Origin of the sequence: Blautia sp. HCP3S3_C12 (assembly GCF_052064155.1) — a bacterium.
Lineage (GTDB): Bacteria > Bacillota > Clostridia > Lachnospirales > Lachnospiraceae > Blautia_A.
Genome location: NZ_JBQHWC010000018.1, coordinates 1 through 57,671 on the forward strand (window position 1 = coordinate 1; position 57,671 = coordinate 57,671).

Annotated in this window: 51 protein-coding genes and 2 pseudogenes (1 of these 53 running past the window's edge); 7 read left to right on the forward strand and 46 right to left on the reverse strand. The window is 41.9% G+C overall.

The annotated features are described in order from the left end of the window. The first annotated feature begins 182 nt into the window (after nt 1–182). From tnpB to tnpC, 3 genes are all read left to right on the forward strand, one after another. The gene (gene tnpB / locus ACTNDS_RS12920) at nt 183–557 is read left to right on the forward strand and encodes an IS66 family insertion sequence element accessory protein TnpB (protein WP_441036195.1); all 375 of its coding nucleotides are present in this window, start codon (nt 183–185) and stop codon (nt 555–557) included. A gap of 139 nt (nt 558–696) precedes the next feature. Next, a complete protein-coding gene (locus ACTNDS_RS12925; RefSeq protein WP_441036197.1) occupies nt 697–831 on the forward strand; it encodes a hypothetical protein in 135 nt (44 codons plus the stop codon). After that, a complete protein-coding gene (tnpC, locus tag ACTNDS_RS12930) occupies nt 798–2,339 on the forward strand; it encodes an IS66 family transposase (protein ID WP_441036199.1) in 1,542 nt (513 codons plus the stop codon). The genes ACTNDS_RS12925 and tnpC overlap by 34 nt, the downstream gene beginning before the upstream one ends. Nucleotides 2,340–2,370: 31 nt before the next feature. Here tnpC and ACTNDS_RS12935 read toward each other — a convergent pair whose 3' ends face one another. Together ACTNDS_RS12935 and ACTNDS_RS12940 are read right to left on the reverse strand one after the other, a co-directional pair. Beyond that, on the reverse strand, nt 2,371–2,715 hold the full coding sequence (locus ACTNDS_RS12935; RefSeq protein ID WP_441036200.1) for an AlbA family DNA-binding domain-containing protein: 345 nt from the start codon (nt 2,713–2,715) through the stop codon (nt 2,371–2,373). A gap of 376 nt (nt 2,716–3,091) precedes the next feature. After that, nucleotides 3,092–3,235: pseudogene (locus ACTNDS_RS12940) on the reverse strand (PDDEXK nuclease domain-containing protein); the annotation flags it as partial. Nucleotides 3,236–3,349: 114 nt separating this feature from the next. On the opposite strand from ACTNDS_RS12940, the gene ACTNDS_RS12945 reads away from it, so the two are divergent. Next, entirely contained in the window at nt 3,350–4,780 is a 1,431-nt protein-coding gene (locus tag ACTNDS_RS12945) for a DUF4832 domain-containing protein (protein WP_441036202.1), read from the forward strand. 18 nt (nt 4,781–4,798) lie between these two features. Here ACTNDS_RS12945 and ACTNDS_RS12950 read toward each other — a convergent pair whose 3' ends face one another. The 26 genes from ACTNDS_RS12950 to ACTNDS_RS13075 form a co-directional block, all read right to left on the reverse strand. Continuing rightward, nucleotides 4,799–6,001 carry a nucleotidyltransferase domain-containing protein gene (locus ACTNDS_RS12950; RefSeq protein ID WP_441036204.1) on the reverse strand — a complete coding sequence of 401 codons (1,203 nt, stop codon included), beginning with the start codon at nt 5,999–6,001 and terminating at the stop codon, nt 4,799–4,801. A 733-nt stretch (nt 6,002–6,734) separates the two neighbouring features. After that, on the reverse strand, nt 6,735–7,481 hold the full coding sequence (locus ACTNDS_RS12955; RefSeq protein WP_441036206.1) for a hypothetical protein: 747 nt from the start codon (nt 7,479–7,481) through the stop codon (nt 6,735–6,737). Between the two features lie 445 nt (nt 7,482–7,926). Continuing rightward, a complete protein-coding gene (locus ACTNDS_RS12960) occupies nt 7,927–9,078 on the reverse strand; it encodes a Coenzyme F420 hydrogenase/dehydrogenase, beta subunit C-terminal domain (RefSeq protein ID WP_441036209.1) in 1,152 nt (383 codons plus the stop codon). Beyond that, nucleotides 9,072–10,586 (reverse strand): lipopolysaccharide biosynthesis protein, encoded by a 1,515-nt coding sequence (locus ACTNDS_RS12965; protein ID WP_441036210.1) that lies wholly within the window; start codon nt 10,584–10,586, stop codon nt 9,072–9,074. Before ACTNDS_RS12965 ends, ACTNDS_RS12960 begins: the two co-directional genes overlap by 7 nt. Nucleotides 10,587–10,599: 13 nt before the next feature. Next, nucleotides 10,600–11,784, reverse strand: a complete 1,185-nt coding sequence (locus ACTNDS_RS12970; RefSeq protein ID WP_441036212.1) for a polysaccharide pyruvyl transferase family protein — start codon at nt 11,782–11,784, stop codon at nt 10,600–10,602. Between the two features lie 4 nt (nt 11,785–11,788). Next, a complete protein-coding gene (locus ACTNDS_RS12975) occupies nt 11,789–12,796 on the reverse strand; it encodes a glycosyltransferase family 2 protein (protein ID WP_441036214.1) in 1,008 nt (335 codons plus the stop codon). Between the two features lies 1 nt (nt 12,797). Further along, the gene (locus ACTNDS_RS12980; protein ID WP_441036216.1) at nt 12,798–14,009 is read right to left on the reverse strand and encodes a glycosyltransferase family 4 protein; all 1,212 of its coding nucleotides are present in this window, start codon (nt 14,007–14,009) and stop codon (nt 12,798–12,800) included. A gap of 40 nt (nt 14,010–14,049) precedes the next feature. Next, the gene (locus tag ACTNDS_RS12985; RefSeq protein WP_441036218.1) at nt 14,050–15,030 is read right to left on the reverse strand and encodes a glycosyltransferase family 2 protein; all 981 of its coding nucleotides are present in this window, start codon (nt 15,028–15,030) and stop codon (nt 14,050–14,052) included. 14 nt (nt 15,031–15,044) lie between these two features. Continuing rightward, on the reverse strand, nt 15,045–16,130 hold the full coding sequence (locus ACTNDS_RS12990) for a glycosyltransferase family 4 protein (RefSeq protein WP_441036220.1): 1,086 nt from the start codon (nt 16,128–16,130) through the stop codon (nt 15,045–15,047). Then, complete coding sequence (locus ACTNDS_RS12995) at nt 16,127–16,486, reverse strand: DUF2304 domain-containing protein (protein WP_441036221.1); 360 nt, start codon at nt 16,484–16,486, stop codon at nt 16,127–16,129. The genes ACTNDS_RS12990 and ACTNDS_RS12995 overlap by 4 nt, the downstream gene beginning before the upstream one ends. A 1-nt stretch (nt 16,487) precedes the next feature. Then, complete coding sequence (locus ACTNDS_RS13000; RefSeq protein WP_441036223.1) at nt 16,488–17,186, reverse strand: glycosyltransferase family 2 protein; 699 nt, start codon at nt 17,184–17,186, stop codon at nt 16,488–16,490. 20 nt (nt 17,187–17,206) lie between these two features. Beyond that, nucleotides 17,207–18,415, reverse strand: a complete 1,209-nt coding sequence (locus tag ACTNDS_RS13005; RefSeq protein ID WP_441036225.1) for a glycosyltransferase — start codon at nt 18,413–18,415, stop codon at nt 17,207–17,209. A gap of 23 nt (nt 18,416–18,438) precedes the next feature. After that, entirely contained in the window at nt 18,439–19,917 is a 1,479-nt protein-coding gene (pelG, locus tag ACTNDS_RS13010; RefSeq protein ID WP_441036226.1) for an exopolysaccharide Pel transporter PelG, read from the reverse strand. Then, entirely contained in the window at nt 19,899–21,335 is a 1,437-nt protein-coding gene (pelF, locus tag ACTNDS_RS13015; RefSeq protein WP_441036228.1) for a GT4 family glycosyltransferase PelF, read from the reverse strand. The genes pelG and pelF overlap by 19 nt, the downstream gene beginning before the upstream one ends. Nucleotides 21,336–21,354: 19 nt before the next feature. Next, nucleotides 21,355–23,181 (reverse strand): DUF2194 domain-containing protein, encoded by a 1,827-nt coding sequence (locus ACTNDS_RS13020; protein ID WP_441036229.1) that lies wholly within the window; start codon nt 23,179–23,181, stop codon nt 21,355–21,357. A gap of 30 nt (nt 23,182–23,211) precedes the next feature. Next, the gene (locus ACTNDS_RS13025) at nt 23,212–24,138 is read right to left on the reverse strand and encodes a hypothetical protein (RefSeq protein ID WP_441036231.1); all 927 of its coding nucleotides are present in this window, start codon (nt 24,136–24,138) and stop codon (nt 23,212–23,214) included. Further along, complete coding sequence (locus ACTNDS_RS13030) at nt 24,135–26,318, reverse strand: NAD-dependent epimerase/dehydratase family protein (protein WP_441036233.1); 2,184 nt, start codon at nt 26,316–26,318, stop codon at nt 24,135–24,137. Before ACTNDS_RS13030 ends, ACTNDS_RS13025 begins: the two co-directional genes overlap by 4 nt. Nucleotides 26,319–26,348: 30 nt before the next feature. Next, nucleotides 26,349–28,670 (reverse strand): hypothetical protein, encoded by a 2,322-nt coding sequence (locus ACTNDS_RS13035; RefSeq protein ID WP_441036235.1) that lies wholly within the window; start codon nt 28,668–28,670, stop codon nt 26,349–26,351. A gap of 51 nt (nt 28,671–28,721) precedes the next feature. Next, nucleotides 28,722–29,171 carry a S24/S26 family peptidase gene (locus ACTNDS_RS13040; RefSeq protein ID WP_441036237.1) on the reverse strand — a complete coding sequence of 150 codons (450 nt, stop codon included), beginning with the start codon at nt 29,169–29,171 and terminating at the stop codon, nt 28,722–28,724. Beyond that, the gene (locus ACTNDS_RS13045) at nt 29,168–29,434 is read right to left on the reverse strand and encodes a PqqD family protein (RefSeq protein WP_441036239.1); all 267 of its coding nucleotides are present in this window, start codon (nt 29,432–29,434) and stop codon (nt 29,168–29,170) included. The genes ACTNDS_RS13040 and ACTNDS_RS13045 overlap by 4 nt, the downstream gene beginning before the upstream one ends. Before the next feature lie 36 nt (nt 29,435–29,470). Continuing rightward, nucleotides 29,471–29,671 (reverse strand): hypothetical protein, encoded by a 201-nt coding sequence (locus tag ACTNDS_RS13050; RefSeq protein ID WP_441036240.1) that lies wholly within the window; start codon nt 29,669–29,671, stop codon nt 29,471–29,473. Nucleotides 29,672–29,673: 2 nt separating this feature from the next. Then, nucleotides 29,674–30,360: a hypothetical protein gene (locus ACTNDS_RS13055; RefSeq protein WP_441036242.1), complete on the reverse strand. Its 687-nt coding sequence runs from the start codon at nt 30,358–30,360 to the stop codon at nt 29,674–29,676. 112 nt (nt 30,361–30,472) lie between these two features. Then, nucleotides 30,473–33,754, reverse strand: a complete 3,282-nt coding sequence (locus ACTNDS_RS13060) for an InlB B-repeat-containing protein (protein WP_441036244.1) — start codon at nt 33,752–33,754, stop codon at nt 30,473–30,475. A 275-nt stretch (nt 33,755–34,029) separates the two neighbouring features. Next, nucleotides 34,030–34,812 carry a response regulator gene (locus ACTNDS_RS13065; RefSeq protein WP_441036246.1) on the reverse strand — a complete coding sequence of 261 codons (783 nt, stop codon included), beginning with the start codon at nt 34,810–34,812 and terminating at the stop codon, nt 34,030–34,032. Next, entirely contained in the window at nt 34,809–36,614 is a 1,806-nt protein-coding gene (locus tag ACTNDS_RS13070) for a sensor histidine kinase (RefSeq protein WP_441036247.1), read from the reverse strand. The genes ACTNDS_RS13065 and ACTNDS_RS13070 overlap by 4 nt, the downstream gene beginning before the upstream one ends. Nucleotides 36,615–36,636: 22 nt before the next feature. Then, on the reverse strand, nt 36,637–38,328 hold the full coding sequence (locus ACTNDS_RS13075) for an ABC transporter ATP-binding protein (protein WP_441036249.1): 1,692 nt from the start codon (nt 38,326–38,328) through the stop codon (nt 36,637–36,639). Nucleotides 38,329–38,841: 513 nt separating this feature from the next. On the opposite strand from ACTNDS_RS13075, the gene ACTNDS_RS13080 reads away from it, so the two are divergent. Then, entirely contained in the window at nt 38,842–38,976 is a 135-nt protein-coding gene (locus ACTNDS_RS13080; protein ID WP_441036251.1) for a hypothetical protein, read from the forward strand. 617 nt (nt 38,977–39,593) lie between these two features. Here the strand turns inward: ACTNDS_RS13080 and ACTNDS_RS13085 are convergent. The 9 genes and pseudogenes from ACTNDS_RS13085 to ACTNDS_RS13125 form a co-directional block, all read right to left on the reverse strand. Next, nucleotides 39,594–41,009 (reverse strand): IS1380 family transposase, encoded by a 1,416-nt coding sequence (locus ACTNDS_RS13085; protein WP_441036253.1) that lies wholly within the window; start codon nt 41,007–41,009, stop codon nt 39,594–39,596. 983 nt (nt 41,010–41,992) lie between these two features. Then, nucleotides 41,993–43,333: an FtsW/RodA/SpoVE family cell cycle protein gene (locus ACTNDS_RS13090; RefSeq protein WP_441036254.1), complete on the reverse strand. Its 1,341-nt coding sequence runs from the start codon at nt 43,331–43,333 to the stop codon at nt 41,993–41,995. Nucleotides 43,334–43,336: 3 nt separating this feature from the next. Continuing rightward, nucleotides 43,337–43,666 carry a PadR family transcriptional regulator gene (locus ACTNDS_RS13095; protein ID WP_441036256.1) on the reverse strand — a complete coding sequence of 110 codons (330 nt, stop codon included), beginning with the start codon at nt 43,664–43,666 and terminating at the stop codon, nt 43,337–43,339. Nucleotides 43,667–43,754: 88 nt separating this feature from the next. After that, entirely contained in the window at nt 43,755–45,275 is a 1,521-nt protein-coding gene (locus ACTNDS_RS13100) for a MobA/MobL family protein (protein ID WP_441036257.1), read from the reverse strand. A gap of 397 nt (nt 45,276–45,672) precedes the next feature. After that, nucleotides 45,673–47,005 (reverse strand): annotated as a pseudogene (locus ACTNDS_RS13105) (VapE domain-containing protein). Nucleotides 47,006–47,032: 27 nt separating this feature from the next. Further along, nucleotides 47,033–47,617 (reverse strand): CHC2 zinc finger domain-containing protein, encoded by a 585-nt coding sequence (locus ACTNDS_RS13110; RefSeq protein ID WP_441036259.1) that lies wholly within the window; start codon nt 47,615–47,617, stop codon nt 47,033–47,035. 211 nt (nt 47,618–47,828) lie between these two features. Further along, nucleotides 47,829–48,176, reverse strand: coding sequence for a plasmid mobilization protein (locus ACTNDS_RS13115; protein ID WP_441036261.1), 348 nt, complete (start codon nt 48,174–48,176; stop codon nt 47,829–47,831). Next, a complete protein-coding gene (locus ACTNDS_RS13120) occupies nt 48,176–49,264 on the reverse strand; it encodes a tyrosine-type recombinase/integrase (RefSeq protein ID WP_441036263.1) in 1,089 nt (362 codons plus the stop codon). Before ACTNDS_RS13120 ends, ACTNDS_RS13115 begins: the two co-directional genes overlap by 1 nt. A gap of 12 nt (nt 49,265–49,276) precedes the next feature. Beyond that, entirely contained in the window at nt 49,277–49,465 is a 189-nt protein-coding gene (locus ACTNDS_RS13125) for a hypothetical protein (RefSeq protein ID WP_441036265.1), read from the reverse strand. 333 nt (nt 49,466–49,798) lie between these two features. Between ACTNDS_RS13125 and ACTNDS_RS13130 the strand changes: the two genes are divergently transcribed. After that, nucleotides 49,799–50,320, forward strand: a complete 522-nt coding sequence (locus ACTNDS_RS13130; protein WP_441036267.1) for a helix-turn-helix domain-containing protein — start codon at nt 49,799–49,801, stop codon at nt 50,318–50,320. A gap of 321 nt (nt 50,321–50,641) precedes the next feature. Here the strand turns inward: ACTNDS_RS13130 and ACTNDS_RS13135 are convergent, their stop codons facing one another. The 8 genes from ACTNDS_RS13135 to ACTNDS_RS13170 form a co-directional block, all read right to left on the reverse strand. Further along, nucleotides 50,642–50,821 (reverse strand): hypothetical protein, encoded by a 180-nt coding sequence (locus tag ACTNDS_RS13135; protein WP_028086473.1) that lies wholly within the window; start codon nt 50,819–50,821, stop codon nt 50,642–50,644. 114 nt (nt 50,822–50,935) lie between these two features. Beyond that, nucleotides 50,936–52,390: an AlbA family DNA-binding domain-containing protein gene (locus ACTNDS_RS13140; protein WP_055257534.1), complete on the reverse strand. Its 1,455-nt coding sequence runs from the start codon at nt 52,388–52,390 to the stop codon at nt 50,936–50,938. A 163-nt stretch (nt 52,391–52,553) separates the two neighbouring features. Next, on the reverse strand, nt 52,554–52,916 hold the full coding sequence (locus tag ACTNDS_RS13145; RefSeq protein WP_055257532.1) for a helix-turn-helix domain-containing protein: 363 nt from the start codon (nt 52,914–52,916) through the stop codon (nt 52,554–52,556). A 179-nt stretch (nt 52,917–53,095) separates the two neighbouring features. Further along, the gene (locus ACTNDS_RS13150; RefSeq protein ID WP_055257530.1) at nt 53,096–53,869 is read right to left on the reverse strand and encodes a NifB/NifX family molybdenum-iron cluster-binding protein; all 774 of its coding nucleotides are present in this window, start codon (nt 53,867–53,869) and stop codon (nt 53,096–53,098) included. Nucleotides 53,870–53,967: 98 nt separating this feature from the next. Further along, entirely contained in the window at nt 53,968–54,552 is a 585-nt protein-coding gene (locus ACTNDS_RS13155) for a 4Fe-4S binding protein (protein WP_055195153.1), read from the reverse strand. Further along, nucleotides 54,549–54,749, reverse strand: coding sequence for a 4Fe-4S binding protein (locus ACTNDS_RS13160; RefSeq protein ID WP_222891075.1), 201 nt, complete (start codon nt 54,747–54,749; stop codon nt 54,549–54,551). The genes ACTNDS_RS13155 and ACTNDS_RS13160 overlap by 4 nt, the downstream gene beginning before the upstream one ends. A 119-nt stretch (nt 54,750–54,868) precedes the next feature. After that, entirely contained in the window at nt 54,869–55,195 is a 327-nt protein-coding gene (locus tag ACTNDS_RS13165) for a hypothetical protein (RefSeq protein WP_222891074.1), read from the reverse strand. Nucleotides 55,196–55,286: 91 nt separating this feature from the next. Beyond that, complete coding sequence (locus tag ACTNDS_RS13170; protein ID WP_028086467.1) at nt 55,287–56,207, reverse strand: hypothetical protein; 921 nt, start codon at nt 56,205–56,207, stop codon at nt 55,287–55,289. A 110-nt stretch (nt 56,208–56,317) separates the two neighbouring features. Here ACTNDS_RS13170 and ACTNDS_RS13175 point away from each other — a divergent pair, with 110 nt between their 5' ends. Further along, nucleotides 56,318–57,001 (forward strand): Crp/Fnr family transcriptional regulator, encoded by a 684-nt coding sequence (locus ACTNDS_RS13175; RefSeq protein ID WP_044924472.1) that lies wholly within the window; start codon nt 56,318–56,320, stop codon nt 56,999–57,001. 118 nt (nt 57,002–57,119) lie between these two features. Here the strand turns inward: ACTNDS_RS13175 and ACTNDS_RS13180 are convergent, their stop codons facing one another. Continuing rightward, nucleotides 57,120–57,671, reverse strand: the end of a protein-coding gene (locus ACTNDS_RS13180) for an FAD-dependent oxidoreductase (RefSeq protein ID WP_109317838.1). 1,140 nt of this gene lie beyond the right edge of the window; the window shows 552 of its 1,692 coding nt (coding positions 1,141–1,692); the start codon falls outside the window, past its right edge; the stop codon is at nt 57,120–57,122.

Below are 57,671 nucleotides of genomic sequence, written 5' to 3' on the forward strand. Positions count from 1 at the left end.
TCTTGAGAGTGCATAAACAGTTAGCGCCATCATTCACAGCATGTGATTGATGGCGTGTTTTGGTTTGAGTAGGAAAAACATGGGAAGTTAGCAATGATATATTTTCAGGGAATGAAACTATACATCCCGGATGGGTTTCATCCGGATACCTTATTAAAGCTGATGCAGGTAATGAAAAAATTATGATGAGGCGTATGGCGGAAGGGGCCAGCCGGATCTTTCTGGCATGTGGCAGTACAGATTTCCGTAAACAGATCCCGGGGTTAGTCGCTGCAGTCAGCACACAGTTTCAACTTGATCCATATCAGGGAGACCTGGTTTTTATCTTTTGCAATAAAAAAAGAGATTCCATAAAAGTACTGAGATACGACCGGAACGGCTTTGTACTGGCAACCAAGAAGCTGCTGGACCACATGAAGTTCCAATGGCCGCGGACACCGGATGAAGTAAAAGAGATCTCTTTTCAACAGGTAGAATGGCTGCTTCAGGGACTGGAGATCGAGCAGAAAAAAGCCCATCATCCTGTGAAGATCCGTGCACAGGGCACCTGTTTTTAAAGCAGGAAAAAAGGACTGTAAAATATGCGGAAAAGCCTTTAAATTCGGCATTTTTCTGCGCATTTTACACCTTTTTCAGTGGCAAAAATACAGGAAAAATGGTAAAATATAAGCAGTAAAAAACAAGGAGATCCTATACATGACAGAGCATGAGGAACTGCTTATGCTTCGGGAACTTGCTGCAAAACAGAAACAGCAGCTTGAAGAAAAGGACCGGATCATAGAAGAAAAAATGAGAAGATGGAAAAACAGAATATCCAGATTGAAAATATGATCCAGGCACTCCTGCATGCTCGCAAAAAGCTGTTCGGGTCCTCTACAGAAGCGTCCAGCCAGTTAGAAGGACAGCTGTCTCTGTTTGAAACCGCGCAGGAATTAGCAGAAGAACTGGAAACACAGAGGCAGAAGATCTCTGTAAAACCCCATACCCGTACACCAAGGAAACCTGGAGTACGTGCAGAGATGCTGGAAGGACTTCCACAGGAAATTGAAGAATACATCCTTCCGGCTGACGAGACCTGCAGCATTTGTGGAAGTGAACTGAAAGTGGTAGGAAGGGAAGTTGTCCGCACAGAAGTGGAGTTTCAGCCGGCCAAAGTGACCGTAAAGCAGATCATCCGTCAGGTGGTAAAATGTGTAAGCTGTGGGACAGAAGGAAGTGAGCATCCGAACTGCCATATGCAGAAAGCAGCCGTACCGGCTCCGCTGCTTCCCCATTCCATTTCCACGCCATCTCTTGTGGCACAGATCATGTACCAGAAATTTGCCTTGGGACTTCCGCTTGCCCGTCAGGAAAATGACTGGCACCGGCTAGGCCTGGTACTCCCAAGGGGAAACATGGCACGCTGGATCATCCGCTGCAGCCAGGAATGGCTGGAGCCGGTCTACTGGGCGATCCATGCAAGGCTGATGGAGTGTGCAATCCTGCATATGGATGAAACGCGTATCCAGTGTAACAAGGAAGACGGAAAAAAAGCCAGCAGCCAGTCTTTCATGTGGGTGATCCGGAGTGCGGCAGACGAAGAGGTCAGAGCGGCATTCTTCTATTATTCCCGTACGCGTAACGGAGACGTTGCAAAGGATCTTCTGAAAAGATTCTCGGGATATCTTGTAACAGATGCCTACAGTGGCTACGAGAAGGTTGAAAACATCACCCGTTCCCTTTGCTGGTCGCACGTGCGCCGAAAGTTCCTGGACAGTATCCCGTTAGATAGGAAAGGGAAAGCAATCCCAGGTTCAAAAGGTGCCGAAGCGGTCGGTTATATCGATCTTCTATTCCGAGTAGAGGCACAGATCAAAGACCTGCCAATAGAAGAACGAAAAAAGAAGCGTCAGGATGCATCACGCCCCATCCTTGATGCCTTTTGGGCGTGGCTGGAAAAGACCTCTGGCCTGTATACGACAAATGAAAACCTGACCAAGGCACTTCATTACGCCACAAACCAGAAAAAATATCTTGAAACTTTTATGGAAGATGGCAGGCTGCCAATCTCTAATAATCTTTGTGAGGCAAACATAAAGCCATTTGCAACAGCAAGACGTGCATGGCTGTTTGCAGATACTCCGAAGGGTGCTTTTGCAAATGGAGTATTGTATACACTGGTAGAGAGCGCACGTGCCAATAACCTGGACGTATACGAATACCTGAAATATCTGCTCACAGAAATGCCAAACAATCATCACCTGGAGCATCCGGAAATCATAGATCGGTACCTGCCGTGGTCGCCAGAGCTACCGGATACCTGCAGGCTTAAAATACGAAATAAAAAGTGCTTCAAATGAATCTGTAGTGAGTATAACAAAAAAACTTCTGTTATGCACTACGCCTTCTTTTGAAGCACTTACCAACAGACAAAGTGATCACTGTCTTACCCTTATATTCAAACTCCCCAGCTTCTGTAAATAAAGGCGGTCTTGTTTTATCATATATAGCTTCCACAATATTCTGTAAATCATAATTACCTGTGCATCCAGTGACTTCTCCATTATCTTCCACACCAAAATAAACAGTTCCGCCTTTGCTATTAGCAAACGCAATAAGTTCATCTACCGCTAACGCAACACGTTCCTTCATGCTGGAAGCTTTTACCCAAGATTTGAATTCTGTGTCAATGGATTCTCCCTTTTGAAGTACTTTTTCAAACTCTACTATAGTCACTGAATCACCACTCCCCCTATTTTACGTATTACGATACTGAATATTCTTGCGGCCGGGAAATAAATTCCGCACTAAACTCATCAAATAATCCTTGTTAATTTCTACTATTGATGAATGAGGTTGCTCAGAAGGCAAATATGCCGTTCCATCTGTAATGCTTTGGCCTCTACCCTTGACATCAATACTACCGTCTCCACGTGAGTACAAATTTAAATCATATCCCCACATAATCACGAAAAAATTGGCAATATCTATACAGTACTAATACCGCTTGTTCAACCCGTTTCCCACAAAATATAATACCATTAATTTTGCATCACCTTGATACAAAATCTACTCTTCTTTCTCATCGTCAATATTCTCTTCCCCCACCATACCGTGTTTCATTTTCTGGCAACGTATATTTGACCACAGACTCACTTTTGTCCGCACATAATACAATACCAATCGGTGGATTATCTCCCTCATTCATAAGCTCTCGTTCATAATAATGAACATACATCTGCATCTGCCCTAAATCAAAGTATATCTATCTGGCACTGGACCGTCCTCTATCCATTCCTTGACTTTCAATATAACAAAGTTTATGATTAAAGCAGCAACCTGAAAAATGTATGAGTTTGGAGCATAAATAATGAAATTTCCGGATGGCTTTCCTTTCCGATTATTGATACCTGTCTGTGTTTTACTGGGAATTATTCTTCTCTGTCGGATGATTGTTTGTTCAAACCGCATCACCTATACGACAGAACCTTTTTCAGAAAGCACAGAGATTCTTTCCAATCCCTATCAGGGATTTTATCATATGATCGGTTATACTTTATCAGATGATTATATCCCGACAGATAATTTTTCTTACCAGACGGATTCCTACACGGATTCTCTGGCACTGGTGGAAATCAATCTGAAAAATTACCGCACAACCGAAATCAGTGAAACCGGACTGACACAGCTGGATAACATTTTAACTTCCTGGTCACAGTCTCCGGCCAACACCAAACTGATTCTCCGTTTTCTTTATGACTGGGATGGGCTGGCACTGGCAACAGAGCCGGAGTCACTGGATCTTATCCTGACACATATGGATCAGATCAGTACACTGATCAACCGACATTGCGACTCCATCTATGTCATGCAGGGAATTTTCATAGGAAATTGGGGAGAGATGCATCATTCTCACTTTATGGATGACAGTTCTGTCAAAACTCTTATCCAACATTTGCATGATACCATTGACCCTTCCATCTACCTTTCCGTCCGCACACCGGCTCAATGGCGGATGATCAATAACCTGTACGATCTTCCCCAAAAATTCCCGGCATTTGGAGCGGATAATTCTCTGATAGGAAGACTTGGTCTTTTCAATGATGGAATGCTCGGTTCCGAATCCGATCTTGGCACCTACGGAAATACGGCAAGACGCGATGCCACCTCCCCTTCTTATCAGGGTACAAGAAAAGAAGAGCTGGAATTTCAAAATAATTTATGCAGCTATGTTCCAAATGGCGGGGAGGTTATCTATAATAATAACCTCAGCGATCTTGAAACTTCCGTTTCCGCTCTTCGGGCTATGCATGTTTCTTACCTGAATGCCGACTACGACAGCCGCGTTCTGGAAAAATGGCGCAACACTGTCTGGACAGGAAATGATGCCTTCTACGGATGTGATGGATACAGCTATGTGCAGGCACATCTCGGATATCGTTATCTGATCCGTACCTGCAAAATCAAAAAATCCGGCTGGATAAAACCCGAATTAACCCTCACTCTCACCTTACAGAACAATGGATTTTCCAACACACTGAAACCATTCCAGACTTCTATTTTACTCAAAAATACAGAGACCGGAACATGTACCATCGTTCCTTTCGATGCTGATCTGCGAAAACTTGGCAACGGACAAAAAAAATCTTTCTCAGTGAAACTCCCTGTACAAGAGCTGGAACGCGGCAGCTATCAAATCTATTTTTCTGTAAAAGATGAAACGAGCGGACAGATGATTTTATTGGGCAATACAAATAAAGTTACAGATGAGGGCTATCTGATAGGGCAGCTGGAGAAATAATCCGGCTGCCGCTTTTTATTATTTCTTCGTAGTAAGGCGGTTGACCAGCTGCCCTCGTTTACCGGCTTTTTTCATAATCGCAGATACCGGGGCACGATTCAGTCTCTTATTATTTCTCAGGAAACGAACCAATGTTGCAATCCACAGAACCGGCCAGAAGAATATTATCTTTCCCGCTTTTGGAAAATTAATATGCATCTGGTGGTGAAATTCTCTCACATATGCTGTCCATGAATCTCCATCCATGCCCACCATACGTTCTGCTTCACTGTATCCAAATTCACCGGCATCTAAGATATCTCTGAGAAAGGCATCCATTACCTCCTGCTCTACAGTATTTTCAGACGGAACCGGACTTTTCTCCTGTGACAGCCCGAGATAACTTACACAAATGGCTGTCACCGCTTTTGCAAATTCTGCGGTACCGCTTTCACAGACGATTTTCCAGAAATCTTCCCGTGCTTTACTGTCATCGCAATTCTCCCACAGAACAACCCAGTCACACAGATTTCTAAGACCAAAACCACTACCCACAAAATGCTGCAGCATATGTATCATCAGATAAAACCCCTGCCATGCCGTTTCATATGCATAGACTTTTAATCCCTGAAAATCTATCAGATGACAATACTGACCGCTTTCCTTCTGCAGCTCTTTCAGAAATTGATTCAAATGCTTTTCCTTAAAATCATCAGCCCATGTTGTATGAAGTTCCACCACTTCTTTCTTCACAGAATTCAAAATAATATGATGATTGGCATGCCATTCTCCGGAAGGGTGAAATCCATTGGCTCCCAGAATCTGTACAGCCCGCTTCGCATCTGCCTTATCAGCCACAAACAGATCAATATCTGTTGTCTTTCGAAACTCCGGGATCGGATAAAACCTCGCAACGGTACAGCCCTTCAAGGTAACCGCTGTAATACCCTCTTTTTCTAAAAAGGCAGTGAGTCTTGCATTCAATACCTGTAATTGGATTGCCTTATGTACCGTTCTCGCTGTTTTAGCCTGTAAGATCAGCCACTGCTCTTCCGGAAACTTGTCCGGTTCCAATACATTGCTGAGCAATGACAGAACCTCGTGACGGTCTGCAAGAGCCAGTAACTGCTGCCATTCATTCGCCGTCAGAGGTGGATTGAAGTCAGTTCTGTCAGGTTGATGCAGACTCAGGCTGAGAAATTGGAGAAGGGTGTATTCAGTTTTATTGATTATTCTTTCCATTTTATGTGTTTCCATTACAACTTCTTTAGATACTCTTCCACATTCAAATATTGCACATTTTCCGTAATCTCTTCCACCACATCTTTCAGCTCAGCGGTAGCACCTCTATAGATAACGTACTTTTCTTGTTGGCGAAAATTGCGGAATCTTTATTGCAATGCTTGCCGCCTAAACTCATCGTACCGCCATAACGAGTATATTGATCAATACCGACTACACCCAACACATTTTCAAATTCACGATAAGGTATAAAAGTAGTAAAACAGAGCTGCGCCTTCAATAGTTTGCAAATAATAAAGTTAAAACAATTCACATTGTTTTGATCACAGCTCCTTCCGTGCCGCCTTTATCAGACAAAACCTCCTCGAACCGATGATCCCCTGTCATCACTGACGTATGGGTTAAAATCATCCGGAATGTCCAGACAGCCATGCAAGAGTGGTTAATTCCTTTCCAGACAGAATTTCCACCTGTATTATTTCAAGCCCTTGCAGGGCGCACTGTCAGGCACCAATTATCTCATACAGGCTCAAGAAATGCCCGGACCTCGTGACGGTCTGCCAGGGCAAGTAACTGCTCCCACTCATTCGCAGTCAGGGGTGGAATGGGATGAGTTTTGTCGGATTGCCCCAGACACAGGCTGAGATATTGGAGGAGTTGATATTCAGTTTTGTTGAATGTTGAAAGCGATGTCATTGTAACCTTCTTATCTTTCACTGTTGTATTTGATTTATTATAATTTCAACTTTTTAAGAATTTTTCTCGACTGCCACATAAGTCCATAATGTTTCAACACACACTGCACTTCCCATGGCAAATTTTCTTTTAATTTTTTTACAAAGCTGTTTTCCTGATTATTCCCAGACCACTTTTGTTCATAATCACCCTGTTGTAAAACGAGTGTTCCACATCTGTCTTTTATCTTTTTTGCAACAATGTACAGTTCAGCAGGCGCAAAACCATTCAATTCTGTACGATTCGTAATGTCACGCTTCTGAATTTCATGTATTGTTCGGGAAGGAAAAGCATTACAATGATAAAGATGCTCCAGTTTCATCCCATTGTTTTCACAGAATAACTGCATATACAACATGGGGGAAAGCTGATACAGCCCATGTCCATTCCAGTTATTCGACGGAATCATTCCAATATAGTATCCACCCACTTCAAGCAGGTCAATCACATTTTCCATGGCCTGATCAAACGAAAAGACATGCTCCGTTGTACCGCCATCAATGATGCAGCTAAACTTATTTCTGTATTCTTCCGGAATAGGCTTGTTAAGATCACAAATTATATCTGCTCCTTCAAAATCTGAAGCATCCAGGGAATGAATCTGCTCTGCTCCAAGTGCTTTTAAAAAACCTTCACTAAAAGTCTCCTGCTGAAAATCCCCCTGGAGAACATCCTTATAATCATTGCAAAGTGCTCTAATCTGTCGTTTTGTCAGACATAGTTCCTGTCTGCCTCTAACATGCAAACAGAACGCAGATCACTTTTTCCTTCGCGTTTTAAATAAGCCAATAATCTCGCACTACTTGTTTTAATTCCCATAACAATCACTCTCCATTTATCTAAGTATTTTTGTTTTCATACGTTCTTCAAATAAATCTAATTTTTGCCGAATATGTAACCTTTTAAAAATCTGTAACCTCATAAAATCAATTACATAACAAATAAGATTAATGCAGACCGCCGTCCCAAGTATCGCCGATATTTCAAGCATCCATGGATATGTAACAAATACGGCAAACCTGTCTTTTATCAAATAGGAGAAGACCAGTGGGTGCGTATGTATCAAATAAACTCCAAATGCCATCGGGGATAAAAATCTTATGATCTTTTCTCCAAATAAGGGAATACTCTTATGCGAGAATCTTTTTCTGCATAATCATTTCTCTATTATCTCCCATTTCCTCTTTTACCTATTCCTTATACTTTGGATTAATTCTTATCAATATACACCGCATCAAACTTACTACTTTCTGTATAAATGTCTTTTGAAGATATCCATACAAAAGATCAATGCTTTCTCCTCTTTTAACACCTTCCAAATATTTTTTTCTGTTTGGATGCATTTCTACGGATCTTCTTGAGTCAGCCGTTGGCGGTAATACCTCATCCAAAATTGCTTCCCTCACAACAAGTTTTTTTCTGATTAATTCAAACATACTCGCACCATTCGGTGAATGTACTAAAATAACAGAAGTTCCTTTATCATCATCCATATCCGGCATATATTTTTCTATTCCCCAACTATCCCCTATTGTCATATCGGATATTCTGGGCAGACCTTTACAATGACACTCATAACAAGATTGGCGCAAATCAATATTTTCCAAAAACATTCTCATATATTTATCTTCAAAATAATGTACACAATATTTTTCCATATTAGATAATTCTATATTTACCAAATAGTTTTTCCATCCATTCTCCTTATTGCGAAATTCAACTTTTTCAATTGAAGCATTATTCCGCTTTTTTATTTCTTCTAAGTACATTCTCCAGAGTTTTGGTGATGGCACCCCATGGCACAGAACATCTACGGTATATAAATTTTCGTATTCTTTATTCAGATATTTCTTTAATCCCGCAATCTGGCAAGCCGTCCCTGTAAATAAAACTTTACGTTTTTTCTCCAAATATTGCTTTACTTCTGGATAAACATTTTCCAATCGGCTTTGAACATATTTACTTCCACGTAATTTTACCAATTCCTTTTTGGTTTCTATTGCAATATGATGCACTTCAAAATTTTCATCAAACGCAGCGCCAAAAACCACTCCTCTTTGCTGTAAAATCCATTCTGCAATAACAGAAAATATTCCTCCGCTTGAACTTTGCTTTCTGATTTCTTCATCTCTGCTATAACCAACATATGTCTCTGTTTTCGTATTTAAATTATCTGTATGTCGAACAGGACATACAGTTTCACATCTATGGCACTGAATACATTTCTCTTTATCAATAATCGGATAAAGAAATCCTTCTTCATCTTCCTGCATTACGATGCATTTCGCCGGACATACATGCAGGCATGCTGTGCAGCCGCAACATTCTTTTTTATTTACCATTTCCTTTTCCTTCTTATCATTCCAGGTAACAAATTTTTTTCCTCTTCATTACAGCTAAAAATAAATATAGAAACACAATAAACAACAATAAAAGCCACTACACTTATTAAAAATATTTTGATATTTTTAAAATCTACAAACCACGTTATAAATACAGCCAGAATTGCAGGAATCATAAATCCTTTCCACGTTTTTAATATTTCCTTCCAGAAATATTTCATGTTGATATGTAATACCTTGTGATAAAATATATTCATAATCAATCCATTTCCTATCAGCAAGCTAAGTGCAGTTCCCATTGCAGCACCAATGGCTCCCCATTTACCTGCCAATGGTATACTAATTCCAACATTACTTATTGCTATTACCAGATAAATAATCGATCTGAATTGATGCTTATTCAATGCCCTCTGCATTTCGATTCCTATATTCTGGATCAGAGGTATCAATATCGGTATAACCAAATATAATGCAGCTGTATATGCATCTTCATATCCTTCTCCTGCATAAATATGTACAATAAAATATCGGCCAAATACGATAAAACCACCCGTCAATAATCCGAGAATCAGCCACTGTATTCTTCCGATTTTAGCCATTAATTCCGTAAACTCCGTCTGATAATCTTTGCCTTTTTGTACTGCAATACGATTTACCCTGGGAGAAAATACAGAGGATATCGTTGTTGAAAATGTCATAAACAAGCTATTAAACTGTGATGCAACGCCATATACCGCAATTTCTTCTGTGCCACTTGTATGACCAAGTATCAGCTTGTCTACATTCCAGTTAATCTGATCGATAATCATATTGATCAACAAAAAAGAACTAAATACCGTTATTTCTTTTAACAAACTCCATTGAAATCCATGAAAGGAAACAGGAATCTTTATTTTATAGATACAAAACCATACATTTACTACGAATCGTACAAATGTGATTAATGTTGTAACCACCACAAGCATTACACTTCCATGTCCCAATAAGAGTAAAGGGAGACATATAAACGGATTTACAATGGAAGAAATCAACCCTGCAATACGCTGAAAAATAAACTGTTCATATGCTCCTATAATAGAATCAAACATACCGCTGATTAATGAAATTGCTATATTAATCACCAAAATGATCATTAATATTCTGGCTTTCGCCAATTCCAAATCTGACAATTTTGAGCCAAAAATCTGTTCCGGGAAAAAGCTTAATATAAATCCACAAATGGCTGCCAATGCCGCCAAAATACTAAAAAGAGTTAAAAACATTCCATTTAAGGAGGCCAGTTTTTCTTTATTATTACAGGATTTTGCAAAAAAACGTACGTACGCTCCTGTAAATCCCAAACTGAACAAACTCAAATAGCTAACCACACTGGACACTAACGAATATAATCCATATTCACTTTTTCCAAGAAGTCGGATCATAACCGGCATATATATAAGCTGTATTGCGATTGCAATTACAGTTGATATATATGATAATACAACACCTGCTTTTAATTGATTCTTCACAATTGACTCCGTTCTAATCGTTCTTCAGTGCATTTCCCAAATATTCCAAAGACTCTTTCCTTCTCTTCTCCCAATGCTTATGAGCATAAGTAAAATCTATTTCAGGAATTTTATTCATATCCTCTAATTCTCTTTCCGTAACTAACTGATTCTCCAGATGATATTCTTCCAGGAAATCATAGATCCGACTGTTCATATTCCCCTTTTCACCAATTTTATTACGTTCAAAAACAACAAATGGTTTTTGAAAAATCATAGAAAACACACAGGCATGAAAAGAATCTGTGATTACAAACTCTGCATTTTTAATTAATCCAATAAATTCACGTGGGCCTGATGTGTAATCATGAATATCTCCGAAAAACAGATCGCATTTACGAACAACATTTAAAAAAATATGTGGAAATGTCAAAATAGATAAATGTATCTTCTGAGCAAATTTTTTTGTTGCTTTGCGATACTCCATACTATCTCCCAACAAATAACATAAAATGTACTTTTCTTTCTTTTCGGGCGTTCTTGCCACATCTGCCCATTCGTTCTTTGTCAATAACAATACAGGATCTACGACAACATCCATTTTTTTATTTGTTAACATTTTTAGGATTGATACTGATTTTTTTTCGCGTACAGATACAGCATCTAACTGATTTATACCGTTACTCATGATTTTTCTGAAATCTGACGATGTCTCTAATACTGCCATGCTTGGGGCATACGCTATTTTTTTTACACAAGAAGGAACAAACTGCAATGTATATACTATTAAGTTCTGCTTCTCCTTACAATCATTCCAGATTTGATCTCCACCACATATAAATAATCTATACTGCCCCAGACTCTTATATATAGAATCATACTCAAATGCCATCTCACTGTGAGGAATTTCATTCATAAAATTATCAAATGCTTTTTTTCTTTGAGTCAAATTCTTTTTATTGCATATTCCAAAAAAAACAATTCCAAAATTATATACCATTTGATATAAATACAATAATATATTTTTGTTCTTGCTGTGTCGTTTTATTTCTGCCTTTTGTTCAGCAGGTACATAGTCAATTTGTTCCGCTTCTATCCCAAAATATTCTTTTAATACTTGTGGCAATGCATACGCCTGCAATAAACCGCCAAAATTATAGTTTGCGTGATATAAAGTAACAATTCCTGCCTTATTCTTTTCACTTATTCTTTCGTGCACAAACCTACTCTCCTCTGACTATCCTTAAAAATACAGGCCCAAACAATAATAATATCCCTTCCAAATGATATTTTACCAATATATATTTCAGCTTCTGAATGCCATGTTGCAACTCTAATGGATACATGTCCCTATATTCATAAAATTCCATTTTTTTTTCCAATTTTAACAATTCTCTTTTTTTATCTCCATAGGACAGTGTACATAAATTTGAACTCAATTGATAAATCGCCCATATATAATTATCATATGCAACTTCAGCATATGCCAATTTATCAATGTTCCCCTGAAATGAATCCAAAAACATTCTTTGATGATTCCAAATGATCTCACGGCACTCTATCGTTTTTTTTACCCACCGATGACTTGTAGAACCTTCAACATAACGATAATGATATAATGATTCTGCTATGTACGCTATTTTTTCAGCATTGCATAATGCATCCATTATATAACTGATATCTTCGCCTATTATTATATTTTCAAATCTTATTGATTTTACTTTTTCTCGCCGGAACAAATAAATCCACAAAGAATTCCTGTTTTCTTTCCAAATATTAAGAAAATCTTTTTTTATCTCCTCTTTTGTGAGTAATTTCTTACCTCTCCAGAAATATTGTCCAGAAGCCTTTCCATCATTTCGTTCATATATCACTCCAAATTGTACAATATCAGCATTTGTTTCTTGCATCCGTTTTACTGCACATTTTAAAAGACATTCATCAATCCAATCATCTGCATCCATAAAATAAATAAATTCTCCTGTTACATTATCCAATCCGATATTTCTTGTCGGTCCAGGCCCATGAATTTCAGAATTATTTTCTAATAAAATAATTCTATTATCCTTTTTACTGTATTCCTCACATATTGCTTTACTATTGTCAGTGGATTGATCATTTATCAGAAGTAATTCAAAGTCTGTATACGTCTGTTTTAATATAGATTCTATTGCTTCGTTTAAATATTTTTCTGCATTATAGACTGGCATAATCACTGATACTTTTGACATTTCATTCCTCTTCTTTTTTCACTCTATTTTGTTCAATAATTTTATTAATCACTTCCACAAAATTCCTATAATAAATTGCTTCATCATATTTCTTACTTTGCATTCTGGCATTTTCTGACATCTGTTTTCGCACTCCCGGATGTTCTTTCAAATAACAAATTTCCCTTTTCAAATTCGTTATAATATTTTCCCTTTCAACAATTAAAGTCGCATTCTCATTTACATATTCCACCATTCCACCGGAATTTGTCACAATTGTCGGAATTCCTTCTGCCATAGCTTCCAGAACCACTAATCCCGCTGCTTCTTCCCACAATGAGGGGACACACTGTATATCAGCCACTGCAGCATATTTATACACTTCCGCATTATCCACATATCCGGTAAAAATAATCCGGTCTTTATTTTGTTCAGACAGTCTCTTCACTTTTTTTTCATAAGGTGAAAACGCCCATTTACCAAAATTTGCACTGCCAACACCGAGCAATTTTATATGTTTATCATCTATTGAAAGAACTGCCTGCATCAATTCCAATATTCCTTTTACCTGAATCAATCTTCCCACATACAAAACAACAAAATCATCTTCCTGCAGACCCAGTTTCTTTCTGATTTTTTTTCTTTCTTCTTCTGAAATTGTCCTATCAAATTTATCTACATCAATTGCATTTTTTAATACATGTGTATTTACAGGATACTTACATGCCTTTTCATATTCCCTGACAACAAACTCGCTTACTCCAATCATATGACCGAAGCCTTTAACCACTTCTTCCTTTGGAATAAAATGTATATGGGCATGGAAAACAAGCTGTTCCCTTCGATAGTCTTTTGCAATATCAATAACCGCCTGTTCATCTCCGCCTTCCACAATCAACAGGTCAAATTTCTCATTTTGAATAACAGGAGCAATTTCATTATAATGCCTTTGAAATGCCCGGATTGTTTTTCCTGTTATTTTTCTGACTGCTAAAAATACCGCATGCTTTGCCAGGTTTTGGAATGTATTTGTATGTGTCCACACAAATCGTACTTCCGGATACTTTTTTGCTGCTTCTACAGCTTCTTTATGATACACAGAAAAAATTGTCAGGCGAAGACCATCTTTCTTTGAATACTTTTTTACAATACTTGTAATCAACGTTTCGATTGCTCCACCGCATACCGCCGGAACAGGCATCACTCCACCCATGATGATTCCTATGTTATACATTGCAATTTTCCTTCCCGTTTCCACTTGCCTAATCCTTATTCTATAAAAAGCGCTCCAACAATCCCCGGAATTTCATTCCCACCCGAAACACAAGACATGGATTTATTTCCATAAACACAAGAGAAAGCCCTTTCATTATCGGCAGTTTTGTTTTCCTCAATTGTTTCAAAATGTCCTTTGTTCGATTTTCTGACTGAATAAACCTTTTTTCCTCAGCCTCATTCGTTTTCAGTCTTTTACTTTCCTCCAGATATTCCAGAGAAAAAACCAAAACCTTATATGCCTGATCTGCATATTCCGGTTTCTTTAAATAAATATAGATTCTTTCCTGCAATGCCTCGATAATATCAAGATTCCTCGCAGCACTTTTCTTTCCCATGATACTATTATCACGCTGTCTGTAATAATACAGACACTCTGGAATCGTTACGATCTTTATATCCAGCTGATAGATATCATTTGCCCAAAACTCATCCTCATGATATTTACCAAAACGAAATCTTACTTCACCAAATGTTTCTTTTTTATACAATTTGTTCCAGGCTACCGTCCAGATTCCATAACATCGCTCATTCTTTCTGTTGTAAAATATTTCCTTCGCACATAAAACCTCTGATTTCATGCTGGTAGAAAAATCTTTTTTTCTGTCATTTTCAAAAAAATAAAGGAAATTGCAGATTGCAAGATCTGCATCTTCAATCAAAATATTTTTATACAGGCATTCCAGCATAGTTGGGGCAATATAATCGTCGCTGTCTATAAACATAAAATAGTTTCCAGCTGCCTGATCCATTCCTCTGTTTCGTGCATCAGAAAGTCCACCATTTTCTTTATGAATCACCTTCACCCGCCTGTCCATAGCGGCATATTCATCACAGATCTGCCCGGATCCATCCTTTGATCCATCATCTACAAGGATCAGTTCAAAATCTGTAAATGTCTGAGCCAAGATGCTGTCTACACACTGCCTGATATATTTTTCAACCTGATAAACCGGTACAATGATGCTTACTTCTGCCATGGTATCTTCCTTTGCTATGCCAATTTATTCAATATACATTTCCATTTTTCTATAATATGCTCGTCGCTATACCGTTCAAACCCAATCATCGTATTCGCTGACAATTCTTCCAGTCTTTCGGAATTTTCTATCAGATTATCAATTTCCCGCACCATTTGTTCCCACTCAAAGGGGGGAATCAATTTTCCATTTTGATCGTTGGTTATGATCTCTGACGGTCCGATTTTTATATCAAAGCTGACACAGGGTACATGCATCTGCATTGCCTCCACAAGACACATACCAAACCCTTCATATCTGGATGTCAGTACAAATAATTTCGTTCGATTCAGATACCATTCTACATAATCGACTGTTCCTTTTAGTATCAACTGATCTTCCAACTTATTTTCTGAAATAGCCTGTTCCAAAATATTTCTTTCTTCACCATCTCCCAAAACGAACCATTTCCAATCCTTGTGCTTTTTTAAAACAGGAACTGCTATTTTTGCCAGGTACTCTGTTCCTTTTTGATATGTCAGTCTCCCTGCTGTCACGATCCATTTCTCGCGCTGCACATTTTCATTTCTTTTCATTTTGGGAACCATATTATAGATCGCACTTATTCGCGTTTTTCTCCCCAGAATCTTCCCATAATTTTCTTTGTCTTCTTCTGTGAGTGTAATAACATAATCTGAAAAATGTGCCGTCAATTTTGATATCAGTCTGCGATATAAAACCTGCTGTTCAAATTCACAGTTAAAATGCTCCCATGACACCACCTTCGTCTTCAAACGCCTTGATGCCGGTATTGCAAGCACATCCAGTACAATGTCAATATCTATGATAATATCGATCTGTTTGTCTTTCAGAAATTTCCCCAGTCTCTTAATCAGTGGCAGATAGCCCGGTCCCGGGTTGATCCAGTGATTGCCAAGCTGATCTCGCTCAATCGCCGAGTCTATTGGATAAAACGGTTCTTTTTCCTGCTCCACCAGGCTTAAAAAACAGATTTCATAAGTGCCTTCCTTCACCAGTGCGTTTGCTATCTGGGAAGCCACACGTTCTGTACCGCCGCTTCTTGTGATGTCGCCTGAAAAAAAACAGATTTTCTTTTTCACTGGTCTTCCTCCTTATTTTCCAGTGTCCTCTGAATGGCTATATCCTGTGTCAGCTTATTGTTTTTCATCTCCAGCTGCGATACCTTGATCGTCAGGAAGAATTGATGACAGCTCAGCAAAAATATGATAATTAGGAACACACAATTTGACGGTGACTGTATACCGATAAGTTTTGCAGCCCATACCGCAAGCACCGGGAAAACCGATATCAGAATCATCAAAAAGCTAAAAGCGATCCAGAATATGCCATCCCTCATTTGAATTTTCTTTTTTCGTATGCATTGCGAAATAACAGTAAATACAGCCACACTTCCAATAAGAAGCAGGATACGAAAGGACCATTTTAAAATCTCCATGCTACAGCACCACCTTTCTGTCCCTGAACCACTGGAATACACAGATGGACATCAGCATATGGATCATATATTTGGATGCATTGACCGGTGTGAGATAACTCTTCCCTTCTGTTCTCTCTCCCATTTCCACCTTGATTTCCCGAATATCCGCTCCCAGCCGCATCAGATAGGACAAAGTATCCGGTTCCGGTGAATTGTTTGCATCTTTTACAAACTGTTCAATGATATGTCTATCATACAGCCGCATGCCACTGGTAGGATCCGACAGATATTTTCCTGTAGTCAGCCAGATAGCTGCTGTAATCATTTTCGCCCCTAACGTACGAATCCGAAACGGCATTTTGCCTCCATAAAACCGGGAAGCAATGACCACATTGCACTTCTCACGCGCCATACAGTCCACCATGGGCTGAATATACTCCGGCCGATGCTGGCCATCAGCATCAAACTGAAGTGCCATGTCATACCCTTTTTGACTGGCATATTTCATTCCAGCCTGCATGGCTCCGGTCAATCCCAGATTAATCGGCAGACTGATATAATGGTAGTGATTCTCTTTGCATATCTGTTCTGTCTGATCGGTCGAGCCATCATTGACAATCACATAATCAAACTGCGGACATACCTGCCTGAAATGCTCAACGACTTGTTTCAGATTCTTATCTTCATTATAAGCTGGTATTATGACTAATACTTTCATCTTTTGCCCTCATCTTTCAATTATCCTATCAAGGCTTTAAATTCATCCAAACCCCTGGCACTATACATAATCCTTCTCTGTGCCTGTTCTCCATATGCCCTGCATCTCTTTGGATGCTCGATCATCCAAAGAATTTCTCTGCTTATGCTCTGAGGATCCAACGAGCACATCCGGCCATCCACATCCTGCTCGATCTGTTCCCTGTTTCCACTGCAATCCGTGGCAAGGATTGGTTTTCCAAGAGTCTGCGCCTCCTGTATGGCGATACTCTTTCCTTCATATCCGGTGGCATGCACATAAAAATCACAGTTTTTGTAGTAAGGGAACGGATTTTCTTTTACTCCCAGCAGGATAAAATCATTTTCCAGACCTGCATCTTGAATCTGCTGCTCAAGTTTGTTCCGAAGGTCTCCCTCACCAAGCACATACCACCTTACCGGTACGCTGCATTTTTCTTTCAGTAAAGCCATCGCCTGTATGGCAATATCATACCGCTTCTGATAAGTCAGTCTTCCGATCGTCAGAATCCGATACCCTTCAAAATCATCTTTGAAACCTTGTCCCTGATCTGCCATCTTCCGGATCCTGTCCTGATTCACCAGATTGTGAAAAACGGAAACTTTCTTTTCATATTCCGGATACACCTCAAGAAAATGCTCTTTCACTTCGTCAGATACGGTAAAAATCCTGTTAAATTTCATGTAACAGTCCAGATCCAAGTCTCTTCCATATCCGGCTTTTTTGTAATCGATATGTACTAATGCCGCTTTTTTCTTTGCATTTACATGTTCTGCCACATAGTAGGTTGCTCCGCCTTCCAGATAGGCAACTGCCAGATCATATTCTTTCTTTATGATCGGCGCACCATCCGAAAGCAGACGCCAGCACAGCTTATCCGGCAGGATTTTCCCATTTCTTCGCATGGTCAGGGAATTTTTCAGCAAATAGGGAAAACGCCGCAGGAATAACCCTTTCCCGATTCCAGCCCTCAGCACACTCCGCATGAGAAGTTTTCTTCCTTCTTTTGTAAGCACGGATACCTCTTTATAATTTTGATTGAGCAGCCGGACATGTTCCGGCAATTCACGAATTAATTCTCCCTGACCTGTCAGGACAAACAAAGAAATCTCATATTTTTCCGGTTCCAATACAGTCAGCAGATCCAGCATGGCACGCTCGGCACCGCCATATCCCAGTGTATTGATAACAAATAATATCCTCTTCCTCATATCTTTCTTTTCCCCTTTGTCTCTTATATCTCTGTTTCCAGACTTACCTCCGATTTTTTCTGCTCTCTGAGATCAAAAACTTTCGGAGAGGGTTTGATTCCCTTTGCCTGCTTCATAATATTTCCTCTGCAGAATATATGCTCATCCAGATTTTTCTCCATCCACTGAAGCCTCATATAGGCCACGGTAAATCCGATCATTGATCCGACCCAGACTCCGATTCCATAGAATATAGAGATTAGATGAACAGCCACCAGGCTTGCAAGAAATGTTCCCGCGCAAAAGCTTATGGCCGTGAGCAGTGCACCCTTCAGGTCTTCAAAATAGTACAGAAAGATAATCTCCGAATACATCAGAAACAGGACAAAATATCCGGCTGCCACCATCGGATAAATCCGCATGACCAGACCGGCATACCCTTTACCCGGGAGAAAAATCACAAAAATCAGGTAAATGACCACTGACACGATAAACTGCAGACGTACCAGTGTCATGAGCTCACTTCCAAGCTGCCGGAACATCCTTTTTCTTGTATTTCGAATATCGATGCCTCTTCCGCCAAACACAGCATCGGAATAAGCCCGATAACGTTCATGAAAATACATTTCCACCCTGGAGATGAAGATCACGCTTGCCGATATGTTGGTAAACATCGCAAGACAGGTTGCCATGTCATACGGCTGGTTACACACAAAGGTGCGAACCAGATGCATAGCCATATCCGTCCCCCAGAACACAAAATTATGTACAAACAATCCCAGTGTATAAAGAAAATTAATCAGGATCAGATGCCAGTATTTCCGAAAATATGAAAATACCCTTTTATACTCCTCGCTGTTATCTGGGAAAAACTGATGAATCTTTGCCCATTCCAGCACGGCCGTAAGGAAAAATCCCACTGTCAGAGACAGAAGCATACTGTATGTGATGCTGACCTTACACACATAACGAAGAAAGACCGAAAGTAAAAAGGATGTTACCATTCCTATCAGGAAATAGAAGGAGATCAATTGATATTCCTTACATATGGACAGATACAGCATATTGTAAAATACGGTAACCAGGCTGACAAAACAGCAATATCCGGTAAACACATAGTAGATCGGCACCCCGCCCACCAGATGCTCCCAGAAGCAGAACGGGATCGCGAACAGACAGCTGAAGCAGATATTGGTCAGCAGGCCAACTCTGTGACATGGCTGCACGTCCTCATACCGTTCCTCAAAGATCACATCCGACATGTAGCGGGACAGTACCGCATTGAATGGTGAAGTCGTCAGCAGTGAAAAGATGAACACATACAGTACTGTGCAGGAAAAAAGTTCCCGGTCTATAAAACGTACTGTATTGAATTTTAACACTCTCTGCATCAGCATCAGATTGATGATGACAACAAGAACCGGTGCAATCGTTACAACTGTGCTGTAGAAAAAACCTATCACATTGGTGGTAATCGTATTCTTATGGTAGATATTTGTAAGCTTTACACCAATTCCAGCCATGTTCTTCTCCTCTTTGCTGCTTCCCGGTAAATGTTCGCATATGTTTTTTTCATATCTTCAATCTTATATTTTCTCAGGAGGCGCCGATAGCCGACCTCTGCCATCTTCTTACGTACTTCCGGATTCTCTGCCAGATACACCATGGCACTGGCGATCTCCTCCACATTCATAATATGAGTCAGGATTCCGGCCTCTCCAAAGTCGTCATCCTCTCCATACAGAAGCCCCCTGCAGTTTCCCACATCTGTTGCGATGACCGGAACATGTGCTGCAAAGCTTTCCAGAATCGTAAGAGGCTGCCCTTCACTGATACTGGTAAGAATGGTCATATCCATCCACCCCAGATAATCTGTGACCTGGATCCTCCCTGTAAATTCCACATCCGGGATCTCCATCATCTCCACCATCTTAAAGCATTCCGCTGCATACTCCGGCTCTTCATCATATGGTCCCATGATCCACAGCTTCAGCTTTGGACATCGTCTCCTGGCATAAGCGAAGGCCTGGATCAACGTTTTCACATCTTTGATCGGCGTTACACGAAGTACTGCACCTATATGGATATACCCTTCCTGTTCCGGTCGTATTCCAGGCAGATTCTCCAGCCTCTTATAGTCAATTCCATTGGGTGTGACCATCGTCTTTTTCACCGGGCATCCCAGCTCGATCTGAAGCTCTCTCGCATGCTGATACAGGCTGGTCACCACGTCTGCCTTGTCATAGGCAACCTGGGACATCTTTTTGAACTGCTGGATCCATATTCTCTTATAGAGACGTTGTACCCACTCTGCCTTGATCAGCTCTTCCTCTCTCTCCCGGGTATAGATTCCATGCTCTGACAGGATCAGCTGCCCTCCATGAAAGTGCTTGCCCATGCAGCCCAGGATTCCCGCATATCCGGTTGATACCGCATGATACACATCTGCCTGTGGAATTTCCATAGACATTGCCAGGAACAGTGGAAGATACATGGACCTCATCGTCCACAGGAAATCCGAAAATACGATATCCGGGTACTTCAGGTTATAACAATCCAGTACCGCATGATAAAAATCCTCTCCCATCAAAAGGTGATTGATCGATACATTGTTGTCCCGGAAAAAATCAAACATCACATCCCACTCTACTTCATGGTTCATGAGCAGGCTCCGCAATGCATGATAATCCTTCTTGTCCATCCGGGTCTTATGTCTCTTATTTACACTGCCCCAGTCCACATCTTCCAGATACAGTTCATGAACCTCTGTCACATTCTCCGGCAGCTCATAGGCAAATCTTCCACTCAGCTCCCGATTCGCTATGATGGTAAGCAGGATAAACTCCTGATCCGGGAAGGTCCGGATCATACTGTGGACCCAGCCGGACACTCCGCCAACCACGTAGGGATAACATCCTTCTGCAATAAAACAGATCCTCATGGCTACACCTCTTCTCCTGTTATTCTCTATAGTAAAGCTCTGTATCCGGTACCAGAGTAATGGAAGCCTTCTCTTCGGTCAACGTAAGAAGGTAAGTGTGTTCTTCCACCTCCTGCCAGGTTCCGCCGGTCATCTCCCCCGGCTTTTCCCCGTGAGTCCGAAGCAAAAGATATGCATCCCCGGTAAAATCCTTTGCCTGAATGGAGATACCGTCCCCTGTTCTGGTACTCTCCACGTTTCCGTTCAGGAAATTGCGGACTCTGCCATCGCTCTCACTGATGGTCGTCTTATCAAAAGCGGCAAAAGGTTTCCAGTAGGTGTCAATATAGGATGCCATCTTCTCCGCTACCTTTTCCCATTCATCCAGTTCGCTTTCCGGCCATAATACCCGGTAGATATCTGCCTGGACATTGCTGTAGCCCAGTGCCGTCTCCAGACTTTTCAGGCGCAGACTGTCCTTGTAGGTATGCATGTAAGCATCTGCTGTTGCGTTCTGGAGCGTGATCTGATCGGTCAGCCAGGACAGGATCTGCACATCCCTCTCATATTCTCCCACAACGGTGCGAATATCCTGAAAATATTCCATGTGGCCGGTCCGGTCGATCAACCGGGCGAGCTTCTCCTTATTCTCCTTACGGATGTACCCGCCTGCAAAAGCGTACTGCACTTCCCAGCTATCCAGGATACTTCGCTCATCCTCCACGGACCACCGAAGATCCTCACTCTCCATCCGTCCCAGGCAGACTCCTGCTTCTGCTGATTCTTCATTAAAAAATTTCAGATAGTCGATCAGATCACTCTTCTTCGGTTCATTCTGAGAATGGTCACTTTGTTTTACTGACAGAAAAGAGGTGATCTTCCAGCTTCCTTTCTGTGAAGCTGCTGCCAGAGAGGGCCAGAGGACATCCCGGCAGAACTGCCGGCTCGTCATACCATAAGCCTCCGCCAATGCTTCTTCATTCTCATCAGTCAGATCCGGAAAGCCTGTCACAAGCAGATTCTGCGCATTTACCACCGAATATAACGCGTAATCTTCTGCTTCATAAATCATGGCGTCCAGTATGCCTAAGGCAGCTTCCCCTTCCATATAGTCCCCATTGACGGCAAATACTGAGCCTGTGCCCATATTGCTTCTCCAGATGATCGCCGGCATGTCCTCATTGTTCAGATTCATGGAAGTCTTTTCCTCCGCAGAGACAAATCCTACCATATAAGATTTGGTGCGGGAAGAAATATCGTACCACGGGATCTCCCTCTCCATATCCACCACTTCCGGTTCTTTTACTCCCTCAAAGGAATAGCAGGTCTCGCCTCCCAGCAGGAATCCGCTGTAGAGACGAATCTCATGCAATCTTACCGATTCCCCCCGCAGCTGCTGGATACCGAGAAGCTCCTGCAGTACAGCACAGTCTCTGATGGTATGGTAGGAAGGAAGACGGCAGAAGATGACAACTCCTCCCTGTTCTACATACCGGGACAGCTTCTTCGTCATCTCTTCTGTCTGACGCTCAAGCAGTGCTCCGTCCAGGAGCAGATATGGTACGCCTCCATATGTCCCATCCAAAGATGTGCGCACCTGCAGATATTTTTTTCGATATCCTGCCCACTCTTTGATGACACGGTAGTAACCGTTATCCATTGCCCCGATATAAAGAACCTGTTGTCCTGCCTGGACAGCAGCCTGCTGATCAGACTTTTGCTCTTTTTTTTCGATCAGCTCTGTATCTGCCGCGTGATTGACATCATAATCATTAAAGTATTCTTTTAATACGACTGAAGAAAGGAAGAGTGCCAGCACGACGACCACCATGGTCATCATCATCGCAAAATTACGTTTTGACAGCATAAGCCTTCCTCCTTTCTGTACAGTTCTCCTCTATCTCTGGATCATACGTATAAGTTCCAGTGTCTGGTTGTCAACCACCACCGTAGATGTCTTCAGCTGATCCAGAACCTCAAAAAATTCATCTTTCCGGCCTGTCTCAAAATACAGTTTCAGCCTGAGCGTGTAGGAAGACAGCTGATCCGGATACTGTTCGAAAAAACGATCTCCCCACAGCTCTGCTCTCTCATATTCTCTCAGTTCCAGGATTCTGCCCAGGACACATTCATAGCAGGCCGGCAGGATCCTCTCTCTTGCATTTTGAAAAAGTTTTTCACAAAGCTTCTCCATCTGGTCAACATAATCCCTCTGCTCCACCTGTACGAATACCTTCTGCTTCAGCATCTGATTCATATATCCGATCAGCTTCAGTATCTGCTGCTGGCATTCATCTTCCTGAATATCTTCTTCCTCGATCTTCTGCTGCATCCTTCTCACATATTCACGGTATCTGTCCATTCTGTTCTGCAAAAACGATGCTGCATAATGTGCAACTTCTGAATCATCACTGTCCAGAGCAAGGGCAATAGCCGAAAGAGATTCCTCTGTCTCTCCCAGAAGCACATTCAACATGTTTGTACGCATCTTTTCCTGATCCGACACCAGGATGGACTCTTCCACCGCTACAATGTTCCGTTCTCGCTCCTCATCGGCTTTTATCCTCGGAACATGCCGCTTTTTACTAAATTCCACATCTGACAGATCTCTTTCACCCAGTTTTATAAAATGATACTTCAGAAAACCGAACAAAAAATACAGAATTCCAACCACCGGACAGATCAGCATGATCACCATGTGCATCACATACTGTCTGCGATTATCCTCGTCTTTTTTAAAGAGCAGATACCAGAGCAGATATCCCACTGCGATCAGTGCATTCAGAAAAAGCACTGCGCAAAAGATGATACCACTGCGTGTCATAATCCAATCTCCTCACGAATAACAGTTCGAATCCCCTTCTGCGCCAGATGGTTCTGAACCAAACCACAGCCTTTTCTGTCCGTACTGGTAAGAAGGATGTAGAGATGGCCGTCATCTCTATAACCGATATAGTCTGTATGGCGAAGTATTCCGGCAATGATGCTGCCTGCGTTTTCCATACCGCCTTCTGCGAAGACCACCTGCAGCAGAATATATTCCGTCAGACCCTTTTCTCCGGCTTCGTGATAGGTGACAACCAGTTCCTCGAACTCCTCTGCCTTCAGTACCGGTCCCTCATCCTGATACTTTTCATTTTTCAGGAGATCGTAATACGCTGCTGACCTTTCCACTGCTTTCTGGATCATCTTACTGATGACGACCAGACGGTTCGCTTCCCCGATCGTCATCCGCTCAAAGGGGATACTCCAGAGCAGGATCATCATCTCGATCTGTTCCCCTTCATAGATACCGCAGGCCATGACGGGATACTCCGGATCCAGATTCCGGTTCAGATACACTTCCTGTCTGGTAAATGCTTCATACAGCGGTTCTTTATCCGGAAGATATACTGTATATCCCATGGAACCGGCTTTTTGGGAAGTCCTTCCGAACAATCTTCCATATTTTTCTCTGTCAATACGGTAAAGCGAGACATCCTGGCAATCCATAAAGTCCCGGATCATCTCAATGGCATGGAACAGAATTTTCGTCGGATGATCCTCTTCCAGCTGCTCTGCCAGATCATAAACGGTACCCAGACTGTAATCATAGTTTACCACCTGGGTGATCAGCCCTTCCTTTACGCGGAGATTGCTGTCGTTGATGTCGGCAATATCTCCCACACGCTCCGACAGGAAATCCACCTCCTGTGCTTTCTCCTCCTGCTGGAATTTAAGCTGATCCTTCATATACCCTACTACCAGGCCTACGATGAATATTTCTGCGATCCATACATACGTATTGTAATCCGTAACTACCTCAATGCCGGACTTGCTGTACATCTGCCGGAACAGATAGCCAGCCATGGCAAGCAGAGCCGAAAACGTTGCCTGTCTCTGTCCATGCACCACTGCAAACAGCAGGACATAGATCAGATAAAAATCGATCTTGGAGAAATACCGGCTTCCCGTCGCACGGTTGTTCAGCATGAAAAAAGGAATGAACAACACCAGGTTCTCTATATATGGGACCAGCGCGCCGAAAAGCTCCATGGTTCTAAAATAGATCCTGTGCCAGATATCCCATCCCTGATGGTTGCTGTCCAGGAACTGTCCACTGTGCTTCTTCATATAGGAGAGTGTCTTCTCGATAATCTCCTCCGGCCCACAGGAAATCTCAAAGCCAAATTCTTCCCTGAGCCTCTCATTTGACAAGATCACCGACTTCTGTTCCTCCGTCGTATTGTCAACCTTCTCCAGGTCATTTCCCAGATACGTCTCAATAGCATCTGCGACCTGCTTTTCAGAATACCCCTCACCGGAAGACACATGATAGAGTACATACCGGTGTCTCTTACACGCCACCAGCTGATAGATGCTCTCCACCGCATCCCCTATATAGGTAAGCCCGTATCGATAATTGCTCCGATAGGTGACAGAACCTTTCTGAAAGGCATCCAGGCACTTGCTCTGACAGACGCCAGATGTCGCTTCCCTCTGATTCTTCGGAACGTCATACAGTCTGTCCAGACGCAGGATCACCACATCCTTCTTCAGCTGTCTCCGATAGAACCGACAGCTCTCCTCCCCCTGGAAGATCATCCGGGGCCGGATCCCTCCGGGAACCGGCCGGACATCCTCCGTCACCGGTATCTGATAAGAATTCCCATACACCTCTGACGAAGATAAGTAGACCAGCCGCCCTCTCTCCAGTACAGACCAGGAAAGCAGGATATTCTGCAGGCCTGCCGCGTACTGAATCGCTTCTCTTTTGGGATCTTCTCCAGACAGATTCCCGTCAAATGCACCGAGCAAAATCGTCACATCCGGCTTGACACTCCTGAATACCTCTTCCACGGAAGCATTGTCATAGGGAAAATCATACCGTTCAAATGCATATTCAAAATGATTGGATGGATTCCGGCTTCCCGACAGCACATAGATTTTATGCCCTTCCTTATACAGTTTTAATGAAAGCTTTCTCATCATAGGCGATACTCCGCCTACAAGCATGATATCCATAGTTTACTCCATCTTCTGTTCACATTCTCATTAGTTATAGCCATAATAGATTGCAAAATTATACAGTCGATATATATTCTGCTCTATATAATAACAGACAAACCTGTCATTTTCAAAATAAACCTTCAGTTCATTGGGATACAGTTCCATAAACTTCTGTGCCCAGTAATACATTCTGGACATGGTAATCGAACGCCTCGGTCCATTATAAGGAGCCAGTCCGGAGTTTTGCGGAAGTGGCTGCGCTGCCTGTTCTTCCGACACTACAGGAATCTCTCCTCCGTACCCGTTGGCATAGTTCAGAGGTTTCTTTTCTATATAGAAATACACCTTTTCCGTAGGAATCGTCACTTCCTTGGTTCGATTCCAGTATTCCATGTCTTCCAGAAACTCAATGGTTTCTGTATGGCGTCCATATTCTTCTATCATACGAAGTTCATCATTGGCAGACACGATGGTCCATTTGTTATCCTGTCCTTCGTTGTCCTTCATGATATTGGTGGTACAGAGGATGGCTTCGTTCATCTCCAGACTTCCGCCTCCAAAAGATCCTCGAATCCAGTCATACTTTGTACTGTTAAAGATTACAATCACCGTCAGGATCAATCCTACTACCTGCCGTGTATCCGCAAGCCAATCCAGAAACAGAAGATTCACCACACCATCCAATGTCATGATAATCACAACCGGGATCAGATACGCCAGATAGATACTCGCCCGGTAAGGCTCCATCAGCATCGGCCAGCCGAGAGCACCGCTCACAAGAATCAGTCCCAGAATAATTTCTGCGATAACCATTGAAAAGATTCCGGCTCCCCGCATCGGTTCAATCAAATATCTCTGAATCACACCAATGCCTAATGCTGCACCGATTCCGTACAGAACCAAGTTCATATCCGGTAATGCAAATACATTCTGCTTGCATCCCCATAAGATAGTTTCTCTATATTTCCAACCGATCAGAAGTATCGCTGCCAGAGGTACCAGATTAAAGAGCTGAAGAATCAATTTTACGATCAGCAAATGCCGTGGTACTTTCTTATCTTCAAATGAAATCTTGCCGCTTTTGATTCCCTGGGCTACAAGTATCACTCCGCCCACCGTCATAGCAACAACACCGACACAAATGATTCGGAATATCAGAACGGTATAATCTCTCAGTCCAATAACATTCATTGCCCAGTACATGGAACCCTGCAATTCTTTACCAGTCAGGAAAGCCACTGCCATGGGAAGGAACGCCAGCAGAATACTCAGAATTCCTGCCAGCAGAATGCGAAGAAAATATTCTTTTCTCCAGATCCAGTACCCGTAACCAACTGCAATACCGATACAGATCACACCTGCGATAATCGTATCGTAAAAGTGAGAGGTCAATGTCAGCGAAAAACTCATGGCAAACCCAAGCAGATACCAGGATGAAGTGCAGCGAATTCTATTAATTCCTTCTTCCAGTTCTTCTTTTCTGGTCTTAAAGAATTCCATCACAAAAAAGATAGACGGAAGAATGTACAGCATTCCAAATTCCTGGGGAAGCGTTGCTCCATATCGGGAATAGGAAATACCATTAAAATATTTGGCACCCACAAACAGCATGATTCCCAGATAAGGAAGGAATCTTGTTTTACAGTGTCCTTTCAAAAACACCAGAATCATCACGGCAATCATACTGTACTGAACCAGCCAGAACAGACGCAGTATCACGTATACCGGAATTCCCGTCATGGCAGACAGATAGTACAGCATACAGTGCATTCCCATAGGATAGATTCCCGCTACATAGATATTATTCTCAATAAGCCCGTTGATCCAGTAGTTGTGCACCGGGATGTCCGAGGCTCCATATCCCCAGTTATGCAAAATCCCAGGTCCGCAGACTTTCCACACAAGCAGTGCAAAAATCACAAGAAATGGAATGTCCAGAAAATTTTCTTTTAAAAGACGCCATAGATTTCTTGTAACCATCCGGAGAAACACTTTGATTTCCTGCCATCTGTTCCTCATAAAACTCTTGAAGCCGAGTTCACGCAAAATATAGTGCCTGCACTCTCCCAGCACTTTCATCATATATGAAGTTACCGGGATCTGATAAATCTTTACAATCAATAAAACTGCCGGGACAAATGTAAACAGGGAGAGTGTGATCCGATACGAAATGTGGAGCAGTTCCAAAACCTGCACCAGATTGATCACATAGAAATTACCGATGGTAAAATAGATCAGAAAACGTACTGCCGCAGGAAATCTTTTTACTTTGTGGTAAAAAACAAAAGCAGGAAGTCCTGCCGTAAATCCAATATATCCGATAAATAACTGTATAAATTGAATGACATTCAGTTTTTCCATAGACATCAGGCACTTCCCCCTCTCCTGTTTATTTTTCACTGTAACTGTTCAATATTTTCACAGTTGTTTTAGACTTCTCTTTTCCAGACCACTCAGCCGCAAAAAGGCAAGGCAACATCTGCGTACCGTTAAATTCTCGGTCCAGAACTTTTTGTATAACCGATACCACCATGTTCTTTCATCTATATAATGTCCATTTCTGAAAAATCCCTGCGCTGCGGCAAGGATCTGGTCTTCCTGTACCTTTTCATCCAGCTTCCACTGGTGATCTCCACACACCCGGAATCCATCCTCTTCGACTTTCATAATCCGGTGCAAAACCAGCGTGCCATCTTTTCTTCGATAAAGAACAATGTCCCCCTTTTTTAATATCTTTCCCTCTGCTGCCGTAACCTTTACCCGACACTTGCCTTCTTTCAAAAGCGGCCACATACTGGTGCCTTTTATCGGCACAACTGCAAACCCGAGTTCCTGCAGACACTGTTCTATATTCCCCGTCGTTTTCATCGTATCAGCACATGGCAGGAATCCAGTTCTGCCAAAAATGTATCCACATCTGCTGCCACCTGCTCCGGCTCTGTTCCATATTCCTGTGCCAGACCTTCGATCAGGCTGTCTCTGTCTGTATCCTGCTGCAGCATTCTGCAAATAAACTCACCGGTATGATTCAGCGCAATCATACCATTAAAATCTGTCTCTGTGTCAGAAAGTGGTACAAGTACCACATTTTCATGTACCTTTCTTAAAATATGATCTTCTATCAGACGCATAGCTGTCCTTTCTGTGTACTTTCATATTTTGATTGATTATTCTATGGTTGTATTGGTTCCACCAAAAAGTTGATTCAACGCATTTGCTGCATATTCCGCAGTGGGTGCGGGTGTTGGTGTTGTAGTTGAACCTCCTCCGCCTGGTCCATTACTGTCTGTCAAAATCTGGTCATTATCATCAAATCGATAAATCTTCGCCCTTGGCGGTTCATATATTCTTCCTTTCTTATCCATCAAAATCACTTTCCTTTCATCACTCTGTATGAGAGTTTGGCCGCTTCCGGTTCTCTTTTGCAGCTCATCTCATATACATTAATCTGCGACACTACCTGTTCCATCATGTCCAGTAAAAGATTCATTTCTTCATTACTCCTGGGACGCCAGGTATTATTGAGCATCAAAGCCAGTGCCTGGTCCCCTGTCACCTGCTGTATCTGATTCTCATTTCCCTGCTTCAAAAAACAGATGCCTTTTAACGGAACCCCTCGATTGACCTGCAAGTCTGTCTTTCCTGCAAAGGGAGTTCCCCATACGGTAATCTGTTCTTTCTTCGGCCAGATCACCGGCTTATCATCATTCAGAATATAGCTGTCCGGATATAGAGTTCGCCATAATGCCGTATGGGTTGACTTTCCCGTACCCGAAGGCGCCGAGAAGAGATAGGCTTCTCCATCATGGACCACCGCCGATGCATGGAGAAAAAAACGACCATGTTCTATAATCTCCCGGCAAAATGCTGCACTGCAGCAAATATATTCCCGCTCTTCTTCTGAAGGCCTTTTCATCACAACACGTGCTTCATCATAAGGATTCGGTCTTACTGTCATCACCGGTTCGCCGGAAGATCTGTAAGATTCACTCTGCCGCATCAACCGTCCAAATTTCGGCTTCATCTTTACTTTCAATCCGGCAATCTCATAAATCATCTTCTGGCTTCCCCTTCTTCCTCAATAAGGATGCATAAATATAGCATTTACACATCCTTGTTTTTTAGTACTGTTTTATTATTCTCATTCCGGAAACACTTCTGTGTCTCAATTATTGTGGATAGTGTGATTTACGTCTGTACTTTCCCGAAGCCGTGTTCACCACGCCATTGTCATTGGTCACCTTGGTTCCTGCCGTTCCATTAACAGTAATTGTAGCTGTTGCTCCCGGCGCATAAAGGTTGTCAATGATAAAGCCATAGGTTGTATTGGCCTGCAGTCCTGATGCATCCCAGTAATAGGTAAGTGTTGTCGCACCACTGATCTGCTGGATACTTCCCTTATTATGTTTAACTCCTGCACTGTCGGTGAGAATAGAAGTTCCATTTCCGGTAAACTTACCTGTTCCGCCGACCTTCACATAAGCCGAAGCCGGTACAGTTACCGTGATCTGGATGGTACTCACATCCGTCATGGTGTTGAGGGAATACTTAAATCCGGTAGAAATCGTATTGCCAAATTTGTTATCCAGACCATAACCTTTCGCGTTTATTCCCGTTCCAGCGTTTATTCCATTAAATGCAGATGGAATACCAACCGAACTGCTCTCTGCAACAAAGGAGAGATACACCTGACTGTCAACAGTCGGATTGTACACGATTTCAAACCTCGCGTAGTAAGTGACTCCGTTAGTCGCTGATGTCGTTGTTGTCGAATAGGTCGCATTCGTGCTTAGCTGATTGCCATTCTTATCATACCAGCCGAGGAATGTATATCCGGAATTTGCTGTTGCTTTGGAGCTTGCCGCAGTACCGTCCACATCTGTGACAGATGCCACGGAAACCTTTCCGCCGACAGTATCCGTCTTGAAGCTTCCGTCAGCCTGCTTCGTCTGTGCCGCGAAATTGACCGTATAGGCGGTTTCAAAACGTGCATAGTATGTGGCGTTACCTGTGGTGGTGTAACTGATGGTTGCACCGTTGTTAATCAGCATATCATCCGCAACTTTGTTGCCAGTTGAATCATACCAGCCAACAAATTTATAACCGGTTCCCGCAGTTGCTGTAGAACTGATTGGCGTTCCCACAGCATCAGTGTATGTGTAACGACCAAGTGTACCAATCTTATCGTCTGTTGTATCTTCCCAAGTATCTCCGTTTTTCACCTGCCGGATATAGGTCTGGGTCACACTTCCGGAAAATCTTGCATAGTAGGTATTGACACTTTCCTTGGTTTCCACATAGGTGTAGGTAGTATTTGTGGTAATTAATTTTCCGCTTGCATCATACCAGCCCTCAAAGGTAAAGCCATCTTTTGCCGTTGCTGTGGCTGTGATCGTTTCATCAGTTTCCGCATGGTAGGATTTTCCACCGTTTGCGTTATATGCAGCATTATAATTCGTATCGGATGTATCTGTCACACTGGTAATTTCAACAGTTCCGCCATTAGCAGAATCCGTGTAGTTCTTGCCTCTGCCCACCTGCGGTATAAATGCCTGAAGCCAACGCCACTGTGCCACCATGGTAAGACCTTTGTGGTCATTGGCGTACGCCCTTTCTTCTCCGTTATCTTTCCAGGTCACGCCATCAATCTCATTACCCGTTTTATTAATTGTTTGCGTCAATGACACGTTTCCATTATAAATGTTAAAATGCTGTGCTGCTGTCTCTTCTGTTGCTCCACTGACAGAGTAATTACATGCTATGGTATGTACGGCTGGAAGTATTAACTTGCCCAACTGATCCGCATTTACATGTGTTTCTTTTTCGCCAGTTTTTTCTAATTTATCTCCGGTCAGCAGCCAGCCCATAAATTTCCAGCCGTCATTCTGACCTTCCGCCGCATGGGATACATATGGGGAAATAAACATCTCCGTCGGTTTGTTACTCGGCGTGGCACCAGTCGTTGCATCCACTCCGCTCGTATTTCCTGTAAGCACAGCCGGTTTGAAGCTGTACACATTCGGTGCTTCTTTTGTGTTGTAGGTTCTTTCCACCACGTACTCCTTACCGCCATTAGGGTCATAGGTGATGGTGGGGTTCTTGATGAAGACAAAGTGCAGATCTGTTGCGGATGTGATGTTTTCCAAATAATAGGTATAAATGGTATCACCGTCCGTATTCGTCGGTTTGATCCATTTCCCCTTTTTCTGTTCATCAGTCAGGCTGCCGGTATCTTCGATTTCGTTTCCTGCCAGTTGTAAAAATACGGTCTTCGGATTTCCCTTTTCATCCTGTTTTGTATAATACACACCGACAAACTCGCATCCGGCATCCGCATCCGCTTTCTTTATAACAGCCTGAATTTTCAGCGGCTGGCCGTCAGTCACATAGGTGGAAAGCTTGCCGTCCACCGTTACGGTATGACCGCTGGAGCTTCCCCCACCTGAAGATGATCCATCACTTCCTCCAACAACCGCACTTCCGTGGGTGGTGGTACTGCCGGACAAAGGATGATAAAGCTGGAAATTAATATTATCCAGAAAGTTACCGTAGGTCTTTGCTTTATCTGCTGTTGTACTGGAACCGACATATCCTACAGATACAAAACCAAACAGCGTATCCGTCTGCCCTGCCGGTACAGTATAGAGATAATACTTGCTCAAATCGACCGTTGTACTGCCATTTCCATTCGAACTTCCGGCAGATCCCTCTGCATTGGATCCATAAGAGTTCCATGGATTGGTGCCGCTTGTTGCTTTGCTGGATGCCATGATCCAGATGTGCCATTCTTCCGTATAAATGGTACTCGGTGTCAGACTAAAGGCATTATTTCCTGCATTATCTTCAAATGTTCCATTGGCTGCAAACTTTTTACTGTAAACGGTGTACTGCTTCGGTTCTGCTCCCGCCGTAATTGTGCTGTTATCTATATTCAGCCAGTCCACCATCTGCATCAGCTGATCACGCCCGTCCTTACTTGGTTTTGACGGATCGAAACTCTGCTTCGGTCCGATCACCAGCGCCATAATATCAGTACCGTTGCGGGCACCGTGATCCAACCCCCATTCATAGACGCTGGAGGGGCTGGTCTTTACATTCTGATACAAGGTACTCTCTTCGTCTGCATTCAGCTCCGCCGCATAAGTTCCGTCTTTAGGTTCCAATGTAACACCTGTAATATAGGTATTTGTGTTTTTCCTGAATAATTCAATCTTCCCCTGAAACGCGGTAGTACTCCAGGAGGGGACAGCGGATTGATCCGGTTGTAAATAAGTAGCTGTAAAGGTCTGTCCTTCCTCAAAACTGCCGTTCTGCAGTTTTCTATTATCCGAAGTATCATCCGCCGCATACACAAACCCAATGCCTACTCCCATAACAAGACAGAGTCCAAGCAGAAGTCCACGTACATTTACCAGCAGTTTATTTTTCTGCGGTTTCATTTTATCACTCATCCGTTTTCCTCCCCATTTTCATCTATCATTTTTCTGTAGATCAGGGTGATTCAAAAGCCCTGATTCAAAAATCCACTCTGTAAAACAAATCATTTATTGTCCACTTAAGTACTCCTATTCCATAGTTCAGCCATATTATAACATCCGGTGTGTCACAAACCTGTTACAAATTCCCCGGAAGAAACTTTTTTCTTTTGCCTGAAGCGAAATTTTTATCACGGGAGTCAAAACACTCCATGGCATCCTTCCGTAATTTCGCATCTGTCGTTTCCTGATTAAAAGTGACTCTTTTCCCATAGCAGGCCACATGTTTCCTCTGCCCAACTGTATTGTTCCATATACTCGCCGCAAAACTCCGGTTTCCCGGTTTCCAGATAGGTATAGTAGTCGCAATCAATCTTCTCAATGTCCAGGGAATAGCTGTAATTGCTCTGGATAACGATGGCATCCACGCCAACGGCTTCCAGTGTCTGCCGCAGGTCAAAGAAAAGCTGGCGAAGATAATTATGGTTTTTTTCTTCATTTCCGTTGTTCGGCCACAGCCTTGCACTAATCTCTCTGCCGGTCACACCAGCACCTTTCCGGTCCACAAGGAACGCAAGAAGTTCTTTTGTTTTGGTTCTCTTAAACGCCAGTTTCTCCCCGTGGGAATACACTTCAAAGTTGCCAAAGCATTTTACTGTCAGTCGATTTTCCTTTGCCTGGACGCCCTTGATATGATCGATTTCCTCCTGCACATCCTCAGCGGAAATAGGTTTCATCAGATAACCGGATACCCGGAGCTTGATCGCCGCCACCGCATACTTCTCATATCCGGTACAGAACACAATCTTGCAGTCAGGGTAAAGCTCCATCATTTTCTGGGCAAGGACAAGACCGCCCATTCCACGCATATCAATATCCAGAAATGCCACATCTATTGGATTGTTCCGCACCCATTCCAGTGCTTCTTTACAGGAACCAAATGCCGTAACCGATGTTATATCGGGAGATGCCTTTACCGCCTTGGAAAGTGCGTACAGCATCAAAGGCTCGTCATCTACTGTGATTGCAATCATCCTTTTACCCCTTTCGGAATTGAGATTTCCACTTTTGTTCCAACCCCCGGTGTACTTTCCACGGTCAGCGTACCGCCGCACATGGCTTCTACCCGTCCACGGATGTTCCGCAGACCGATATGTTTTCTCTCATCAAGCAAAATAGACGTAGCAAAACCTGCACCGTTATCCTCCACGCTGACACAGTAATGGGCATCTGTTTCGCAGGAGGAAATCGTCACTGTGCCGCCTTCCGGCAGCTTCATCAGCCCATGCTTAATGGCATTTTCAACCAAAGGCTGCACGGACAGTGCCGGGAGAAGAAAATCACCGGACTGCAGATCAAAGCGGATTTCTATGTCAGGGAAACGGATCTGCTCAATGCTGACATAGTATCGGGTATGTTCTATCTCCTTTGACAGACGGATCGGTGTATGGTTGTCCAACTCACTGAAATTTCCGCGAAGATAACAGGAAAAGTTGTGTACCAGCTTTGCGGCAGCTTCCGGCTGAAGCTCACAAAGCTGCTCGATACTGCCAAGGGTATTGTAAATAAAATGCGGCCGGATCTGGCTGATCATGGTAGAAATACGGTTTTCTGTAAGCTGCCGTTCTTTCTCCGCCAGTATCCTTTCCTGTTCCGCAAGCTGCTTTTCCTGCCTGATATAGTTAAACATCATCTTCACACCCGTAAGGATAATGTAGATGAGCATGGCCAGCAGTGAAAACAGCAGACCGGAGGATGTCCCCCTCACATAAAAGGCAGCAACGTCTGCCACTACACCCGCCACCAAAATAAGGGCGAATTTGGAGCTTACGTTTCCTTTCTGGTTTTTAGGGTATTTTACACGGTCATAAATCACATTTCCCACAAAGAGTACAGCGCCAAAACCGATCACAAGGTGGACGATATAAAAATTCTCCCGCAGATCTACACCGCCGATTATTTGAAACAGCAGCTGTACGATACAGATCACTGCCACTGCGATACAGTAAACGTCCAACATGCAGCGGCTGATTTTATGAAACCGTGCCTCCATAGACTTAATCAGCGGCACCATACCGATCATCAGCATGGCAACCGATATATAAAACATAAGTACAGGTTTTTCCGGTGCAAAAAACGGCGTAAACCTTGTATCCGTCAGCCGCCAGAGTCCTGCCATAACAGAGAACAGTCCAAAGGCAGCAAGTCCGCCGTCACTGCGTTCATAGATCATTTTATACACTGCCATGCAGCAAAACACGATACCGACAAAAATTGCCATGACGCTCAAAAGAAGCTGCGGCCAGTCCTGATGCAAACGGTCTAAGAAGACACTAAGTCTGGAACCCACCAGGAACTGAACCTCTCTGTCACGGAAACTTTCATACACGGGAATAATATTGACACGGATCTCTTTCCCTGCGTCCTCCCGGTAAAGCGGTATCATCGACCAGTTACCGCCAATGGTCCTGGTGAACAGCTCCCCGGAGGGTTTCATGCTATACACAAGCTGTCCGTCTATGTAAACTTCGGCATATTGATGGACAGTATAAAAAGAAAGATATGTATCCATCTTCAGACCTTCATTGATGGTAAATGTATATTCCCTGATCACACCAATCGGGGCATCTGCATTTTCAACCTCACGGCAGGAATCCTCCTCGACTACGACCAGACTATCGTCTGTCCGGCTCTGCCATATCTCAAAATTGACATTCACAAACAGAAACGCCAAAAGAGCAAACAGCATCACACCCGCCACAACAGGCAGAATCACAGATAATCGGGATAATAGAATGGTTTGTTTTGACTTAGCCTCTGTACTGGAATCAGGCATAGATGCACCTTCTCTTTCTTTATCACAAACAAATTTTTCGTTTTGTAACCCGTCCATCCTCAATTTGAAGCCGATAATCACAGATTCCAAGTGCAGCTTTTCTGTGAGTGACGATAAAACAGGTTTTCTCTTTCATATGATTAAGATTGGAAAGCAGCTTCGCTTCTGTTTCCTCATCCAAAGCACTGGTGCTTTCATCCAAAAGCAGAATTGGTGCCTTTGACAGCAGCGCTCTTGCTACTGCAACACGCTGTGCCTGCCCTTCTGAAAGACCGATGCCCCGTTCTCCCAACACGGTATCCAGGCCCCGATCCAGAGTTTCAATCAGGGAATCAATACAGGCAGCTGTTGCGGCATTTCGTATTTCTCCTTCAGAAGCAGAATCGGTAAACAACAGAAGATTCTCACGCAATGTTCCGGAAAACAGCGTATTTCCCTGCGGCACATAGGCAAAAAGAGGTCTCGTATGTTTGGAAGCCATCTCAACACGGTCCGAAAAACAAAACTCCACTTTTCCTGCCGTAGGCTGATAAATACCAAGAAGCATCTGAAATAAGGTGCTTTTTCCACTGCCTGACAAACCAGTTACCGCAACAAAATCCCCCGGGTAAATCTCTGCATTTACATTTTTCAGTACCGCTTCTCTTCCATAATTGAATGAGAGATCGGATATTCGTATCTTGTTTAAACTCTGATATAATTGCTGCCCGGAAACTTTTACATTTTCTTCCTCTTCCGGAAGATCCAAAAGTTCCTTCAGACGTTCCGCTGAAGAAATCATTCCATACGCTTGAGATGCAATGTCCGCTGCCGAGGCAATGGGTCCCTGGATCTGCCCTACCAGCTGAATGATAGCGGCCAGAGATCCATAAGTCAACATCCCTTTGTAGATACCTATGCATCCCAACAACATACAAAAAAGCCAGGACAGTTGAAACAAGGTACCGATGGCAGCATTCATTCCGCCGGAAAAGTACCCTCGTTTTAGTTGAACCTTTAAAAAATCCTGCTGACGCAAATCTGCCTGACGCTCCATGCGTGCTTCCGAACCACTGGCTTTGATGAGACGCAGATTCTGCAATGTCTCCTGTAGAATCGCATGCAGTCTGCCCTCACTCTCCTGCACTGCCTTATGCAGGGATAACATCGACGTTTTGAAAACAACAATAAGTGCCAGCCCTAATAAGCCGCCCACGATCAAAAGCACCACAAAGTGCCAATCCATCGAAATCAAAATCACAGCTGCACCAATAAAACTGACCGCCATGGAGACAAGCTGCGGAACAATTCCCATAATGCCGTTTTTCACCACACTCACGTCAGAGAACATACGATTTACCAGTTCTCCACTGTGATAGCCATGAAGTGAAGCGTATTGCTTACTTAACAAACATCGCAACACCATAGAGCGCATATCCTTCAGCAGAATTGCGCCTGTTTTTGTATTCAATATACTGCCCACTGCCGAACAAAGCCGGATTACAAGGATTGCCATGATCATGATCCCGGCGTACGCCTTCACCTGCCCGGCATTGTGGCTGACGGCGCCGTCAATCAACCCCTTTGTCGAAAGTGTAATGACAAGGGAACTGCCGGAGAAGAAGAAATTTAATATGCAAATCCATATAATGGACAAATATACGGAACGTGACCAGCGGAAGATATCTGCAATGGCCGGGCTTTTAAATATCTGAATAATTTTTTCTTTATACATTTCTAACCTTTTCTAATCCTTCTCAACTTCATCTGAATGATATGCATCTGGTCATTGTGGGAATACAGACACCCATGTATGGCATATTCCGCACCTCTTTTTCCTGCTATGTACAAGAAATTCTACAACATTTTCTCTTATAAATCAAATATTAATCAACTAACAGAAGCGATAAGCAAAACTTGCAGGAAATTGGAAACTATGCTGGCGGGCATAATTCCTACCGGGTCTGATAGGCAAAGATTCTGGCTTTCTGAGCATCCAGAGAATATTCATCAATCAGAACCTGTCTGTCACCTTCCATTTGAACTGTTGCAAAAAATGCAACAGTTCCCTCTCGAACAAGTTCTATTCCCTGTGTACGCTGACATTGTATCGTCTTTTTACATTGTGAACCAATCTACGAAAATATTATGCCACCTGATTATCCAAATCCCTTATCAGTCGTTCCAAATCTCATCAACGAATTACAGGCCCGCTCCCAGATGGAAGTCTTGCTGGATGAAAGCATAGATGAAAAAATGTATCGCAGAACTGGAATTTGCTTCGGATACAGCCGAAATGACAGAAACAGAATTATTCGAATCACATTATAAAATACTGCAAACATTATATCCGGACAGTCTGATCATTATTGATAACTTTTAATGTATTGCCAATTTCCGGTGTGCGAAACACCGATCTGATGAATAGTCTGCATCTCATCTGTCTGGTACACGGTTTAGAAGTACGAAGACCAGAAATGGTTGTGCTGTGGATGCTTGTGGGACCCACAGCCGTAGGAGTTCATGCGTGAGTTCTTTATTTCTTGCACGAAAATAGACAGCCATTATTTTGACTGCCTACCATTAATGAAGTATAGCTACTAAGCCTTTAATTCTGCAAAATATTTTTTCGATACCCAGCGAAAATTCATTCATAAAGCTACAAAACACACATCCATTTTTCTTCCTTAATACTCTACAAACCGCAGAAAATCAAGGTTTCCTTGAAAGCAAACAAACGGTTTCAATATTCCCCGTCAAAGGAATTATGTGACTCAAATATTCTCTAATATAATCCTAATTTTTCAATAGATTTTTTATTACCTGAATCCGTGAAACTCAGTTATTTTTTTACAGGAACTGCTTAGAATAGATGTAATTCACTGTTTTACACCGAATTCAAGTACACAATTCCTGTTTGTTGCGTAAGTTATATCTATTTTCAGCCTATAAAGCGAAAAAATGGCGTACCTTAACAAGCCTTTTTCTGTTTTATGTTTTTTAGGCCAAAGCAAAACGATTATAAACATCCATAAATGCATGCCGCCACACATTACTGCAGCCAATTGCCAGAATGATCCGTCGTCCATGGGTTGTTACATGTCCGGCGATTTGAATCAGATTTCCTGTCACGGTTCTGATTCGTCTTCTTTTGACAGGATGTTTTGTTTTAGGAGCCCGCTTACTTTTTAGTGACTCCTGACCTATTAGACGCAAAATATTATACGCAAGCACAGTTAGTTCAAGGACCAGCTCATTTGTATCAAATTTGCCGGATGGAAGTCTTTCAACATCCATATCTGTCTTGATTTTACTGTGAAACTGTTCGCATTCGCCATGAGCATGATAGCCATTTATGATATCATCATCGCTCCAGCCCGGATTGGTCCATATGGTATTGCACTCAATATCCGGAACCAGAAGAAACTGCCCGTTTTTATCGGTTGTTCGTTCAATTACCTCATATACAATACGCATGGTAATGGTTTTGGATACTCCTTCGGAATCTGTATACGCTACATCTTTCCATGAAGAACCAATGTAAACAGTTTTACCATCACGGGGATTGCGGATGTCCTTACAGCATTCCTTTACTGTGCGAATCCAATCTTCTTTGGATTCGCCTCTTCGAAGATTTCTTTTTACAATAAACCAAGAACCGTCTTCGATTAGAATGCCTAAGTTTTCAGCAGCATCATTCCCTGCGTCCATACGAACCAACAGTTGCCTGTCTGTCAGTTGATGTCCAAGCTGAAGTGTTTGCTTTAAAAATGCAGGTGTATTACACTGGCAATGCTGACTTCCTTCCCGTAGCTCCGTATTTACGAGAAAGCCCTCTGTGCCAATGTATGCCATCATTGGTGCATAACCGTCAAAACATTTGTATGTGTGTGCAACTCCTTCCTTATGAGTTTTTGAATTATCCATAGGAGTGACATCAAGATCCAAAGGAACTAACCCGGACTCCAATGCGGAAGGCTGGACATTGAAGGTATGAAACATGTCAACATTTGCATTTAGGACTTCTTCCCTTAAGGAAGAGCCTATGTCATCCATACGCCGACGTAAGGTCTCAGCAGAAGGAATCGCCCTTGTGATACCAAGAGCAAGCCTGTAATACTCAGGATCATCAGACATCTCATTGATAGCATCATAAGAAGTCTTGCCCTGACAAAGAAGTCCGATGTAAGAAAGAAGAATATATCCATTTTTGATTTGGCACTGGAAACGTTTGCCGTCAACCTTCATGTTATTGCACTTTTTAATGAAGCTGCTTTTACCAAGCATCTGTCCCACAAGAGATAATCCACTGGGAGTAATTAGTCTTTCATTGGAGAATTCGATTACAAGCTTTTTCATAAGTATCCACCTCATATAATAATACTTATATTTTACTATATGACGTGCAAAAAACATAGGAAAAAAGAGAAAGTCATATGTTTTTATCTTCACCCATTGGGTGAAAAAAGAAACAAGAAATGAAACCGTGTTACACCCAGTATTTATCGGGTATACGCCATAAATTGGGGATAATGAGTTTCACGGATTAAGGAATACTTTATTTTCATTTACAACATACTTCTCATAATCCTTCGGTTTATGCTTTGTCCAAATTATATTGGAAAAAAACAACATTAACAGAAAAATCAACCCAATATACGAAAATCCAAAATGAATCATTTTCATGCTCCTTATATTTTTTCAATCCCACAAATTCAATATACATTAATGATTGTACCAAATTATTAATCATTCGAAAAGAAACCCTGAACAAAAAAATTAAAGACAATCTATTTCTCCAATCCTGAACTTGTCTTCTCAAACATCCTTTGTTATAATCATCCTATGGTGCTACCATTCACGGTAGGCGGTTAGTCCTTCTCCAGAGGGACTGTGACCCTCTGTTTACATAGAAATCCCCAGACTATCTGCGGAAATCTTGCTAAAGGAGGGGATGCTAATGTTGACTCTCGAAGGTCTGATTGCTGTCATCAGCTTATGCTTAACAGCCTTTGGACTTGGTTACGCAATAGGATGCAATCACGCAAAAAAATAACCGCCCCAGCCTGCAAACTGAACGGTTATTTTCTTAACTAATCATTATGTGGGCTAACCGTCTATCGGTAGCACCTTTTCTATGATTATATTATCATTAATTCCTCAATATGTCAAAACCAATTTCCATCCACCACAAAACACTCAAGAAGTATTTTCCTATACTTCTCTCAGATTTCTGGTTTCTCTCATTTTTACCCTGGGCTTTTCATCATGTTTGAAGCGTTCTTGCTATCCATCAATTATTCACGATATTGACCAGAAGTCTAGTATAACTCGACATAAAATATAGATCTCAGACTGTATCGTCTAAACGTCCTTGCTCTGAGCATTATTCTGTCAGATTATAAATCAATCGTCATTTTTATATGTGGCATTTTGACTTTTACATGTCGCGGATAAACATTTTTGTACCTGTATATGCTTAATACGATACCAATTAGCCCGTATGAAACAACAATATAACTTCCACCTGCAGATAAGAATGGAAGAAATGTCGCTGTTGGCGGAAATGCCCCTAAATTTTCTAATACATTTATCAGAAAACTTACAAGGAAAATCATGCCACATCCACACCCCATCATCATACCTAATTGGTTCTTCTGTTTCAAAGCTGTTCCAAAAACAAAAAGTATTAAAACAGCTAAGACACAGCATACAAGTATCGCTACGATCATTCCGTATGTAGATGACAAATACGTTAGCAGATAATCTGCATTAAACCCGGGCAATTTTTCCGAAACATCTGCTCCACTACTTCCTATCATTTTATTTGTTTTCAAAAACGAACGTATTGTTGCAGTCAAATAATTTGCATCTCCAGTGTTAGAAACAAATGCCTGTATACGTGCTTTCTGGTATGACGCCAGGACATTTCCAAAATACATCCCAAAGAAACTCACAACTGGCAGAACCATAAAAATCCCCCATAATCCGGCTATCGTTTTTTTCTTCGAAATGATAAACCAGTCTTTCAAAACAGCTATTGTCAACATCACAAGCATCGATGTCAACATCAAACCTGCTGTCATTGTTGCAGGCATCCGAATGACAAGAAGAACCGGCAGCACCATCCAAGCTACTGCTTTCATGACTCCCTTATACCCTAATCCATGATACTGGTAAATGACTCCCCCGTAAATCGGAACATAAAACAACATCAATGCCTGTATGGATATGACCCTTCCACCAATATTCATGTAATATGTCATACCATTTATGCTAACTCCAAAAAACAAGGTTAGTAAACATGTCGCCAATAATATAACAGCAATCAACTTAGAATATCTTGCTAATAATGTATAGTCCATAAAATATAAGACCATCCTGACTACAATTCCCACCAATACATGAATCACATATCTACTGGAAGCAAATGCATCTGCCCCATCCATATGCGTTGCAATCATTATATGCGTCACAATTCCAGCTACACTAATTAAAGCGATCATAAAAAGGAGCTTCCATGCAATCTGTGGCTTGTGAATCCGGTCAAGTGAAATTCCCGCCTCGACAGGATCTCCCATATCCTTAACAGCCTCTTTTTCCGCACTCTCGTAGTCCATGCCAGCATGAATGTTTGCCTCAATCTGATCTTCCATATGATTCTGCAATTCCTGTCGTATATATGGCCGAGCCTTCTTGCATCGAATCTGTTCTAGCAATGTCTTCAAATATTCATCCATAAATCACACCTCCAATGCAAGAACATTCGATACTGCTGCCGAATACTCTCTCCATTCTTCCGTTTTCTTCTCCAGAAGTTTTCCTCCCTGTTTTGTCAGACTATAATACTTTCTGGTTTTTCCGCCAAATTCCTGTTCATATACCACCAATAAGCCCTTTTCTTCAAGGCTGTGTAACAATGGATATAGTGTTCCGGCCTTTAATTCAAACACATTCTGAGATTTTTGGCGTAATGTGTCAATCATCTCATAACCATACATATCCTTCTCAGACAACAGTTTTAAAATAAGCATTGTCATGCTTCCGGAAACTAATGATTTTTCAATAGGCATAAACTTCACCCTCCTTATGTAGATAATCTATATATCGGTTATCTATATAATATGCAGATAAACATTATTTGTCAAGACTTTTATCCTATTATAAGCAATCTCGATTATGAATTTTTCGTTGCCTAACATAATCTGCATTTTGCACCTGTCGCTTCTTCTCCTCCAACCGTTCATGAATACTCCGTTTCTGCCCGGTGCTTTTCTGCATTTCCCGTTTCTCCACATTCGGAATATTCGCTGGAATCCTCAGATACATTTTCTCCGGTTCTGGTTCCGGTGCATCCCATACTTTCTGAACCTGTTGAACTTTCTTTAATTCCGCTTTCGCAACCTTCATTGCCTTTGTAACTTCCAGTGCATTTTGATATCCATGCTGAGCCGGGATTAAATCCAGTGTAGCCTTTGCCTTTTCCAGTTGTACTTTCTTAGATTCAATCTTTCCTTCCAGTTCTTTCTGTTCTTTTCGGTGGAACCATTTCTTTTTCACTTGCTTCAGATCTTTTTCCAGTTTCACGATTGCTTTCTCAATGGCATAGATCTTCTGTTCCTGCTTTTCGGAAGAAGGTCTTTTCCCTTTTGATTTTGCCGGAAGTGGTTCTGGTGTAATGTCAATCCTCACATCATGATCAATCAGCGGATTTCCTTCTGTATCTCTATCGCAGTATTTCGTCTCCCGCAGAAATTCTACAAATCCCCTTAAGTATCCGATTGCTTTCTGAAGAATCCCGGTAAATAATTTCGGATCCTGTCCATGCTCTCGGAGTGATTCTGCCACCGGCACGTCAATCTGCGCTTGCTTCGCTGCCATCACTTCTACTTCGGAAGCACCTGTAAGCAATGCCCGATCCACGTTCCGGTTCCATTCCTGCCGGAGATAATTATCCGCTTTGATTTCTGCTTCTTTCGGATTGTTCTTCCCTATCTTTTTGGTAGCAAGATAAGGACCGCCTTTTTGAAATACCTGCAGCTTCTCATTTTCATCTTTTACAATCCCGTTAATCGCATCCGTCATTACCTGTTTCATATTCTCCAGAAAAGCATTGGTCTTAAATTCTTCTTTCTTTGGCTGGAAGAAATTCGTCTCATAGACTTCCCCTTTTTTGATGATTTTACATCCGGGTCGGACATTCCCATTCTCGTCAAGAATCTCCTTTTTCGTCCGCACATGTTTCCCGGATTCATTATAAAACATATTTCTGCTCGCAATTTTCCGCTCCACTTCCTGCCGGATCTCCCGCTCGGAAAAGATCAGATGAATATGCAGATTAGTTTTGCTCTTACTGTGATGCAATGCCGCACAGCATCCTACATCATATTTCTCCAAGAAAGCCGAAGTTATATACTTCAGCAACAGTACATGGTCATACTCGATCAGGCTCGGCGGTAACATGATAATCAGTTCCCTGGCTTCAATACACGTTCCTTCTGTTCCGCTTTTTGCAAAGTCCCTCTGATTCTGATCCGCCAGCAGATCCCAGTAATGATCTTCCACATTGGAAAAGACAGCATACAGATTCTCCTGCCTCTTGGGGCTGCTAATATAATCCACTCTGCCTTTTACATCATGCAGCTTGCTTTCCATCACAAAGCTATGATTTCGTCTGTTCACAATACCTCCTTTCCGCCGGATACGCAGCCAAAGAAAATCGTCATCAAAATTGACCGCCATGGCATTCTAAAGTCATGCAAAAAGCGCCCCTGCGAGGCCCTCCGGGAGGACGAAAGACACAGAGCATAAGCTTTAGCTTGTGCGATGGGTGTATTTCGCTCTCAATCGCCGAGGGCTCTTTTTGTCATACCCAGATGATTCTATCTCTTCTAATGACTGGTTATTTCTAATTGGCGTATCCGCCATTTTCATTTATGCCCGTTTCCGGGCTGTTTCTCGTTTCTGCTTTGTTTTCAAAGTTTTTTCTCTCCTGTTCACACTTTCCTGTTCACATTCCGCCCAGATATGTGTGAACAGAAACCTGTGAACAGGGCTCAAAACATTTTAAAAGTAATAATTAATTAAATGGAATTTCCATGTTTTCATCCACCTTTAGAAATCCCTCTTCATCTTTTTTCGGCTGAATCCGTTTCCACGACCTCTGAGTTCCGATTGCTCCACCAAATCTGTGATTGCCATGTTTCGTCCAGCCAACGATTTCATTCGCCGATTTCCTTGGATTGCCATTTGGGTACGATTCCTTCCTGATGAAATACCTGCTGATAGATAATGGTCGAACACACATAATCTTCTTCGTATGCATCAAGGAACGCCTGAATCATGCCTGTCTGGGTATCCTCCGGCATAAATTCTCTCTGAAGCAGCTTAACGTGATCCTCCATCTCCGGTGAAAAAGTCAGCGGATAATTTCCGCTTCGATAGATTTCCATTGCCTCTGCCCATGCCTGGATAATGTATAATCTGGATTCCGCTTCATTTTCATAAATGGTGGTTTCCGCTTTTTCCGGAAATACCCTGACCGGAGCAAATCTCCGGTTTCCAGTACGGTCAAATGGAAGGAAATTCAGGTCGTTGGAAGTACCGCAAAAGACACACTGACGATACCTGTCCTCTGCCCGTCTTTCATAGGGAATCCGGTAAATATCCTTCTGCCGGCTCAGGAAAGATTTCGTCTCTTCAATACTCTTGGCATTTGCCACCGCATTCATTTCTGACATTTCCACAATCCAGTGTCCTTGCAGATACTCATAAACTTTCTTATCATCGATCCGTTTCATATCGTCCGTAAACCACTCATCTTTGATTGCCAGATATCGGAAAAACGTAGACTTTCCGGTTCCCTGCCCGCCGACCAGGCAGAGCATAATGTCGTATTTTGCTCCCGGCTCATACAGCCTGCGTATGGCTCCCATCATGTGCATCTTCATCACTTCCCCGGTATATCCAATATCCTCTGCCCCGAAAAAATGTGTCAGCATATGCTGAATTCTTGGAGTCCCATCCCATTTCAGGCTCTCCAGATATTCCAGGATCGGATGGAAGCTGTTTTCATTTGCCACAATATCGATTGCCTTTGTGATTACACGGTCACTGGTCAATCCATAGTTCTTTTCCAGATATAAAGCCAGATTGTTCATGTCTGTATCGGTCATATGGACGCCACGTCTTTTCCATGGCATTTTCTTCATGATGTCAATCTGACACGTCATTTCATTTCTGCAGATGGCTCCTTTCAGACAGGGATCATGCTCCAACGCATACTTGCAATTCTGTATGGACTGTCGGATTTTCCCCTTCTCCGTAACATCCAGCCGCTCCCTGATGTCCTCCACGGTCAGAAGTTCCGTCTCCACAATCGCCTCTAAGTTCTGCAAGGACTCCTCGCTCATATTCTGCAATTCTCTGTTCATACCTCTTCACCTCCTCCCTTCCGTTCCGGAAAAATCCAGAACCTCTTCGTCAGTTCCAAACATTAGAATGTCCGCCAGATAACTGACCTTGCTTTCATTCTGTAAGGCTTCTGCAAATAATGGATGCCATTCCTCTTCCGCAGATTCCGGCTTGTAAAATTCCTTCCAGAATTCCATCCACCGTAAATACCGGAGCAATACATCCGAAGCATACTTCGCCCATTGCTCAATCTTTTTCTGTACGAATTGCATCCGTTCTTCTTTCGTCAGAACCTTCTCTTTTTTCTTAACTTCCAGTTTTCGGTTTCTATTTGCCCCAGATGTCCCGATTGAAAGATTCAGAGAAAAATCATCATTGATCTTCTTCGCTGCTTCCAGTTGCGATAATCCAAACAGCACCGCCACATAATTGACTGCATCGCCTTTTTCTCCACAGGCGAAGCAATAATAATTCTGGTCAATCTTCATACGGGGGTGCTTGTCATTATGGAACGGACAGCGTGCCATCCCGTTCCGGCTCACTTTTAATCCATATCTTTCTGCCACCTGCCTTGCGGTGACACGTTCTTTCATTTCCTGAAAAATGCTCATGTACGTCCTCCTGTATCCTTTGTTATCAAATTCCGTAATTTTCCCTCTTTCCGTCACAGGAGAACTTTGCTATACTACACATAAAGCTATATGCGTATAGGCAGACTTCTCCCGTAAGGATTGAGTTTTGTCTATGAGGCTTTACCAGAGCCTGCATAAGTTTTTAAGCGTGTGAGAAATGTCCTTGTTACCAGCAGGGGCATTTTCTTTTTCAGGGATGTTTTGGAGTTTCCACATGCTGCGGTTCCTCCTTCATCCCATTCAATGTCATAGCAACCATCCGGATGGTCTGAAGCAGTTCCTCATTTTCTTCACTGTACGTTTCCAACTGTTTCAGTTCATCGTAAATCTGTTGCATCTGATTTTTCAGAGCCTTATAAACTCTTGGATTTCCCTGTACGATCACTTCCCAACCCATCAGCTTTCTCAGGATGTACTCCTGTTTTGTAAGCCCGGATAATGCCACCATGCGGTCAATCATTTTCGCTTCTTCCTCGGATACCCTAAATCCCACTGTCCAGTTTCTCCATCGTCCTTTTGCGTCCAACGTTCTCTCCATCAGATTTCATCCTCCTTTTCCATCCGTTCCACATCCAGCTTATTCGCCATCTCCGTCTGCACGGTAGGGAACAGATGTGCATACCGATACGTGATTTTTTCTGCTTCATGTCCTACCCGGTTTCCAATGGCAAGTGCAGTAAATCCCATATGGATCAGCAGGGAAACATGACTGTGGCGAAGATCGTGAATCCGGATAACCGGAACTACTGTCTCTTTGCATCCCCGTTCCATCTCATGTTTCAGATAAGACTTGGAAAATGGGAAGATTCGCTGATCCGGTGCCAGGGAATAATACATCTGAAAGTAATCCCGCATCTCTTCACAGAGAAACTCCGGCATTACAACGATCCGGTTGCTTTTCGCTGTTTTAGGCGAAGTAATAATATCCTGCTTTTTCATCCGGTGGTACGTTTTATTAATCCGCACCGTCTGTTTCTCAAAATCAAAATCTGCCGGTGTGAGGGCAAGCAGCTCCCCTTCCCTGATTCCGGTCCAATAAAGCATCTCAAAGGCATAATAGGATCTGGGCTTGTCCATCATTGCCTCGGCAAATTTCAGATACTGTTCCTTTGTCCAGAACTTCATTTCCTTCGGAACTTCTTTTCCCATACTTCCTGCCTGTCTTGCCGGATTGCTGGGCAGATTATAATAGTTCACCGCATGATTGAAAATTGCTGTAAGCTGTGCCTGAATCGTTTTCAGATAATCCACGGAATAGGGCTTGCCCTTTTCATCCCGGTATGCCATCATCTCATTCTGCCAGGCAATCACATCCGCCACTGTGATCTCGTTGATCTTCTGTTTTCCAAAGTAAGGAAGGATTTTTGTCCGCACAATATGGCTTTTCGTCTCAAATGTACTTTCCTTTACCCTCTGGCGTTTATACTCGGAATAAATCTCATAAAAGCTCTCAAACGTCATATCCAGCTTATTTCCTTTTCGGAGCATCATTTCATGTTCCCATGCAGTCGCTTCCCGTTTGGTCTTGAAGCCACGTTTCTGCGTCTGCTTTCTTTCCCCGGTAAAATCGGTGTACCGGAACACCACTCTCCATGTACCTTTGTCTTTCTCCTGATATACAGCCATCTTAAGTACCTCCTATTTTTCTTCATAAAATAATTTCTTTCTGAAATAATTGGCATCCACACGCCCCGGCACTGTAATCAGTCCCATTCCGCTGAGTTCTTTATTCAGCTGGCGGATAATCTGGTATGCCTTTGACTGTTTGACCTGTAAAATATCCATTACTTCTTCTGCAGTCAGAAATCCATTCTTTAATTCAGACATTCCATTCACCTCCTTCCACATCATCTTCAAGGAAAAACCCCTCTACTTATCCAAAGTTTCAAGGCACCTTATACAACCTCATTTTCAAATTTTCTTTAACTTAACTTTATTTAGTTAAGTTTTGACCGTATTGTATTAACTCTTTTCCGTTAAGTCAAGTGGTTTGAACATCTGTAGTTAAATTTTTTTGTTTAAGTTTTTCTTGCATCTTATTTTTCCATATGCTATACTGATTTAAACAAATATCGTTAACCACCAGTTCCTATTCATTGCAAAACGTAGGAACTTATATTCAAAAACGAATAAAAGATTTCAGAAAAAGGAGAGATTCCTATGGCATTTGGAAAACGCATTAAATTTTTCAGAAACAGAAAAGGTATGAAGCAGAAGGAGCTTGGCGAACTTCTTGGATTCCTTGGAAAGACTTCGGATGTCCGTGTAGCACAGTACGAAACAGAAGCCAGAACCCCTAAAGCTGATCTGGTCAAAGAAATGGCACAGATCTTCGGTGTCAGTCCCAGAGCCATCAATGTTCCGAACATTGACTCCTATCTCGGACTCATGCACACCCTCTTTGCACTGGAAGATATGTATGGCATCAAGATCGGAGAGATTGACGGAGAACTCTGCCTCCGACTTGACCGGGAGCACAGAGAATATCAGCATCTGTTTGATCCTTTTCATGCATGGCAGCAAATGGCTGCAAAACTGGAATCCGGAGAAATCAGCCAGGAAGAATACGATAACTGGCGATATAATTATCCGGAAATGGACACCTCTGAGAATCGGGCAAAGGTTCCGTCTCAGGAACTCTCTGACGAACTCATAAAGTCACTGAAAAAAGAAAATCAATAAAGAAATGCAAAAAAACCTTACTGACTACTCTTTCCAATTTTGGAAACAGTTCATCAGTAAGGTTTTTATGTTATAGAAATATAATTATATTCAACGGATATTGCAAGAACGTTGCCAATCCGTTGCCAAAAAATAACGGAATTTGCTTGGAATACGCATAAATACTGGGTCTATTTTCGCAAAATCCTATTCAAACTCCTTTGCGGACTGCATTTCATGACACGCAAAGGCTGTTATTAGAGGCTTATAGTTCGAACATATGTTCTGATTCTGTGCTTTTCGCACCGCTTATGAAGAAATAAACTCCAAAATAACTCCATTTTACTCTTTATTATTTTGTTGTTCTTCTCTTGCGTACAGGAGATCCAATGCCTGACATACAACACCACTCATGCTCTGATAGTGTCTTTCTGCATACTCAACAAGTCTCTGTTTTTGCTCTGGAGTCACCCGTACTCGTATGTTTTCTTCTTTGCCATCTTTTGGTGTTTTTCTAGCCAAACATATCACTTCCCTTCCACAAGTACAGTTTACTACTAATTACTACAAAATGTCAATCTATTTTTGTTATTTATCTATATATTCTCTTGGACTAATCTTAGACTAATTTACTTCTCACTCCTGTAGATCTTTATCAACAATCTCCCAGTAACCATTCTTTGGAGATCCATGTCTTATAAGAATACCATACTCTTTTAACTTCTTAATATTGTTCTCAATATTTCGACTGGCAACCCCGATTTTTTCAGCTAACTTAACCGCTGATAATTGATGATCTTCTGAAAGCAACTTTATAATCTTTTGCTGTGTATCGTTGAGATCTGTTCTCCACTCTGCCTCCGATGCTTCTCCGATGCTTCTCCGATGCTTCTCCGATGCTTCTCCGATGCTTTCTTTTTCATTTGTCATCGGAAATGAATTACGGAACACCTCTACCCGAAACATATTATCAAATTCCTGAAATCTCGGTCTCGGAAGTCCATACTCTTCTGCAGCATTCAGGATTCTTTTTATTCCGCTTCCCCATGCTTCTACGAGTCCCATCTGACTGAATATATTGGCAATACCTTTATTCCGGATCTTAGAATGACCATTCATGACTTCCTCATAAGTCAATCCGTTATATAATCCGCCTGGAGAAGTCACCTCCAACCTGTCATCATAAACTGCGACCTGAATACAGGATTCATCCAATAGGTTACGGTGACAATGGGCGTTAATGATCATTTCCCTGATTGCTTCCGGTGGTAGCTCATACTTCTCTTTTCGCACCAATCCATCAATCGTTGCTCCGAGTCGAATATTTCTCAATACAAAGTCTACAGCTTCTTCGATTTGTGTATAGATCGGTCCTGTAAATTCTCTCTTATCCAGAAACACTGCACGATCTGTTCCCTTGAATACCGCACATTGTGTTTTGGCGAATGAAAAATAATCTGATGTCAGCAATGCATAGGCATTCGTTGCCAGAAGCTGTCCCTCGCTCTGCTTCAAGATTTTCCAGTTTATCAGCTGCTCTTTCTTTACAGAATGCTCTGCCATTCCTGCCTTCTTCCGGAACTTTTCGATATCCTGACAAAGTTTCTCTGTTGCTTCCTCTGAAACAGGATAACCCACACAAGTAAGCTCATCCCATGAGATTCTGGCTCCTTCCATTTCCAGCTCTTTTATCTTCTCCGGAAATGCCTGCCTTGATGTACCTGCAACACGGATATAAGTACCATTATCTTTTCCCTTTGATTTCAGATAATACGGTCTGTTCTTTCCAGCTTCTACTGATACAACAATGACCGTTTTCCCGTCTACTGTCTGCGGCTCAATATCAGGAATAATCTGTGGCACACAGGAATCAGAAACTGCATTGGCAATTCCGTCCATCAGCTGAAACAACACATCATTTTCCACACCAACAATCTGGTGTGTTTTATCATCTACTCCAACAATCAGCTTGCCGCCTTGTGTATTGGCAAAAGCTACAATCGTCTTCATGTATTTTTCACTTTTATCGGGTAAGGATACCTTGTACTCAATATTTTTCGACTCCCCGGAAAACATAGTTTCTTCTACCATTCTTTCACTCCTAATCTATACTCGCACCACCGGTACAAGTAATTCTATTTCCAGAGTAAATATCTCTGGATCATTAACACTATTATACGTTCTATTCTTCTTTTCTAGCAAGCAAGAAAACAAAACAGTTCATTTTTTCTTACCATTTTCTTCTGTTCTTTTTTTATTCCAGATAAAGTCTCGTTATCTCATCCATGAAAATAGTTTTGTCCTCATTGGTCATAGTTCCACTGGCAAATAAAGCAGCTGCCTGTTCAAGAATCTGCCTTGCCTGTTTAGCACCAGAATATTCACTTGGCTCATCATTACCCAAGCACACGGTTTCATTATCATTCATAAGATAAGAAACCTGACACTGAAATGCATCTGCCAGTTTTTGATATAAACTACTCTGCTTTGGATATCGTCCATCAATTTCCCAAGCTCGAATTGTTCTATAAGAAACGCCGACCATAGCACCCAGCTTTTGTTGAGTCATTTTTTTCTCTTTTCGCAACTTTCTAATTTTATCACCAAATGTTGTCATAAGTATACATCTTTCTCCTATGAGTTTTGTACGTGCTTTTTTAATCACAATAAAAGTATATCATTATGCAAACGAAAAGAGAACCCGACATCTCAAGCAAATTTGATGATGCAGGTTCCCTCTTTATAGATCAATACCTTTTATTTTTTCATCTTATGATCTGATGGCAGTCTCACTTCTTAATGACAACTGTGGCTTCCACATCCATGCTCGCCACATGTATGTCCTTCCCCGTGGTTGTGCTCGTGATGAGAACATTTCACATCCGGATTATACTCAAGTGTTTCATTGATAAAAGCTTCTACTGCTTCATCCGCATATCCGGAAACTCCGCCAAAAAGCTTAATGCCTGCTGCCGCTAATGCGGTCTGGGCACCTCCTCCGATTCCGCCGCAGATCAAGACATCGGCATTTAAGGCATTAAGAACTCCTGCCAACGCACCATGTCCGCTTCCATTCGTATCTACTACTTCTGAATGTACTACTTTTCCTTCCTCTACATCGTAAATCTTAAATGTCTCTGTGTGTCCAAAGTGCTGGAAAATCTGTCCATTTTCATATGTTACTGCTATTCTCATGATACCTTCTCCTTTTTCTGCTGCATATTTTTTGTAAATTTCCTGTTTGTAACATCCTCCAAAGCTGCAGTCGCTACTCTGACCGTCACAAATTCTGAAATCCCCGCCCTCGATTCTAAGCGGATGCCCATCAATGAGTGCATCTGCTATTTTCTTCCTAGCAATCTCGTAAATCCGTTGAACTGTTGTTCTTGCAATCTGCATAGATACTGCACACTGCTCCTGACTATAACCTTTCTTGTCCAAAAGACGGATTGTCTCGTACTCATCTACCGTCAGAACAATGGGTGTTTTTTTGTCAGTATCGTCTGCCGGAAGAAATTCTAAAACATTGGGGAAATGACAGACTTTTCTGCATTTTACTGGTCTCGGCATAAACTGCTCCTTTCTCGCTTTTCTTATATAATAGCCCTATAAAAGGCATATGTCAATAATGTTTTTGACATATGCCTTTTATGAATCACCTTATAGTATTACTTCTTTTCATTATTTTTTAATTTACAGATACCCTGCGTCATTGTTCCCATTGGACAAAATGTACACCAGGTTCGTGGCTTATATAACACCATTACGATCAACCCTAACAACAAAGATGTAAGCATCAAACTATAAAATCCAAAACTAAACTGTGCCACCCAATCAGCTACTGTTCCGGCAGTGTATGTCCATCCCCACGGAACACGGAAGGTCCAGAATAATTTGATGGCTTCACGCAAGGATGATGATCCGGCACCAACTAAATATGTCTGAAATACCATATTCCCAAACATTGTAAGGAAAAATATCAAAAAGCCGTATCGGAACCATTTTGAACTCATCCATCGCGGGGTTGGTTTATTTCTTGAGCATTTTAAATCCCCACCGAGCTTACTAAAAAGCTGGCCACGTCCACACAAATGATTACAGAAAAATTTATTTTCACCGAATATCGCTATTCCTAACGGCAACAGGAAATCAATCATCCCAAACCAAGCAAACAAAATATTAAAAAAACCGAGAGCAAAATAAAGGATCGCCCATATCCATAAATAATCATACCAATGTTTCTTTTTCTTCACATCGCTGTCCTCTCTTTCATTTCAATACAACCTGCCGGACAGGACTTTGCACATTTTCCACATCCTACACACACTGTTTCTTCTACCACAGCATAACATCCATGGTAAACTTTGACAGCTGCCAGCGGACAAGTATTTTCACATACTCCGCAGGCAACACATCTTTTTTTATCGACACTTGCCATTCTTTTTGCCAATGCTTTGTTCCCCTTTCAAATTTTGTATCTCTATTGTACCTGAAAAAGGTAAATCCTTCTGTGATATTATTACATAAGAATTTACCTTGAACGCTAATCATTACAATGACATATTTTTATTATACATTACCTTTATATTTATATATGATGTTTAGAATTTCCTCAGTTGTTCGAATAATTTCTTTTTGTTTTTCTTTCATTGTTATAGATTTGCTTTCTTCTTCAGCTAACGAAGAGTAAAGGTGAATGGTATTAGCATGATTCCATATCTCATCGTAAATTTTCTCGATTTCATCAGCACTCCGAAATGCCTGGTCTGTTTGCATTTGCAAGTGTTCTCGTTGCTCTTCCAGATGATTCATCCGTTCTTGTAACTGATCCCTTTCTTTCTGCAATCGATCATGTTGTGCTTGCAGTTGATCTATTTGTATTTTAATTTCGCTCATCTTTTCTTTCTGTCTCCGCATAAGCATCATCAAATATACAACTACAACTACAAATACAAATAATAGTATTATGTACAGCATAAACTTCTCCTCACGACACATATATTTCGACGGTTTTCCGCAAATCAACTATTGATAATGGCATAGAAAGAACAGTTAGTTTTCCTGAATTCTTTTTAATTTCAACAGCATCAGGATTGCCTGTGATTAAAATTACAGGTGTTGTCCTGTCCGCACGCCATGGCTGATTCGGTTGGCTCGTCATATCTTCGGTAACAATCCAAAGATCCGGCTTATGTCTGCCTAATCTTGTTTTAGCACTTTCCGGTGTGTAAAACAGCATGATCTGATCTGAAATAAATTGCAATGTTTCTTTTAATCCTTTTGCATAACGTTCACTGCCACAGACCAGTGCAATAATAGAAGCAGCTTTCTTTTTTTGTGTTACCTGAATAAAATCCAAAACTGGTGTATTATAGAGACTAAAGTCTTTTTCCAAATGAACTTTATCATAATAACTCTTTGCTGCCTTGCACATCCTCAGACAAAACTGTTCTATGTCTATACGAATATCGTTTCCGTTCTCCTGTATGTTCATACTTTCCAACTGACAAACTGACATTCCACAGTTTAGTCCAAGATGAAAGCGTATATTATTTTCATCATTCAAAAATCCTTTATTTTGATGAAGATATTCACATCGAAGCTGCCAACAGCGTTCTCCGCAAATATATGGCTTTTCATCGGATTGAGATAGTTTAAAGTAGTCCCCTGCATATTCATCAAACCAGCGAATATACTGGGTTCCCACATCACGGGTCGGATTCTTTTGCCGATCCAGCATAACCCGGCCATCTCGATAATGTTTAACAATTTCCGGGAAAGCAATACCTCCGCAAATATCTGGCAAAGTCAATGCCAATGCCAGTGCAGACTGCCATCGTCTATCTACAATATTCAGTTCTACTTCTTCAATTCGGTCCAAAAATGTAAAACTGACATCTCCCTGCATTATTTATCCCTCCCTCATATTCACAACAGTCATGTACTATAGTCAGTATATTTTTATTTATGGCATATGTCAATTATATAATTGACGCATCTAAAAAAAGTAAGTATACTATGTTCGTAAAGGAGATAACTGTTATGAGCTTCGAAAATTATTTTCCACTATGGAATGACTTAAATACAGCACAGAAAAAAGTAATTTCAGACAATTTGATTACACGGGATGTAAAAAAAGGAACGATCATTCACAACGGAAACCTGGATTGTACTGGATTATTACTGGTTAAATCCGGGCAGCTTCGAACTTACATACTTTCAGATGAAGGACGAGAAATTACACTTTACCGCCTGTTCGATATGGATATGTGTCTTTTATCCGCCTCATGTATCATGCAGTCCATTCAATTTGAAGTAACCATTGAAGCAGAAAAAGATACTGATCTTTGGATCATCCCTGCTGAAATCTATAAGGACATCATGAAGGAATCGGCTCCCGTCGCAAACTATACCAATGAATTAATGGCTAGCCGTTTTTCTGATGTCATGTGGCTGATTGAACAGATCATGTGGAAGAGTTTGGATAAGCGTGTTGCTTCATTTCTTTTAGAAGAGACCTCTATCGAAGGAACAAATGAACTGAAAATCACTCACGAAACTATCGCAAACCATCTTGGTTCCCACAGGGAAGTGATCACTCGAATGCTTCGATACTTTCAGGGCGATGGTCTCGTCAAACTCTCACGCGGCAAAATCACCATCCTTGATTCGAAAAGACTGGAAACACTACAAAGATCATAAAACTGTTTTTCTATGACATCTAAAGAATCCTCCATTTATCAGAATTGTGAAAGTCATTCTAATAAATGGGGGATCTTTTTACGCTACAAGTAAATTATAAAATTATTGTGATTATTTTTTAATAATCCATACCACATGCATATGCCCTTTCAATCAACGCACGGTCATTAACCACTGCATCATAGAAGCGGAATCCACCGGAGAAGTTGTATGTTTCATAACCGTTTCCTTCCAGAATACGGCTGGCAATGTAGCTGCGCAGACCACTTTGGCATATCAAGTAAACAGGCTTTCCCTTCTCAATTTCATTGATACGTTCCCTTAGTTCATCTACAGGAATATTTCTGAATCCATCCATATGCCCCCTGTTAAACTCACCTACAGTTCTCACATCCAGCAATACAACACTTTTATCTTTAGAAATCTTATCCATATCTTCCAGATGCCATTGTTTTAAGGTACCTTTTGCTATATTGTCTATCATGAATCCTGCCATATTTACAGGATCCTTGGCAGAGGAATACGGCGGTGCATATGCAAGATCCAGATCTTTCAGCTGGGTTGCCTTCAGCCCTGCATGAATTGCTGTTGCCAGCACATCAATACGTTTATCAACTCCTTCATATCCAATAATCTGAGCACCAAGCAAACGATAAGTCTCTTTTTCAAA

Bases quoted from the DNA above. Each gene is read 5' to 3' on its own strand.
- pelF (WP_441036228.1), bottom strand. From the start codon at position 21,335: ATGAGGATCTGTTTTATTGCAGAAGGATGTTATCCCTACGTGGTTGGC.
- ACTNDS_RS13005 (WP_441036225.1), bottom strand. From the start codon at position 18,415: ATGAGGAAGAGGATATTATTTGTTATCAATACACTGGGATATGGCGGT.
- ACTNDS_RS13075 (WP_441036249.1), bottom strand. From the start codon at position 38,328: ATGTATAAAGAAAAAATTATTCAGATATTTAAAAGCCCGGCCATTGCA.
- ACTNDS_RS13080 (WP_441036251.1), top strand. From the start codon at position 38,842: ATGAAAAAATGTATCGCAGAACTGGAATTTGCTTCGGATACAGCCGAA.
- ACTNDS_RS13020 (WP_441036229.1), bottom strand. From the start codon at position 23,181: ATGCTGTCAAAACGTAATTTTGCGATGATGATGACCATGGTGGTCGTC.
- pelG (WP_441036226.1), bottom strand. From the start codon at position 19,917: ATGGCTGGAATTGGTGTAAAGCTTACAAATATCTACCATAAGAATACG.
- ACTNDS_RS12925 (WP_441036197.1), top strand. From the start codon at position 697: ATGACAGAGCATGAGGAACTGCTTATGCTTCGGGAACTTGCTGCAAAA.
- ACTNDS_RS13030 (WP_441036233.1), bottom strand. From the start codon at position 26,318: ATGGATATCATGCTTGTAGGCGGAGTATCGCCTATGATGAGAAAGCTT.
- ACTNDS_RS13110 (WP_441036259.1), bottom strand. From the start codon at position 47,617: ATGAGCATTTTTCAGGAAATGAAAGAACGTGTCACCGCAAGGCAGGTG.
- ACTNDS_RS13035 (WP_441036235.1), bottom strand. From the start codon at position 28,670: ATGTCTATGGAAAAACTGAATGTCATTCAATTTATACAGTTATTTATC.
- ACTNDS_RS13115 (WP_441036261.1), bottom strand. From the start codon at position 48,176: ATGGAGAGAACGTTGGACGCAAAAGGACGATGGAGAAACTGGACAGTG.
- ACTNDS_RS13000 (WP_441036223.1), bottom strand. From the start codon at position 17,186: ATGAAAGTATTAGTCATAATACCAGCTTATAATGAAGATAAGAATCTG.
- ACTNDS_RS12980 (WP_441036216.1), bottom strand. From the start codon at position 14,009: ATGTATAACATAGGAATCATCATGGGTGGAGTGATGCCTGTTCCGGCG.
- ACTNDS_RS12975 (WP_441036214.1), bottom strand. From the start codon at position 12,796: ATGTCAAAAGTATCAGTGATTATGCCAGTCTATAATGCAGAAAAATAT.
- ACTNDS_RS13085 (WP_441036253.1), bottom strand. From the start codon at position 41,009: ATGTTTTTTGCACGTCATATAGTAAAATATAAGTATTATTATATGAGG.
- ACTNDS_RS13130 (WP_441036267.1), top strand. From the start codon at position 49,799: ATGGCATTTGGAAAACGCATTAAATTTTTCAGAAACAGAAAAGGTATG.
- ACTNDS_RS13125 (WP_441036265.1), bottom strand. From the start codon at position 49,465: ATGTCTGAATTAAAGAATGGATTTCTGACTGCAGAAGAAGTAATGGAT.
- tnpC (WP_441036199.1), top strand. From the start codon at position 798: ATGGAAAAACAGAATATCCAGATTGAAAATATGATCCAGGCACTCCTG.
- ACTNDS_RS12995 (WP_441036221.1), bottom strand. From the start codon at position 16,486: ATGGAGATTTTAAAATGGTCCTTTCGTATCCTGCTTCTTATTGGAAGT.
- ACTNDS_RS13070 (WP_441036247.1), bottom strand. From the start codon at position 36,614: ATGCCTGATTCCAGTACAGAGGCTAAGTCAAAACAAACCATTCTATTA.
- ACTNDS_RS13060 (WP_441036244.1), bottom strand. From the start codon at position 33,754: ATGAGTGATAAAATGAAACCGCAGAAAAATAAACTGCTGGTAAATGTA.
- ACTNDS_RS13040 (WP_441036237.1), bottom strand. From the start codon at position 29,171: ATGAAAACGACGGGGAATATAGAACAGTGTCTGCAGGAACTCGGGTTT.
- ACTNDS_RS12960 (WP_441036209.1), bottom strand. From the start codon at position 9,078: ATGGTAAATAAAAAAGAATGTTGCGGCTGCACAGCATGCCTGCATGTA.
- ACTNDS_RS13145 (WP_055257532.1), bottom strand. From the start codon at position 52,916: ATGACAACATTTGGTGATAAAATTAGAAAGTTGCGAAAAGAGAAAAAA.
- ACTNDS_RS13150 (WP_055257530.1), bottom strand. From the start codon at position 53,869: ATGCCGAGACCAGTAAAATGCAGAAAAGTCTGTCATTTCCCCAATGTT.
- ACTNDS_RS13120 (WP_441036263.1), bottom strand. From the start codon at position 49,264: ATGGCTGTATATCAGGAGAAAGACAAAGGTACATGGAGAGTGGTGTTC.
- ACTNDS_RS13140 (WP_055257534.1), bottom strand. From the start codon at position 52,390: ATGGTAGAAGAAACTATGTTTTCCGGGGAGTCGAAAAATATTGAGTAC.
- ACTNDS_RS13065 (WP_441036246.1), bottom strand. From the start codon at position 34,812: ATGATTGCAATCACAGTAGATGACGAGCCTTTGATGCTGTACGCACTT.
- ACTNDS_RS13055 (WP_441036242.1), bottom strand. From the start codon at position 30,360: ATGATTTATGAGATTGCCGGATTGAAAGTAAAGATGAAGCCGAAATTT.
- ACTNDS_RS13170 (WP_028086467.1), bottom strand. From the start codon at position 56,207: ATGCAGGGAGATGTCAGTTTTACATTTTTGGACCGAATTGAAGAAGTA.
- ACTNDS_RS13095 (WP_441036256.1), bottom strand. From the start codon at position 43,666: ATGCCTATTGAAAAATCATTAGTTTCCGGAAGCATGACAATGCTTATT.
- ACTNDS_RS13175 (WP_044924472.1), top strand. From the start codon at position 56,318: ATGTTCGTAAAGGAGATAACTGTTATGAGCTTCGAAAATTATTTTCCA.
- ACTNDS_RS13165 (WP_222891074.1), bottom strand. From the start codon at position 55,195: ATGAGCGAAATTAAAATACAAATAGATCAACTGCAAGCACAACATGAT.
- tnpB (WP_441036195.1), top strand. From the start codon at position 183: ATGATGAGGCGTATGGCGGAAGGGGCCAGCCGGATCTTTCTGGCATGT.
- ACTNDS_RS12985 (WP_441036218.1), bottom strand. From the start codon at position 15,030: ATGGCAGAAGTAAGCATCATTGTACCGGTTTATCAGGTTGAAAAATAT.
- ACTNDS_RS12945 (WP_441036202.1), top strand. From the start codon at position 3,350: ATGAAATTTCCGGATGGCTTTCCTTTCCGATTATTGATACCTGTCTGT.
- ACTNDS_RS13090 (WP_441036254.1), bottom strand. From the start codon at position 43,333: ATGGATGAATATTTGAAGACATTGCTAGAACAGATTCGATGCAAGAAG.
- ACTNDS_RS13025 (WP_441036231.1), bottom strand. From the start codon at position 24,138: ATGACACGCAGTGGTATCATCTTTTGCGCAGTGCTTTTTCTGAATGCA.
- ACTNDS_RS12950 (WP_441036204.1), bottom strand. From the start codon at position 6,001: ATGGAAAGAATAATCAATAAAACTGAATACACCCTTCTCCAATTTCTC.
- ACTNDS_RS13045 (WP_441036239.1), bottom strand. From the start codon at position 29,434: ATGCGTCTGATAGAAGATCATATTTTAAGAAAGGTACATGAAAATGTG.